This is a genomic window from Pseudoalteromonas sp. J2K-J979, from assembly GCF_058169715.2.
Window position 1 is genome coordinate 519,043 of record NZ_CM200282.1, and the last position, 57,671, is coordinate 576,713.

General features: G+C 42.0%; 49 protein-coding genes and 1 pseudogene (2 of these 50 only partly in view). 17 read left to right on the forward strand and 33 right to left on the reverse strand.

Annotated features, from left to right (window positions below; all coding sequences use genetic code 11):
• The 5 genes from AC3KVK_RS18805 to AC3KVK_RS18825 all read right to left on the reverse strand — a co-directional run.
• Window positions 1-725: the 5' portion of a 1-acyl-sn-glycerol-3-phosphate acyltransferase gene (locus tag AC3KVK_RS18805; protein WP_518526942.1), read on the reverse strand. The gene continues 49 nt to the left of window position 1, outside the view; 725 of the gene's 774 nt are visible here — the first part of the coding sequence; the start codon lies at window positions 723-725; the stop codon falls past the left edge of the window.
• Window positions 718-1,434, reverse strand: coding sequence for a beta-ketoacyl synthase chain length factor (locus tag AC3KVK_RS18810; protein WP_490310117.1), 717 nt, complete (start codon window positions 1,432-1,434; stop codon window positions 718-720). The genes AC3KVK_RS18805 and AC3KVK_RS18810 overlap by 8 nt, the downstream gene beginning before the upstream one ends.
• A 275-nt stretch (window positions 1,435-1,709) precedes the next feature.
• Window positions 1,710-1,931 carry a hypothetical protein gene (locus AC3KVK_RS18815; protein ID WP_490310116.1) on the reverse strand — a complete coding sequence of 74 codons (222 nt, stop codon included), beginning with the start codon at window positions 1,929-1,931 and terminating at the stop codon, window positions 1,710-1,712.
• Window positions 1,932-2,022: 91 nt separating this feature from the next.
• A complete protein-coding gene (locus AC3KVK_RS18820) occupies window positions 2,023-2,673 on the reverse strand; it encodes a GDSL-type esterase/lipase family protein (protein WP_490310115.1) in 651 nt (216 codons plus the stop codon).
• 18 nt (window positions 2,674-2,691) lie between these two features.
• A complete protein-coding gene (locus AC3KVK_RS18825) occupies window positions 2,692-3,177 on the reverse strand; it encodes a MarR family winged helix-turn-helix transcriptional regulator (RefSeq protein WP_490310114.1) in 486 nt (161 codons plus the stop codon).
• A 551-nt stretch (window positions 3,178-3,728) separates the two neighbouring features.
• Between AC3KVK_RS18825 and proB the strand changes: the two genes are divergently transcribed.
• Together proB and AC3KVK_RS18835 are read left to right on the forward strand one after the other, a co-directional pair.
• A complete protein-coding gene (gene proB, locus AC3KVK_RS18830) occupies window positions 3,729-4,832 on the forward strand; it encodes a glutamate 5-kinase (RefSeq protein WP_490310113.1) in 1,104 nt (367 codons plus the stop codon).
• A complete protein-coding gene (locus AC3KVK_RS18835; RefSeq protein ID WP_490310112.1) occupies window positions 4,829-6,076 on the forward strand; it encodes a glutamate-5-semialdehyde dehydrogenase in 1,248 nt (415 codons plus the stop codon). Before proB ends, AC3KVK_RS18835 begins: the two co-directional genes overlap by 4 nt.
• A gap of 60 nt (window positions 6,077-6,136) precedes the next feature.
• On the opposite strand, the gene AC3KVK_RS18840 is transcribed toward AC3KVK_RS18835, so the two are convergent.
• Complete coding sequence (locus AC3KVK_RS18840; protein WP_490310111.1) at window positions 6,137-7,261, reverse strand: helix-turn-helix domain-containing protein; 1,125 nt, start codon at window positions 7,259-7,261, stop codon at window positions 6,137-6,139.
• A 92-nt stretch (window positions 7,262-7,353) separates the two neighbouring features.
• Entirely contained in the window at window positions 7,354-8,196 is an 843-nt protein-coding gene (locus tag AC3KVK_RS18845; RefSeq protein ID WP_490310110.1) for a hypothetical protein, read from the reverse strand.
• A 191-nt stretch (window positions 8,197-8,387) separates the two neighbouring features.
• On the opposite strand from AC3KVK_RS18845, the gene AC3KVK_RS18850 reads away from it, so the two are divergent.
• Both AC3KVK_RS18850 and AC3KVK_RS18855 read left to right on the forward strand, forming a co-directional pair.
• Window positions 8,388-9,104 carry a substrate-binding periplasmic protein gene (locus AC3KVK_RS18850; RefSeq protein ID WP_490310109.1) on the forward strand — a complete coding sequence of 239 codons (717 nt, stop codon included), beginning with the start codon at window positions 8,388-8,390 and terminating at the stop codon, window positions 9,102-9,104.
• A 121-nt stretch (window positions 9,105-9,225) separates the two neighbouring features.
• Window positions 9,226-9,696, forward strand: coding sequence for a low molecular weight protein-tyrosine-phosphatase (locus tag AC3KVK_RS18855; RefSeq protein ID WP_490310108.1), 471 nt, complete (start codon window positions 9,226-9,228; stop codon window positions 9,694-9,696).
• A gap of 61 nt (window positions 9,697-9,757) precedes the next feature.
• Here AC3KVK_RS18855 and AC3KVK_RS18860 read toward each other — a convergent pair whose 3' ends face one another.
• The 8 genes from AC3KVK_RS18860 to AC3KVK_RS18895 all read right to left on the reverse strand — a co-directional run bounded on the left by AC3KVK_RS18860 (window position 9,758) and on the right by AC3KVK_RS18895 (window position 16,433).
• The gene (locus AC3KVK_RS18860) at window positions 9,758-10,822 is read right to left on the reverse strand and encodes a WD40/YVTN/BNR-like repeat-containing protein (RefSeq protein WP_490310107.1); all 1,065 of its coding nucleotides are present in this window, start codon (window positions 10,820-10,822) and stop codon (window positions 9,758-9,760) included.
• 182 nt (window positions 10,823-11,004) lie between these two features.
• Window positions 11,005-11,577: a nucleotidyltransferase family protein gene (locus AC3KVK_RS18865; RefSeq protein WP_490310106.1), complete on the reverse strand. Its 573-nt coding sequence runs from the start codon at window positions 11,575-11,577 to the stop codon at window positions 11,005-11,007.
• On the reverse strand, window positions 11,574-12,098 hold the full coding sequence (locus tag AC3KVK_RS18870; protein WP_490310105.1) for a DUF4124 domain-containing protein: 525 nt from the start codon (window positions 12,096-12,098) through the stop codon (window positions 11,574-11,576). Before AC3KVK_RS18870 ends, AC3KVK_RS18865 begins: the two co-directional genes overlap by 4 nt.
• 9 nt (window positions 12,099-12,107) lie before the next feature.
• A complete protein-coding gene (locus tag AC3KVK_RS18875; protein WP_490310104.1) occupies window positions 12,108-12,569 on the reverse strand; it encodes a hypothetical protein in 462 nt (153 codons plus the stop codon).
• Between the two features lie 143 nt (window positions 12,570-12,712).
• Window positions 12,713-14,542, reverse strand: a complete 1,830-nt coding sequence (locus AC3KVK_RS18880) for a collagenase (protein ID WP_490310103.1) — start codon at window positions 14,540-14,542, stop codon at window positions 12,713-12,715.
• A gap of 165 nt (window positions 14,543-14,707) precedes the next feature.
• Window positions 14,708-14,887: a hypothetical protein gene (locus AC3KVK_RS18885; RefSeq protein ID WP_490310102.1), complete on the reverse strand. Its 180-nt coding sequence runs from the start codon at window positions 14,885-14,887 to the stop codon at window positions 14,708-14,710.
• A 333-nt stretch (window positions 14,888-15,220) separates the two neighbouring features.
• The gene (locus AC3KVK_RS18890) at window positions 15,221-15,949 is read right to left on the reverse strand and encodes an SIR2 family NAD-dependent protein deacylase (RefSeq protein ID WP_490310101.1); all 729 of its coding nucleotides are present in this window, start codon (window positions 15,947-15,949) and stop codon (window positions 15,221-15,223) included.
• 184 nt (window positions 15,950-16,133) lie between these two features.
• On the reverse strand, window positions 16,134-16,433 hold the full coding sequence (locus AC3KVK_RS18895; protein ID WP_490310100.1) for a hypothetical protein: 300 nt from the start codon (window positions 16,431-16,433) through the stop codon (window positions 16,134-16,136).
• A gap of 291 nt (window positions 16,434-16,724) precedes the next feature.
• On the opposite strand from AC3KVK_RS18895, the gene AC3KVK_RS18900 reads away from it, so the two are divergent.
• Both AC3KVK_RS18900 and AC3KVK_RS18905 read left to right on the forward strand, forming a co-directional pair.
• A complete protein-coding gene (locus AC3KVK_RS18900) occupies window positions 16,725-18,803 on the forward strand; it encodes a TonB-dependent receptor (protein ID WP_490310099.1) in 2,079 nt (692 codons plus the stop codon).
• A 161-nt stretch (window positions 18,804-18,964) separates the two neighbouring features.
• The gene (locus AC3KVK_RS18905) at window positions 18,965-19,135 is read left to right on the forward strand and encodes a hypothetical protein (protein WP_490310098.1); all 171 of its coding nucleotides are present in this window, start codon (window positions 18,965-18,967) and stop codon (window positions 19,133-19,135) included.
• A gap of 85 nt (window positions 19,136-19,220) precedes the next feature.
• Here the strand turns inward: AC3KVK_RS18905 and AC3KVK_RS18910 are convergent, their stop codons facing one another.
• Window positions 19,221-19,853 (reverse strand): thiol:disulfide interchange protein DsbA/DsbL, encoded by a 633-nt coding sequence (locus AC3KVK_RS18910; protein WP_490310097.1) that lies wholly within the window; start codon window positions 19,851-19,853, stop codon window positions 19,221-19,223.
• A 206-nt stretch (window positions 19,854-20,059) separates the two neighbouring features.
• Here AC3KVK_RS18910 and AC3KVK_RS18915 point away from each other — a divergent pair, with 206 nt between their 5' ends.
• Together AC3KVK_RS18915 and AC3KVK_RS18920 are read left to right on the forward strand one after the other, a co-directional pair.
• A complete protein-coding gene (locus AC3KVK_RS18915; RefSeq protein ID WP_490310666.1) occupies window positions 20,060-20,422 on the forward strand; it encodes an MbcA/ParS/Xre antitoxin family protein in 363 nt (120 codons plus the stop codon).
• Window positions 20,423-20,424: 2 nt separating this feature from the next.
• Window positions 20,425-21,165 carry an RES family NAD+ phosphorylase gene (locus AC3KVK_RS18920; protein ID WP_490310096.1) on the forward strand — a complete coding sequence of 247 codons (741 nt, stop codon included), beginning with the start codon at window positions 20,425-20,427 and terminating at the stop codon, window positions 21,163-21,165.
• A gap of 108 nt (window positions 21,166-21,273) precedes the next feature.
• Here the strand turns inward: AC3KVK_RS18920 and lepB are convergent, their stop codons facing one another.
• Window positions 21,274-21,927: a signal peptidase I gene (gene lepB, locus AC3KVK_RS18925; RefSeq protein ID WP_490310095.1), complete on the reverse strand. Its 654-nt coding sequence runs from the start codon at window positions 21,925-21,927 to the stop codon at window positions 21,274-21,276.
• 220 nt (window positions 21,928-22,147) lie between these two features.
• Here lepB and AC3KVK_RS18930 point away from each other — a divergent pair, with 220 nt between their 5' ends.
• Window positions 22,148-22,834 carry a VC0807 family protein gene (locus AC3KVK_RS18930; protein ID WP_490310094.1) on the forward strand — a complete coding sequence of 229 codons (687 nt, stop codon included), beginning with the start codon at window positions 22,148-22,150 and terminating at the stop codon, window positions 22,832-22,834.
• Window positions 22,835-23,147: 313 nt separating this feature from the next.
• Window positions 23,148-24,119 (forward strand): hypothetical protein, encoded by a 972-nt coding sequence (locus AC3KVK_RS18935; RefSeq protein ID WP_490310093.1) that lies wholly within the window; start codon window positions 23,148-23,150, stop codon window positions 24,117-24,119.
• 64 nt (window positions 24,120-24,183) lie between these two features.
• Here AC3KVK_RS18935 and AC3KVK_RS18940 read toward each other — a convergent pair whose 3' ends face one another.
• The 5 genes and pseudogenes from AC3KVK_RS18940 to AC3KVK_RS18960 form a co-directional block, all read right to left on the reverse strand.
• On the reverse strand, window positions 24,184-25,674 hold the full coding sequence (locus AC3KVK_RS18940) for a DUF3360 family protein (RefSeq protein ID WP_490310092.1): 1,491 nt from the start codon (window positions 25,672-25,674) through the stop codon (window positions 24,184-24,186).
• Window positions 25,675-26,056: 382 nt separating this feature from the next.
• A complete protein-coding gene (locus AC3KVK_RS18945) occupies window positions 26,057-26,476 on the reverse strand; it encodes a hypothetical protein (RefSeq protein WP_490310091.1) in 420 nt (139 codons plus the stop codon).
• Window positions 26,477-26,766: 290 nt separating this feature from the next.
• Window positions 26,767-27,926: pseudogene (locus tag AC3KVK_RS18950) on the reverse strand (alpha-amylase family glycosyl hydrolase).
• A 582-nt stretch (window positions 27,927-28,508) separates the two neighbouring features.
• A complete protein-coding gene (locus AC3KVK_RS18955; RefSeq protein WP_490310090.1) occupies window positions 28,509-32,345 on the reverse strand; it encodes a LysM peptidoglycan-binding domain-containing protein in 3,837 nt (1,278 codons plus the stop codon).
• 166 nt (window positions 32,346-32,511) lie between these two features.
• Window positions 32,512-34,926: a PAS domain-containing hybrid sensor histidine kinase/response regulator gene (locus AC3KVK_RS18960; protein WP_490310089.1), complete on the reverse strand. Its 2,415-nt coding sequence runs from the start codon at window positions 34,924-34,926 to the stop codon at window positions 32,512-32,514.
• Window positions 34,927-35,154: 228 nt separating this feature from the next.
• Between AC3KVK_RS18960 and AC3KVK_RS18965 the strand changes: the two genes are divergently transcribed.
• Genes AC3KVK_RS18965 through AC3KVK_RS18980 form a run of 4 tightly spaced genes read left to right on the forward strand, consistent with a single transcriptional unit; the run spans window position 35,155 to window position 38,711 of the window.
• The gene (locus AC3KVK_RS18965; protein WP_490310665.1) at window positions 35,155-35,703 is read left to right on the forward strand and encodes a GbsR/MarR family transcriptional regulator; all 549 of its coding nucleotides are present in this window, start codon (window positions 35,155-35,157) and stop codon (window positions 35,701-35,703) included.
• 49 nt (window positions 35,704-35,752) lie between these two features.
• Window positions 35,753-37,126 carry a cytochrome ubiquinol oxidase subunit I gene (locus AC3KVK_RS18970; protein WP_490310088.1) on the forward strand — a complete coding sequence of 458 codons (1,374 nt, stop codon included), beginning with the start codon at window positions 35,753-35,755 and terminating at the stop codon, window positions 37,124-37,126.
• Entirely contained in the window at window positions 37,119-38,117 is a 999-nt protein-coding gene (cydB, locus tag AC3KVK_RS18975) for a cytochrome d ubiquinol oxidase subunit II (protein WP_490310087.1), read from the forward strand. Before AC3KVK_RS18970 ends, cydB begins: the two co-directional genes overlap by 8 nt.
• A 51-nt stretch (window positions 38,118-38,168) precedes the next feature.
• Window positions 38,169-38,711 carry a DUF6942 family protein gene (locus AC3KVK_RS18980; RefSeq protein WP_490310664.1) on the forward strand — a complete coding sequence of 181 codons (543 nt, stop codon included), beginning with the start codon at window positions 38,169-38,171 and terminating at the stop codon, window positions 38,709-38,711.
• A 37-nt stretch (window positions 38,712-38,748) separates the two neighbouring features.
• On the opposite strand, the gene AC3KVK_RS18985 is transcribed toward AC3KVK_RS18980, so the two are convergent.
• From AC3KVK_RS18985 to AC3KVK_RS18995, 3 genes are read right to left on the reverse strand one after another with little or no spacing between them, the layout of a single operon-like run.
• Window positions 38,749-40,677 carry an ATP-binding protein gene (locus tag AC3KVK_RS18985; protein WP_490310086.1) on the reverse strand — a complete coding sequence of 643 codons (1,929 nt, stop codon included), beginning with the start codon at window positions 40,675-40,677 and terminating at the stop codon, window positions 38,749-38,751.
• A complete protein-coding gene (locus AC3KVK_RS18990; RefSeq protein ID WP_490310085.1) occupies window positions 40,674-41,285 on the reverse strand; it encodes a hypothetical protein in 612 nt (203 codons plus the stop codon). The genes AC3KVK_RS18985 and AC3KVK_RS18990 overlap by 4 nt, the downstream gene beginning before the upstream one ends.
• Window positions 41,278-41,646 (reverse strand): response regulator transcription factor, encoded by a 369-nt coding sequence (locus AC3KVK_RS18995; protein ID WP_490310084.1) that lies wholly within the window; start codon window positions 41,644-41,646, stop codon window positions 41,278-41,280. Before AC3KVK_RS18995 ends, AC3KVK_RS18990 begins: the two co-directional genes overlap by 8 nt.
• Window positions 41,647-41,820: 174 nt before the next feature.
• Here AC3KVK_RS18995 and AC3KVK_RS19000 point away from each other — a divergent pair, with 174 nt between their 5' ends.
• Window positions 41,821-43,914, forward strand: coding sequence for a sensor domain-containing protein (locus tag AC3KVK_RS19000; protein WP_490310083.1), 2,094 nt, complete (start codon window positions 41,821-41,823; stop codon window positions 43,912-43,914).
• 28 nt (window positions 43,915-43,942) lie between these two features.
• Here AC3KVK_RS19000 and AC3KVK_RS19005 read toward each other — a convergent pair whose 3' ends face one another.
• The 8 genes from AC3KVK_RS19005 to AC3KVK_RS19040 form a co-directional block, all read right to left on the reverse strand.
• Window positions 43,943-44,422 carry a serine protease external chaperone gene (locus AC3KVK_RS19005; protein WP_490310082.1) on the reverse strand — a complete coding sequence of 160 codons (480 nt, stop codon included), beginning with the start codon at window positions 44,420-44,422 and terminating at the stop codon, window positions 43,943-43,945.
• Window positions 44,423-44,437: 15 nt separating this feature from the next.
• A complete protein-coding gene (locus AC3KVK_RS19010; RefSeq protein WP_490310081.1) occupies window positions 44,438-46,246 on the reverse strand; it encodes a S8 family peptidase in 1,809 nt (602 codons plus the stop codon).
• 458 nt (window positions 46,247-46,704) lie between these two features.
• Complete coding sequence (locus AC3KVK_RS19015; protein ID WP_490310080.1) at window positions 46,705-47,277, reverse strand: MiaE family protein; 573 nt, start codon at window positions 47,275-47,277, stop codon at window positions 46,705-46,707.
• A gap of 113 nt (window positions 47,278-47,390) precedes the next feature.
• The gene (locus AC3KVK_RS19020; RefSeq protein ID WP_490310079.1) at window positions 47,391-48,077 is read right to left on the reverse strand and encodes a sulfotransferase; all 687 of its coding nucleotides are present in this window, start codon (window positions 48,075-48,077) and stop codon (window positions 47,391-47,393) included.
• A gap of 1 nt (window position 48,078) precedes the next feature.
• Window positions 48,079-51,774 carry an AAA family ATPase gene (locus AC3KVK_RS19025; RefSeq protein WP_490310078.1) on the reverse strand — a complete coding sequence of 1,232 codons (3,696 nt, stop codon included), beginning with the start codon at window positions 51,772-51,774 and terminating at the stop codon, window positions 48,079-48,081.
• Window positions 51,774-52,997 carry an exonuclease subunit SbcD gene (gene sbcD / locus AC3KVK_RS19030; protein ID WP_490310077.1) on the reverse strand — a complete coding sequence of 408 codons (1,224 nt, stop codon included), beginning with the start codon at window positions 52,995-52,997 and terminating at the stop codon, window positions 51,774-51,776. Before sbcD ends, AC3KVK_RS19025 begins: the two co-directional genes overlap by 1 nt.
• A 119-nt stretch (window positions 52,998-53,116) precedes the next feature.
• On the reverse strand, window positions 53,117-54,016 hold the full coding sequence (locus tag AC3KVK_RS19035) for a substrate-binding periplasmic protein (protein ID WP_490310076.1): 900 nt from the start codon (window positions 54,014-54,016) through the stop codon (window positions 53,117-53,119).
• A 73-nt stretch (window positions 54,017-54,089) separates the two neighbouring features.
• On the reverse strand, window positions 54,090-55,097 hold the full coding sequence (locus tag AC3KVK_RS19040; protein WP_490310075.1) for a GlxA family transcriptional regulator: 1,008 nt from the start codon (window positions 55,095-55,097) through the stop codon (window positions 54,090-54,092).
• A gap of 137 nt (window positions 55,098-55,234) precedes the next feature.
• Here AC3KVK_RS19040 and AC3KVK_RS19045 point away from each other — a divergent pair, with 137 nt between their 5' ends.
• Both AC3KVK_RS19045 and AC3KVK_RS19050 read left to right on the forward strand, forming a co-directional pair.
• Entirely contained in the window at window positions 55,235-57,130 is a 1,896-nt protein-coding gene (locus AC3KVK_RS19045) for a beta-ketoacyl synthase (protein WP_490310074.1), read from the forward strand.
• 78 nt (window positions 57,131-57,208) lie between these two features.
• Window positions 57,209-57,671, forward strand: the 5' portion of a protein-coding gene (locus tag AC3KVK_RS19050) for a transporter substrate-binding domain-containing protein (protein ID WP_490310073.1). It continues 197 nt past the right edge of the window; 463 of the gene's 660 nt are visible here — the first part of the coding sequence; it begins with the start codon at window positions 57,209-57,211; the stop codon falls past the right edge of the window.

Consider the following 57,671-nt stretch of genomic DNA (forward strand, 5'->3'; position numbering starts at 1 on the left):
GTTAACTGTCTGGCCTGTTGTGCCAACGTATTTGTTGGCAATACATCGCGGTCAAATGTTGAATTTGATAACCACATTTTAAAATGGGCGCGTTTTTTTGCCACCTGATACCAGGCTTCTGATTTCGTTAGCGTTGACGGTTGCATTGAAATACCGACAAGAGAAATAGGTGCCTGACATCGTAATGCAATATTGGCGGCTCCTCGCTTAAATTGCAGTGTTTGCCCTGGTGTGGTGCGCGTACCTTCTGGAAATACGATTAAATTATTCCCAGCGCGTAAACTTTGCTCGCAGTCTTGCAACAAGCCTTCAGGTGATTCATTACTGATGTAGCCTGTAGAATGAATCACTCCACGAATAAATGGGTTTCGAAATAAATGCGCTTTAACCACACAATCTGCATTCGGTATGGCAGATATCAATACGACGACATCTATCAGTGATGGGTGATTGGCCAGAACTAGCTGTCCCTTTAACTGCGCAAAACGATGCCTTTGGATGACACTAAAGGATATCACTCGGGTAATCGACATCAAAGCGACAAAAAATTTAAACCCATAATGAACTGTTTTACGAGCAACGCATTTACGGGTGATTTCATTGCGATAATACACTCGTTGTAATGGAAAAACGATCACTGTTAATATTACGCCGCCCATGCCAAACACACTAAAACAGCATCCTGTGGCCACGACCCGCCACGCTCGTTCTAAAAGACTAAACACGACGACACTCCCAGCGCATTGCATGCCCGATTGGTAATACGTGCTGTTCGCTGGCAAGCCACTCGATAAATTGGAGAGCTTGTACCGAATTTGTTTCTGGCGCAAGATGCTGACTCGGCGAAAGATCCAACGCAATGCTTGAATCATTTGATATCGCAGACAGACTAACTCGAAAACCTAAAGCCACATCAACTTGTTGCTCATCTTGAAAGACATCATAAAGGGCTGGCAAAACTTGGTCTGCATAAATCACTAACACAGAATCAACAGGGTGGGTATTCAAATAAGCACAAGTTTCGATCAACCCCGCTAAAAAGCTATCTTTTCCTGCACTGATTGCATTCATTTCATGACGATTTTCAGTCAAAATAGACCATAATCCCACCACTGCATTATGGACAGATAAACCAAACGAAGTTGGCGAAATCTCATGCTCTGTGACCATCTCTGTAATGATTTTCGAGGTGCGATGTAAATCACCATGGCGCGAAGCAAAGACCACAGGAGGTGAATGAGTGCCTTGCGAAGTTGCACAATAAGCAACTTGCAGCGCCATTTTTGCAAAGGAGCTTAACCGTCTGCGCTGCATGGCCGGTACCCAAGTCAAAGGAGGTAATTGACCTTCTTCTTGCAACAAAAAACGCCGAGCAGGCACAGATAATGTCTTCGCCGTCGTATAGAGCGAGATATTATCGATATAGATGAGCATACTGCAGCATTCCTTCGCGTATAAAAAGGCGCAAATATTAGTGAAAATGTAAGATTTTAGCAACAATAGAATGTGATATTGCTGTAAAAGATTGTAAGTGAGTTAATTAATAATCAACATGTTGATTCGACGTGCGTTAGGTAAACCTCTGCAGAACAAGCTTTCATTTATTGCTAAAATAGCAACTAATATTCGATCACCAACGAAGTATGCTATACAAACAAAAGTACTCATTGTTGCTCAGAAGCAATGGCAGACCTGAATTATTTAGCAAATTAGATTTGCTGAGAAAACTTGGCTTTAACAATCCGGATAAGCCGCGCTTTTACATCTAACTTTAAGCCAAACACCACTAAGCTAGTCGACAAAATACTAATAACCAGAATGCTTTTTGTAATTTTTAACCCTGTAAAGACTAATAACACCAAGAGCATCGCGACATAGGCAAGACCTATCATCCCTAAAAACAAACACAGGCCTTTAAAATCGTTATTCATCTGAATTCCTTTTTATTCTAAGCAAATTCAATTTAACAAAGCTTTAACAACCTGCCAAGCAACGGATCGTAAACAAATGTGTCTCGCGCTATCACTTTGATAGAGCAGTAATACTGCGGATAAACCACGGCGCAATGACTTCAGCTAATCGGTGATGATGAATTGCACTCAAATGCACCCCATCATCTGAGCTGGCTTGAACATACTGATTACAATCTACAAAATTAATTTGATATTGTTCACACACTCGCTTAAAGCCAGCGATCACTTCAGGTAATTTTTCGACTGCACCAGCGTAAATCCGCGTGTAATGACCAACAGGGAGGGGTGCTAATGGGGATAACACCACAAACTGAGGTGAAACAAGAGTGTGTTCATGATAAAAATTAAAAATATTGTTTAAAAGTGCCTCCAGTCCACCAACAAAGTCTCGCGGTTTATAGTGATACTTTGCTTTTAAATCATTGGTGCCCAGCATGATCACTAAATATTGAGGACGAAATTGATGCAGTAAATCGGCTAAGTAGTGCCCACCTGACTGTGACCCTGAAAACGAACAATGATGAATCAAGGTACGATTTGGTTGCCCAGCCTCAATCACCTTAATATCTTCTTTTTCAGCAGCTTGAGAGAGTAAGCCCTCCAGCAAACACGGCCAACGCTGTTCAGCAGGTAAGCGCTGACCCGTCGCCGGACAGAGCCCCCAAGTGTTTGAATCACCAAAACACAGAATCGTTGTCATTATTAATTAGTACCCTAACTATTTTTCAGGGCTTTGTTTTTGCAAAAGTCCAACTTCTAACACTGGGGACGCATCTAAGTCTTCAGCATCCATCATACTGACCATACGTTGCATCGTTGCTAACATTTGCGATTGCTCCCATTCTTCCATCGCTTCAAATCGTGCAATGAAGTGTTCTTGCAGTGGTGTGGGTGAGTCTTGAATAATTTCGATACCTTTTTCAGTGAGCGTGATACCGACTTTACGTTTGTCTGTGATTGATCGTTCTCGAATGACGAAATTTCTTGCTTCTAAGCGATCTAAAATACTGGTGATCGTGGCCGAACTTAAATTAATTCGTTCAGCTATTTGCTTAACCATCACACCTTCTTGCTCCGCAATAGCTTGCAGAACCAGTAACTGCGGGCTAGTTAGACCAGTTTCTTTACTTAATTTTTTAGAATATAAATCAATTGCGCGAATAACTTGTCGAATAGAAACCAGTAGTTCTTCATATTTTTTCATACTACAACTCAGTACAACTCTAATAGATTCAATTCTAACAAATTTGCATGCAATTTTGAAAGATAAAAATAAAAACACTTTAAAACAACACCTTATATAAAAACAAAATATTAAGGGTTGATCTTTAAGCAATATCACCTCAATATAATAGTTAGAATACAAATTATTAGTGGTAAACATGATTAACTTCGATAATTTGATTCTATTTATACTCTGCAAACATTCATTAATTGATTGTTTTAAAATAAATTAAATTATATTCAATCCATAAATTGCGTTTTAAACAAGCCGATTTATCGATTGAATACAAATGAAAACAGGTAAATAATGACACTCTTAAATAGGGCAATACCAGCACGAGATTACGCTGCCTGTGTATTGGACTATCCTTTTCTTCCCTGTGCGCGTTCTTTCGCTGCGTCGGCTATTCTTCGTTTTTTAAAGAAAAAACCAACCTACCTAATAGAGCACACAGCGCAGCTTTTACAGCTTCGCCTACGAGGCTTTTTAATCCAGTATTTCACTCTCACATTAATGAAAAAAGAGGACGTATGTCGATAACACATAAACAACGCTTAGTCATTAAAGTTGGCAGTGCATTAATCGCCCCAGCCAATTCTGGCTGCAGTGAAAAGTACTTAAAGAATATTGCTGAATTCATCCACCGCTGTCGACTCAATGGTCAACAAGTGGTGTTAGTCTCTTCCGGCTCTGTGGCTGCGGGTAGGCAGTGGTTCAATGACCCCGCTCCTTCTATTGCTATCAAAAAAGCCATGGCTGCTGCAGGACAAACCAGCATGATGGCCATGTGGGATAGGCTGATCAATCTTCCTGTTGCTCAAATACTGCTGACTCATGCTGATTTGTGTGACCGAGAACGATATATCAGTATTAAAGAAACCATAAACTCATTACTCGATAACGGCATCATCCCTATCGTAAATGAAAACGATACCGTGACCTCTGAAGAATTAAAAGTGGGTGATAACGATAACCTAGCCGCCATGACCGCAGCAGCTGTTGATGCCGATGCATTTATTATGTGTACTGATGTAGATGGTTTATATGATAAAAACCCGCATAAATTTAGCGATGCGACTTTGTTGCAAACAATTGACACCATTGATGAGCGTATTTATCAAATGGCAGGTGGTGCAATTAGTTCAACTGGCACAGGCGGAATGCTCACCAAAATTGAGGCCGCAGAAAAAGCCACCGCGCAAGGCATCGATACGTTCATTGTCAATGGGTTTGAAGCTCGCTCATTTCATTGTTTGCTCGAAGGCCAACATCCTGGTAGCCACTTTATTGGAAATGAAACCCCGATGGAACCGAGCCAACATTGGATGACTCATACTACGAAAGCATGTGGTGAAGTCGTCATCGATGAAGACAAAACCCATTTTACTGACACCAACGAAGTCTTAACCAGTGATGACATTATTGCTGTTAAAGGTGAATTTTCCGTTGGTGACACGATATTGCTCACCACAGATGATGGTACGCAAGTCGCCAAAGCCACAGCAAATTATAGTAGCTGCCTTTTAAATTATATAAAACAAGAAGATAGCAGTGATGATTCATCCTCATCGATTCAACCACAGCATCACTCGATTATCTCAAAAAAACATTTAGCCGTCCTGGAGAACGCATGAATTTAATTACCGACTTATCACAACAAGCGTCAATGGCTGCACGTACATTGTTAGCATTAAAAGAAGAAACCAAAAACACCATTTTACGGACGATGGCAACGAATCTTCGTGAGCAAATGCCCGCGATTCTCGCAGCAAACTTTAAAGACTTAGCACAAGCTGAAGCGGATAATTTACCCGCTGCAATGTTAGATCGCTTAATGCTCAATGAAGAGCGTATCGAAGCGATGGCTAAAGGCATTGAAACCATAGCGGTATTGCCCGATCCGGTCGGTCAATTACGAGACTTAGGCACTCAGCCTAATGGTCTCAAGATTAGTAAAATGCGGATGCCGTTGGGTGTCGTATGTATGATTTTTGAAGCTCGACCAAATGTCACCGCTGACGCCGCCGCCTTATGTTTTAAATCCGGCAATGCCGTTATTCTTCGTGGTGGCAAAGAAGCGCTGCACTCTAGTAAAGCTATCGCAAAGATACTGCAAGATGTGCTGGTGTCTTTTGAACTACCACCTGCACTAGTGACTGTCATACCCAGTGCTGAACGAGCCTTATTAATGGATTTAATGCAGCAACGGGATCATATTGATGTGATCATTCCCCGTGGCGGTGAAGGGTTAATTAACTTTGTGACTGATAACAGTAAAGTCCCGGTTATCCAGCACTTTAAAGGTGTCTGTCATTTATATATTGATAAAGAAGCCGATTTAGAAGTTGCGATAAACTTATTGCTCAATGGTAAAACGCAGCGCACCGGTGTCTGTAATGCTTTAGAAGGTTTAATTGTGCATCGCGATATTATGGCTAAATTTTTACCCTTAGCTTCATACGCATTGAAAATGCATAACGTAAAAATTAATGCCTGTGAAACAGCGGCTGCATTTTTTGAAGATGCTACTTTACTGACCGATGATCAATTTGGCCAAGAATATCTCGATCTTGAAATTGCCATTAAAGTAGTTGATAACATGTCACACGCGCTGGATCACATCCATCAATTTGGTAGTAATCATACCGAAGTGATTTGTACGCAAGATCCTATCCGGGCTGCACAATTCCAGCGCTTAGTCGATGCCTCCGTGGTGATGATCAATGCATCATCTCGTTTTTCTGACGGTAGCGAATTAGGTTTAGGCGCCGAAATTGGTATTGCCACAACAAAGTTACATGCCTATGGTCCAATGGGGCTAGAGTCTTTAACCACTGAAAAATACCTCGTATCAGGTGAAGGGCAAGTTCGCGCCTAAGCCACCGATTTGCGCCAGTGCTTTTGCATGGCGCATCTTCATAAACTTAACCTCACTCGATTAAATTAGCGCATTTTTTGCGATTAATGAGCGGCGATACTCACTGGGTGTTTGCGCAAACTTTGCTTTGAACACCTTATAAAACGTACTGCGATTATTAAATCCTGACTGATAGACAATCTCAGATATCGATAATCTTGTTTCGCCGCGCTCTAGCAGCTTTGTTGCGGCAACTAATCGATGTTGATTCAAAAAGTCATAGAAATTTGTATCGAGGTGTACGTTGAGTAACTCAGATAACTGATGACTACTAATCGCCAATAATTCTGCGAGTTTTGCCAAAGAGATATCACTATCGAGATGAGGTTGTTGTGTCTGAATAACTTGCTGTAGGGAGTCACTGAGCTCTATCACCATGGACGGACTTAACTCAAGCTCTCGCACAATACTCGAGACAGGTGGAGTGCTTGGATGGTCGCCATCGCTTTGATTCTCTGTATGGGCGAATAAGAGAGGTGTATCAATCACCGTCAAGATCGCTATAACGCAAACAAATAATCCGAGCCCACAGGCAAAAAGATTCATTAAATCTAAATCAACTTGCCACTGTTGGATCATCATCACCACAACCACTAAATCCACGGCCATTGCAACCGCAAGCCCACAAATTAAAAACAATAGCCAAAAATAACTGGTGTCGCTAAATTCCAGCATTAATCGATTCAATTTAACCCTGTGAGACAATAAGAGATGCAAACTGACCGCCAAATATGCAAAAACCTGTGAAAACAGCACGGTTACATACACACTGACAGGCAAGATAATCTGGTTCAATTGAATCGTGGCCACCATAACAAAAGGCACAAAGTGCCCTAATGCAAACCAATTCGGCGGCGCCCCACTTCCTTTTAACAATAATACTCGCTGTACAAGTAAAAGCATCACAGGCCCATAAACCCAAGTTAAATTGAAGCGAATGGATTGCAAAATGGCAATGGGATCGCCCATCACCAGTTGTATATATGTGTCTAATGCGGGAGTTAGCAGTAAACCAATTAAGCCGATGAGGAGTGTTTTAACTGATTTATCACCCTTTTTCTTGAGAGACAAAAACAAACATGTCCAACACCCTATCGCGATGTAAAAAATAAACCACGCTTTGTACCACTCCATATTTGTTTCCACTTAATTCCCCTTTTTGGCTAGTGTACGTTCGGTAACACAATCAGCAAAGATGAATATCATCTACCTCATAACGCCCGTATTTTTCACTCCTTTTATTTGAACGTTGAAAAGCGTCCCCTAAAAATAATGGTGCCATTAGCAAAGTTTTGATACCAGTACCCTGAATTTTCTGATGTGAAGGTGTACACCATTGTATAAGGTAAAGTAAAAAAATCAGAGGTTTGTATCGCAGTTTCGACAGCTGTATTGGCAGAAATTCGTTGATATTGATATTGGCCCACTGAATCGATATTACCTTGGCCTATTCCTTTGGCTGAGTATTGACCATCTTGATGGTAAGTTTGTATAACGACCCCTGATGTCGGATAACCCCCTGGTAACGATGACACCGTGCTCTCGATGGTCAACGCAACATTTAACCCGCTTAACGTGATTGGTGCCAAAGGCGCATCATCAGTTAACACGGTAGTGAAATCACCTTTTAAAATTGCTCCACTTGAATAAGTTTGTTCGAATGTGCCTGATTGTTCATTTTGGAAATGGTAATAGGTAATGTACGCCCCTTTTTCGAAATCGACGGCTTGTTCGACTGCGGTTGTACCATTTAAACGATAATAAGAGTATTGTCCTTCAATGGGGTGATGAGCCACATCACCCACAGCCACACCGTGCATTTTCTGCATGCTATCAAAACGCAAAGCGATGGCCCCTTGAGTCGCAAATCCTGCTTGAGGTTTCGACTTCGGTTCGTCAACAATCAAATTCATTGTATAGCCGGCTATAGACGCAGGTGCATAGATAACAGGGCAGCTTTTTAAGTCAGTGATACTATCGTTTGAAGGCATAGTCACCATAGGATTCGCTTGACATGCGCTAACTAAGCATAGTGAAGTCAGGGTAAGTGTTAAAGGCAGGTAATTGCGTTTCATCTTCATTTTCATTTCTCCGAGGTTTTAAACATCTGATTGTGCCTAATCTCCCCGAAGAAACGTCTATTTCGCTCGAAAACAACACCTAAAATCGACCAAACAACTCAAGTAAGGTTACTGATTCAGCCCACCTGTCAACATGGCGAAAAATAAATTAAAAACTAAGCTGAGTTAAGTCGTCACCATTGAGAAGTTGCATGCGCCGATTGATTATTTGCTTAATCAGCACCCTATTAATGTCATTGAGTTGCTCAAGCAGCGGCCGAGATGTCAGCATTTTAGCCACAAAATGGCAACATTATACTAATGAAGATGGCACTGGCATTTACTTTGATTTATTACGCCTCATTTATCATGAAAGTGATCTCAGTATTGAAATAACCAATTACCATCGTTGCCTAAACCTTTTTAAGCAAGAAAAAGCAGATATTCTAATTGGTGTCTATCAATCTGACCTCCCAAAAGCCCATTATGCGCAATGGCCATTGGATAAAGATGCACCTGTTTTTGCGTTTGTACACAAAGACAGCTCTTTTGACAGTTTAGCTTCGTTGAGCAATAAAACGATTGCATGGCAAAAAGGCTACGGTTTTGATCAGTTCTTTAATACTATTTCAGAACCTTATTTAGTATCCGACTTAGACACTGGCTTTCGACTGCTACAAGGCAAGAGGATTGATGCTTTTTTTGATTACCAGCTAAACTATCGGCCAACTGAACACTCCGATATCGCTTTTTTTAAAGTCCATGAAGCTGCGACACTTTACTTAGCATTTCAAAACACCAAGCGTGGCCGTTTACTGGCAAAATTATATGATCAACGCATGCCCCTTTTACGACAAAATGGGGCGTTAGCCGCGTTATTCGCCGACCATTATTCTCAGAGCGGTCTAGAACAGTTTACACCCCACTAAAGCTCTTTGTTTAGCTGAAGCTTGTTATTACTCGCGTATTGATCAATCTTTTTGTTCAAAAATCACAGCATTTAGCTTTACAATGAATCGTGTAACACCCACCAACTAAAAGGATGAATGAATGCTAAAAGTGCTCGTTGTGTGTATGGGAAATATTTGTCGCTCCCCAACAGGAGAAGCCGTGTTAAAGCATTTAGCGCACCAACAAGGTGTCGCGCTTGATGTTGATTCAGCTGGCACTATTGGATTTCATACCGGTAACCCACCAGACGCTCGTTCTGTAACAGTGGCAGAACAACGAGGATATAGCTTTGAAGGGATCCGCTCTCGACAAGTTAAACAACAAGACTTTGATGATTTTGACCTGATTTTAGCAGCTGATAAGCATAATTTAGCCGATTTAAAGGCCATCTGCCCACCACATTTACATTATAAACTTGCATTATTTTTACAATACGGTGAGCAAGAAACTGTCGAAATACCCGATCCGTATTATGGCGGGCCACAAGGTTTTAGTACTGTGCTTGATCTCATTGAAGCCGCCAGTCTGGTCATTTTAAATAAGTTGCGATCACACATTTACCCATCTTAATAGCCTCAGCCCCTTGTCCGCTAGTCTATTTTTGCTAGCCACTTAAGAATTTAGAATAGGTTTATTCTGTCACACTAACGACTGCGACTTGGCCATCAGCCCCTGCAAATAAAAAACGATGATTATCACTAGCTACAGTGTAATAACCCGCTAAGGTCGGATTAGGATTAACCAATGGCAGCCAAGTATCACCCTGATCATACGATATGTCATTCCCTGTTTTACCTGTAACGATACACACTGCCGGTATGCATTTCATAGCCGTGCGCAAGCCTCGTTGGCCACTTGCTACACTTAGCCAGCGATCATTACTAAAGCGTGCCATGTTAGGATAGGTCATATCCCGTTGTTGATAGTCTCCCCCTACAACAAACAATTGCTGTTGTTGATTGAGTGCTAATCCGTATCCACCCGCGGTCGCTGTACGATTAAATAAAGGAACCTTTTTGCGAGCCCAACGCTGACCAGCATCGGTTGAATGGTACACTGAGGCTGATTTTCCCCCCGTTGTTAACCAAGCTTGATCAGCTGGCCCAACAATGAGGGTATGCCCACTTGCTGCAAAAGCAGCTTCGTCATCTTGCATCGCGGGTAATTTATTTTTTGCAATCCGCTGCCATGTTTTTCCCCCATCTTGGGTGTATTTAACAACATAGTACCCATCAACAGGATCTCCCATCAATAAACCACGCTGGCGATCCCAAAATGCAATCGAGTCAAAAAAACCTGTTTCATCCGTATTTTGATACAGCAGCTGCCAAGTGTTCCCTGCATTTTCAGTCAAGTACAGCGCTGATTGTGCGCCATTGCCCACGCCCATCACAATGGCCGTGTTTTTATCAAATAAAGCAATATCCCGAAAATCGGTGTTTATATCTGAGCGTACGCTGCGATTGTGCCATGTTTTGCCACCATCTTGGCTATTCCACACATTGTTATTGCTACCTGAGACCCAAAGTGAATCGCCAAGCATTGCTGCACCTCTTAATGAAGGCTGTGTAGGAAGAGTCGTATGTTGCCACTGCAAAGTCGCTGCTGCGTTTGCAAAAGGGCTGTGAATTAGGCTCCAGCCTAAAGCAAAACCGACAGACCATGCCACGCATGGTATTAATTTATAGTTTTTCATTTTAAAGCCTAAAAAAGAAGTACTAAGGCAGCGTATGAATGACTAAAGCCTACCCGTAACCTACTGATTTTATTATACTGAAACTCTAGCACTGTCATTTTATCAACGCAAACTAATCTGCCGCTCACCACACTCTATAATCAGTAAAAAGAGGGCCTAATTAAGGTCGACCTTCACGATTATCACACACGGCCACAGGATCTAACCCTTAATTTAGGCCACTGACTTAACCAGTGTTTAGCTTGGATACGTTCTGCACAAATTTGCGGGTTTCGAGCTGGGTTAGGGGTAATAAATAAGCGAAATAAACTCGCCAACTCAAATGCTGCCACCACTTCATATTGTTCGCTGGGTAACAAACGCGCTGCAATGGCCGTTTCACATTCGGGCCAAAAAGCCATCGCATCCAGGGTATTTTTATAAGGTCGATCACCATTACGATGATGCATAACCGCCTGATTGCGTACTTGCCACAAGATGCCCGGGCGCAGTGCTGTCAGTCGCGCTTCATAGGTTAAATAGGCATTTTTATCATTCTCTGAGTCATCAAAATAGACCACATCGATATCATTAAGTGGCGTCAGCGCGGTATATCCATGACCTTTATCCCATACTAAATTTCGCACAAACCCTGCAGCTATATAGCAGTCCGGGAGCGACAGCGTCGCAACAGCCGCTAACAAATCAGTATGAAAAGTACTCTCTTTCAGCCAAGTTATTAACTGGTGGTGCCTGTGTAATTCAGCATTGTTCATTGAGACTGCTTTATTTGCTGATCAAGTTGCTCTTTTCGAGCATCAACGAGCTGTTGAATCCTCTTCGCCCCTTCGAGAGTTTCTTGACCCTGCGAAATTCGCTCCAAAGGCTGACTAAAATCAAGCTGAGACTGTGCATTTGGCGCTTTGTTTGTGACCGATGTAAGCGAATATGGCATTGGCGGAAGTACCGTTATATCACTGGCTTTAAGCACCACAGTTTCACTTTGCCCCTCAGAATTAGGCGTGTCTGAATAGTGCCACTGACCGTTGATATCTTGCCAGCGAAACACCTCTATGTCTTCATCAGAAGCCGTGCTAATTGCTTGAGTTGTAACTGTCGCTACACGACTGACTTGCCCAGAGAGTTGTTGCGCCTGATTTTTGAGGGTGTGGCTGAGGCTAGAAACGGTGGGTTCGCTCATATTCAGCCAAGGCTGGCCATCAGGGCGCTTTAAAACAAACAGTGCGCCGCCTGCAATTAAAGTCAGACAGACTAAAAAGTAAATAAAACGCGCCATCACTACCCCTTACTGATTGACTGAAAGAAATGCCTCAAGGGCGTGCTGTTTAATCCGATGGTAGTTAATAAACAGTACAATGATCACGGCCAGCGCACTTAATACAAAAACCCATAATGATGAAACAACCCGAGTCGCACTAAATAGCAACATTAACCCTGCATAACCAGATAAAAAGCATAAAGGCACACGATCTATTTTTTTATATTTTAAAAATACCGCAAAGAAAATAGTCACAATGAAGGTCACGCTGACCATATGCAAAGAAAAGCGACTTAACCCAGCAACATCAATGCCCCGAAATACGTCGCCAATAATATGCGCCATGGTTGAAGAAGCGGCAAAACTGATGATTAAACTAAATACGATAAACAAACATTGTAATGCGGCACAATTAACAAAAAACGCTTTATAACTGAGCGTCATGGTTATAAATGGCACATCATAACTATCTGTATCTTCTTGATACACAGCAATTCCTTTTGGCTGATAATAATATATTTTCAGCGAATCATAACCACTTTCAGGAATTGACACAATCTCAGAAATAAAAAACGCCTGTTTTCAAGGCGTTTTTTATTTCTGAGATTGAGCTTTAATTTTTCGTTGTCATTTTATAAGTTATGCCGATGATTCTCTGTTATCGGTAAATGATCGGGCTGTAAATACGAGCGATATAAATATCGATACTGTCGTCGATTGATTGTCTTGGTGATGTTCTCAGGAGCAATAAAGCGTGTATTTTGTTCAGTCAACCAGCGCTCAAAACCCAACTGTTGATCTGCAGCTAAACGGGTTAAGGTCTGCTCATAGCCGGTAAAAAAGTCTGTTTTTAAATCCTGAGCTAATGATTGCAACTCACTCACATGTTGCTCGGCTAAAAAACGAACAGCTAAATACGACCATTGATAAATTCGCTCACTGCCATCTCCATATTTGGTATCAAAAATAGTGCGTAAACTTAGCCAATTTTCGCGCTCTGTTTGATGTAAAAGTTTAAAAGCTCGTGGGTTTACTGCTCGTTTAGAAATGTATTCTCCCATGCCTTCTGACCACCAAACCAATTTATCAGGGAAATGACCAAAACCCCCATATTTTGAAAACCGCCCATCAAGATAGTGCACATACTCATGGTTTAAATTCCACACACTAAACTCTGGCCGTAACCAGAACGCTTCGAATGAATAAAAGGTCGCTTGATTATTTGGATCACTGGGATTGCCCTCAATGTACATCCCCCCATTATTCGTTTGAATATTAAAGGTCATTTGCCCAAAACGATTATAGCTACTGTAATCATCAAAAATAACGACTCTCAGTGACGTATTATTATCATTTGCAACAGGCTGATTATTAGTGGCCAGCTTTTGGTGAAAATCATCTTGCTGAGCTAACAACTGATGGCACGACGATTTTAGCTGCTCAGGTGTCATCTGTTCAGCTAAGATGAATAACGATTCATCACAGTGATGCTTAATAGGTAGTGCCTGTTCAACCGAAGGAATAAAACATTGGCCTTTGAATTCATTATCACAATTATCTTGTGCACGATACGAGTTAGCCAAATAATTAAGTGAAAAATGCGACTGCGCTTGTTGATGAGATAAAAATTCAACTCGGCTGAGCCATTGCCACACTTGCTCATCCAACTTATTAGCCGCCTCTTCATCCATTAATATATGCAAATAAGCCAGTGACCATAACGCATGATCAAAACGCCAATCCGCTTGATTGAGCTGCATCGCAAAATGCGTCAAAGCGTTCACTAATGTCGTGTTAGCGCTAAATTGGGCTGACACTTCATCATTTAAGCGCCCTTCATAAGCCAGAAAACTGATTGCTCGCAGCGTTTCCCACACGCTGTACTGCGCTTGTTGTGAGCCACTCGTTAGTATTGACTCATCATAAGTGGCCATCAGTAGGGCTAAAGTGTTCAAATGCGGGGCCAGCTTTGTATGAAAGGGCACTTGATAATAAAATCGATACAGGGTCACAACGTAATGCTCTTGCAAACGCCTGGCAGAATCTGTTTTTTCTAGAAAAAAGGGCTGTTGACTTAACAACGTTAAGCTTGCATCCAGCTTAGCCCAAACCGTTTCATGAACTTCTTCAAACTCACCAAAATAACTGTATGTACGCAAATAATAAAGCAAGGCATCAAGCTGCGATGGCGTAAATTTAGCCGCTGTAAAATGCGCTTCAAGTCCATCAAGCACGTGCTCTAATGTGTCGGCTTGTTGGTAGTGCTGGCATTGCCCCCACAAATCCACTTTTTGGTTTGCAATTATATCCAGCATGTCAACGGCGCCTGCCAAGGCACAAGCGTCTGTCGCAGTTTGACTTTGCACTGCAACCGTTTCAGTAACGATCACTGGCGAGATACGTGTATTACAGGCAACCAAAAATAGTCCTGCGCAGAGAGTAACAATGCGTTTTAGAAGCATAATAAATAGGCGTTAATTATTTTGGGATATTGTATGCAATTATAATGTTAATTTGCAATCAAAAGATGGGCTTTACTTAAAGAATGAATAGCAAAATTAAAAATTAGAGCAAATAGAGAAGGAGCAATCGCCGAGTGAAAGTGAATAAATATAAAGACGTTATAATCAGTTTAGAGGTTCTGGAGATTCAGTTTCGGAGTAATCATAGCCCAACTGCTGTGCCATAAAAGAGTAAAAATCTCGTTGAGTTAACGTTTGGTTAAAAATTAGTGCTAGGTGTTGATTCACCCCATACGCTTGAAAAACAGATTTTGCTAAATCAATGTCAATCACTCTACACATCATGATGAATACTCCAAGTATAACTGAGTAGCACTACCAGTTTGGTGCATAGACGCCGTTTTAGGAGTGTCCACCTTATCACTTATTAACATATCATTTATATCAACCAATTATTTACAGAATAAAGCGTGATGTCGGTGGCGCAGAGTGAGACCAGTGAGCGAGCAGCGTTCATCCCTCTTTGGCTCCCATGGCCAATACAACAGTAATGCCAATTTGAAAATCAGTGTTTGATTCTACTCGATGTTATTTTAACTAGCTGTTGGACTAACGCCTTTCCCATCATTTCAAGACAACGAGCCACCGAGTCACACCACATTACTGTTGCGTACTGCGTTATTCTCGCGTGGATGCTAAGTGTATGTACTCAATGGCTGTCATTTTATGATACTGCACAGTGGGGTGCATGATCTGACACGGCTCAGGATCAACCACTTCAATCGGAATATGATGATAACGGGCAATATCCAGTGCTATTTGGGTAATATTGACGCTAAACGACGTCCCCATAAACACCATTTTAGTGGCCTTTTTCATCATGGTTTCGGCTCGCTCTATTTGATACAGCTCAGTATAAAACTCATCAAAAAGAAGTACATAAGGCTTTAAAGAAACATTCAACTCAGGGCCTTTACTGCTGATGTTAAACGCATCTAATAAAGACTGTGTCAGATTGTTTTCATCTATTTCGTGCCAAGGTGCTGTAACACGTTCGGCGTTTTCACCTTGAGTATGATAACGCGTGACTTGATCTAATCGACCATGAATAGAGATATAATCGAGATTGCCGGCCTTACCATCTAAACCATCAATGTTTTGCGTGATTAATGCCTTGTCTTTGAGCCAGTGATGAACCTCGTTTGGCCCATAATCGCGGTAAGTTGCAAACCGCCGATAATACCAAGTTAAAAATTGCCCAGGATTATGCTGATACATAGCGCGAGTCGCCATTTCTTGCGGCGTATAATGTTGACTACCAATGGTCCAATAGCCATCTTGGCCTCGAAATGTCGGAATACCGCTTTGCGCACTGACACCGGCACCTGTGATATACAAAGTGGTCATGTGATTATCCTCTCATTCATTACGCACCTATGAATTCATTGTGCAGTTGCATAATCGCATAAATGAGCGCTAAAACAATGTAATAAGTAACAAAGAGGTCATTGCAGTAACGTGCCGTTTCTTTCGACACAGCAGCTTAAACATCCGAGCGATAGTTGAGTAATAAACACATGCGAAAAAAACCTTACTCGCATACTGTTTGTATTTGGCATAGCTGGCGTTCTAAATAATCGACGAACCAATGCTGATGATGTAGCCGAGCTTTTACTAAAGCCGTGGCGTAGTCAAGCTCAATCAACGTTTGCTGATCAGCCCATTTAAAGTCTTCAACGACAAATGTTTCCTGATCAATCATGACACTATACTCGTGTGGTTGACCACCTTGCAGGTACTTGCTGTACAAATGACTATCAGCACTTAATACAAAAAGTTTTGCTTCCAACCCTAAACAAGAGGCGGCATAAAAATAACGATTTTTATCCATTATAATTCCTTCAAAAACAGTGCTAAAACAACTTATTTCAGTACTGGTCAGTGTTTATCCTGACAAAGAGTAACATTTAGTTACATTAAGCATAACGTAAATTTTTAGTAAATTTAGTTATCAATAAGCTCACTATTGTGAACAAACGTTATCAATATACACTTAGGGCGTTACGAACCTCCGGCGTATTAGCTAATCAAAGGTAAAACTTCAAAAACAAATTGCAAATGACAATCGATATCATTAAGATTCGCGAAATTATTTTTATCCCGCATTATAATCGGAGTCTTCATGAAGTATTCAGCCCTATTTATCGCTATTGGCGCGGTGATCACCTCCCCCACTCTTACCGCTCAACAAAATCAACTCGAAGTTATCGAAGTCAAAGGCACCTATTTTAATGACTACAAAGTTGATAACGCTAAGGGAGCACTGCGCACTGATGCTTCACTACTTGAGACGGCTCAATCTGTCACTGTCATTCCAGATACGATTATTAACGAACAACTGGCAACCACTTTAGGTGACGTGCTGGTCAATGATGCAAGCTTAACGGCTGGTTCAAAACAACGAAATCGTGAAACCTTTAACCTGCGTGGTTTCGGATTAAGCTCATCGAATGGTTATTTGCGTGATGGCCACCAGCATTGGTCTCATTATCAGCAACCGATTGAAACTTTAGAACGAGTTGAAGTGATTAAAGGACCTTCAAGCATTTTATATGGTCAATCTGGTCCTGGTGGATTAGTCAACATGGTGACAAAAAAGCCCACGGTTAACACCACTTTCAATCTAGGACTGGATGTCGATCAACTTGGTTCTTCTCGTTTAATGCTTGATGCGGGTGGGTCAATCACTGAGGCACAAGATCTTCGCTATCGTGGTATTTTAGTTAAGCAAGATGTGACCTTTGAGCGCGAATACCCAAATGGTAAACAACGTGAGCGCGATCGATTTTTAGGTGCGCTCGTCATCGATTATGACCTATCTGAAGACGCTATGCTACGAGTCCATTATGACCGTACCAATGATAAAGCCGGTTTAGACACCGGCGCTTGGCTAGATAATTCAGGCAAGGTGATTGGAAACGATAAAACGATTCGAGATTTTTCTTGGGCATTTACTGACATTACTGTTGAAAACATCGGCGCTGACTTGAACCTTATTTTAAGTGACAATTGGACAGCGACATTAGGTTATAACGAGCAAACATTCGAACGCCAACGTTTCGAGTCTGCACCCCGTCAACCTAAAAACTACCAAGTAGGGGATGAATATGAATCTCGCCCATACGATCGTTTTGATGATTGGCAGTTTACAACCGCCTTTATCGATTTTGTTGGTGAATTTGAGTTAGCGGGCATTGAACATCAGCTTTTAATTGGTGCCAATTCCTTGGATTATTATTACGGCCAATACCGTGTTTCGGCTGATCGTGTTAAATACATTGAAGGTCAACCAGAGCCTCTTCGCCCTGATGTAAGCTATAAAACCGATGATTCACTCTACACCAGCGAATATGATTATTACGGAATTTATGTTCAAGATCTCATGACGATCAACGATTATTGGCAAGTTTCTGTCGGCGGTCGTTACGACAAACAAACCAAAGAAGGCGCAGACAACGAATCGTTTGTTCCAAAAGCGGGCGTTTTATACCATCCAAGTGAATTCGGTACATTTTACTTGAGCTACTCAGAAGGGTTTGAGCCTCAAGGTAGCGATACATTAATCAATGAACGCGATCAAAATCACGGTATGAAACTTGATGCCATGACATCTAAACAACTTGAGGTAGGCACCAAATGGCAGTTAGTTGATGATCGTTTACTACTAACAGCAGCTGCATTTGATATCAGTAAAACAGGCATGCTTATTTCGACTGAATTAACAGCTCATCCACAATTTGACTCTATCACTACCCAAGCAGGTGAGCAGCGCCATAAAGGCCTTGAGCTCGGTGCACAAGGTGCGGTGACAGATAAACTGTTTGTAATGAGTTCATTGATGAATCTCAATGCAAAATACGAAAAAGACCAACGTTTTGAAGGTAAAACGCCAATGGATGCACCTAAATGGTCAGCGTCTCTTTGGTCTCGTTACGAATTTAATGATGCATTTGCCATCAATGCCGGTGCATTTTACGAAGGCGAGCGTTTTGCTGATAACGCCAACACCATCACCAAATCGGGCTATACCCGTGTAGATGTCGGCGCGACGTACAAGCTCGCTTTAAGCAGTACTGATATTAATGTCCGTTTTAATATCCAAAACTTATTTGATAAGTCCTACTTAGCCGGTGGTGGTACCAACAATGTCACCATTGGTGAGGGCACAAGCTTACGTTTAGCTATTCAAGCCAGCTTCTAATCTTAATGGGCGGCAATTGACAGATTGTCGCCCATTAATTCAGATTGCCCCGCTACCCACGCATTTATCGTTATATCTGGATGATAAATGACAGTTCCCCCCTTTCTCTTCGTAATATTTATGGCATGATACAGCCATTAAACTTTTATAGCTGATACCTTATGACGAAGAAAACTGTCACCTTTGAATTCGAAAAAGAAACCAAAAATAGCGTACGCTACCAAGAAATCCCCGAACCCGGTCAAGCGCCGGTAGCTGGGACTATTTACTTACAAAAATGGTTTGCACAAACAAGTAAAATCATCGAAGTGACCATAGAAACCAAAGACTAATAGACCTTCAATACAGGCTTTAAAATCTCTCTTAGGCCACTCTTTCAAGCTGCGTTATTCAACCTTGGTGGCCGCAGGCATAACATTAATTGGTTGGCTTAGTGAGTAAGTACGCGACTAGTTCGTTATAGTGTGCGAGTGATGTAATATGTTGCGTTTCAGGTTTATATTTTCCATTTACGATCAATGTTGGTACCGTGTTAATGCCTTGTTCGCGTAATTGTTTTGTCGCGCGCTGCATCTTGGCATAACGGGTGCTAACAGCAAAACTTGTTAGGGTTTTATCAAACAAAGCTTCATCAATACCATGTAATAAAAACAAGTTTTTGATGTCTTTCTCAGAGGTAAATGATGCGCGCTGAACATGAATATAATCAAAAATAGCCGTACTCATCGTCTCTGCCACCCCTAAAATATCCGCAGTTATCGTCGCCTTAATTAAGGCTTGCTCAATTTGAATATCTCGCCCGGGCATATTGTCCACAGGGTTTTTCACAACAGCTTGCCCCTCAGGCAACAATTGATTTAATTGTTGAATAAAAGGTTCTTGCTTATAGCAATGTGGGCAGTAATAGGAGAAAAACTCACGTATCTGTGGTTGTGTCGTCGCCTCCCCCTGTATTTCTGTATAATCTTTTCCTTTTATAAATTCAGACGGCGCAGCCACCGCCAACACTGACCAGACACTTAAAGTCACCATTAAACAAAAACGATACATTTTAACCTCTTACTTTTATCAATAAATAATCTGACTTAACAACGCCTTATAAGTTCATAATTTTTTAATCGGTCTTCTTTTAACCATGTATCACCTCTGTTAATCAGGATTAATTAACTTATCAAACGCACAAAAAAACAATGATAAATTGCATTTGCACAACCCAAACGCTATTATCAACAGTATTAAACAAGGTGAGGTGTGTGATGAATTTAGCGACTCAAACAAAGCCAGCAGAAGTATTAATGAAAGCATTCAGCAATGCGTGTGAGCATCTTAAAGTCAGTAATACTGAAAAGTGTGCCATTATTGGTGTTAATCCTTCAACCTTGAGTAGAAATCAGCAAAAAGGGTTTGCTCCACAGTCAAAAACCGGTGAACTCCAACTGCAATTTATTCGCTTATATCGTTCCTTGTATGCCATTTCAGGTGGCGATTTTGCCTTTATGCAGCATTGGTTTCGCAGTAACAATAAAGCACTTAATGCCGTACCGAGCCAATATGTGTGCAGTATTGTCGGCTTAATCAATACCAACGAATACCTTGATGCCATGCGTGGTAAAATTTAGGCATGCTGAAAAAATTTATTAAGTTGTGTCCCCCTTTAACATTTTATCAAGGTCGGTTATTTCGTATAGTCGAAACCCAGCAATATGCCGCAACCACAGGTTTAGTCGACAACCTTGAAGAGCAAGCATTATTAGAGCAACTACTTGATGACGCTAAACCTCCTTATAAAGAAAATACAGTTCAGCTTCACTATTTAATTTCGACTCCCTTTCGGTATCCACCATTAAAATATGGCTCCCGATTCGGAAATAGGCAGATGCCCAGTTATTTTTATGGCTCAGAACAACTCGATACCGTTTTGGCTGAATGCGCATTTTACCGATTGAAATTTATGCATGATATGGCAACCCCATATACTGATGCGGTCAACTCTGAGCACATGACGTTTAGTGTTACCATTGCCACACAATACATGGCCGATTTATGCCACATCACCAATGTGGAGATCCAACAACAATTACGCCACCCAACTGACTACCAGTTTAGTCAAGCTGTCGGACGCCACCTCACAGAGCAATCACACGCTCATGGATTGCGGTATTTTTCAGCGCGAAGTGATACTGGCGTAAACTTAGCGATTGCAGAGCCCGAAGTAATAAAATCAGCAGAGCCTGAAACTTGCTGTAACTGGATATGCCAAACAACTCAACATGCTGTTAGCTTCAATTATCATAAAAACCAGCCCATTACGTTTTCCATCGACACTTTTTTAGTCGATGGAGAGCTCCCTGATCTCGCATAACCGCCTATCTAATCCGTATTTTGCTATTCAATATTGATCACATCAGCAAAACTTTAGCAAAGCTAAAGTCAAACGCGCCCTCCATGAAAAAGAAGGCGCGAACCAATGTTAAATTAAGTCTGATAGCACGCGGCTAGATCGCGGTAAATAAAAATTATTCGGGTCAAGAGAGGTGATCACTCGCAGGGCCTGACCTTGAATTTCTGCCGCTGGGACTAATCCATAAACACGCGAGTCTGCACTGTGGTTACGGTTGTCTCCAAGCACTAAATAATAACCTGCGGGCACAGTCACATTTGCAAAATTATCTATCATGTTTGCACTCGCTATAAATTGCACTGCATGCGCATGATCAGGAAGTGTTTCTATCATTTTTTGCGTACCTGCTATAGGCTGATAATCGAGCCGCTGTTCATTCACCACTAAATTGTTATTAATCATCCTAATTTGATCACCTGGTATCCCCACGACACGTTTGACTAAGCGCAAATCGGCAGCTTGTGAGTTAATAATCACAATATCGCCTCGCTGAGGCTCTGCCAAATCAACAATAGCAATATCAGTGAACGGCCATTCTAATCGATAGGCCATTTTATTTACAAAGATCCTATCGCCTTCCACTATGGTCGGCTGCATTGATCCAGTTGGTACCGTGTACCAATCAGCAAGACTGCTACGAGATGCAAACAGAGCCAACATAAAGACTAAAAAGCCGATGTTTTCTTTAAATAATTTAACTGCTTTGGTACGGTAAGTTTTCATTCATTTCTCCTTTTATTAGTCGCTTACAGCTGAGACAAACGAATTAATATGCAGTTCACTCAAAATAAACATCGCGCTAATTTTAAATGTAACTATCTATTACACCGCTCACAATTGCTGGGCGAATCCCGTACCGTTTTACTGACTATTTCCTAGCTAGCTATTTACTCCACATAAAAAGCACCGCACAATCGTCATCTCAATTACTTTAAGGTTAACTATGCCAGCTAAGAAAAATAATTTATTCCTCGATGTCATTTTCAGTGTTGTTGTGCCTTCTGTCATTTTAATGAAGTTCAGCTCACCACAACAACTGGGGCCGTTATATGGGTTACTCGTTGCGCTGGCCTTCCCATTAGGCTGGGGTGCCTACGACTTATTGAAAAGCAAAACAATCAATTTTATTGCCGCATTAGGCTTAGTCAGTGTGCTATTAACCGGTGGAATTGGATTATTTGAATTAGACAATAAGTGGTTAGCAATCAAAGAAGCTTTGGTGCCCGCAGTGTTTGGCATCATCGTATTCGCATCTGGGTATGGAAAAAGCCCATTGGTGCGCAAATTTTTACTCGACACAGGTCTAATGAGAACCGATTTAATAAATCAACGTTTAGCCGAAATAGGTAAAACACACGAGTTTGAACAACGGATCCGCCGGGCAAATTTATACCTCTCCCTCACTTTTGCTTTTTCATCCGTGATGAATTTTATTCTGGCTACCTGGTTAGTCACCGCCCCTACAGGCAGTGAAGAGTTTAATGAACAACTCGGACAACTAACGCTATTAAGTTACCCCATCATAGCCATCCCTGCGTGGATAATGATGGTCGCCATTATATTTTATATTTGGCGAACATTGACCCAACTAACCGGCTTAGATATGGAACAATTGATAGAAGGCGACTGAGCCTTCACCTCCTTCTTCATCATCAAACACGCTATGAGTAGCCAATTGCCCTTGCTTCTCATAGCACACTAGTTGTGCTTTTAGATTTTCTCCCCTACAAAAATTTTTGCCATACACAGCCATGCATCTACGATCAATACACCGAATACTCTCAAGCTGAGCCTCATTTCAACGCATTAGATTAAAATAATTTAATTTCAGCCCTTGTTTTTTGTTTCCCATATCGGTATAAACTTATCACCCAGCCAAAATGGGTACATTCATTGTTACACAATGATGTTCAATTAATCTCACAAAAACTAAGGTAACATCCATGAAAAAAACAATGCTCGTCAGCGCAATTTTATTAGCATTTTCAGGTAGTTCTTTCGCTACTGAGCACAATCAAACTCAATTAAAAGAAATAACAAAGAACGCAGATTCAGCCATGACGACACAAATGATTGATCCGATCACTATGTCAACCGTGGGCGGTTGGATACTTTCTGGTGCAAAGTCTGCAATAAAAAATGGTGTAAAATCTTTTTTAAAAGATGCGCTTTTTGGCAGCTCAGGTCCTGCTTATGTGATGCTGCATGAAGATTCATTGCGTCAAATTGAAGATATTGTCACTGAAGTTGTGATCAACAGCGATGTCGAAGATGCTAAAAGTATCCTTTATTCATTTGATGATTTGCTTGGTTATTATCACGCAAGTGCACAAAACGACAACCCTGATGTTAGCTTACTACCAGCACTCGTCACTTACGCAACCAGTTTAAAAAATCATCAAGCCTATAGAACAAGCTACAACAGTAATGCACATTTACTCACTGGTAGCTATTCACTTGTCTCTGCATTGACCATTGCAGTACTCGCAGAAAAAGAAATTCGTGGTGACATTAGTCATGCTTATGTAAAAAGTATTGCCAATAACCTAAAAACTACGCTTAACAGTTTAGGTTCACAAGCTGATAGTTATGTGCGTAGTAATATCCGAATTACGCCGCCAACAGGAAACTGTGATGGGATTATTATTCATAGTATCGGTATTGATGATGAATTAGCGCTGGTCAATGAGCCAGATTTCCAAAATAATGATGATACATTCATTTTCCGAAACTGCACCTATACAGTTCGCGATAGTATAGGAAGTAAAACATACACTTACAAAATTGCCGATTACGGTCGCAATTTAGCTAGCCGCCTGGCATATAACAAATACAACGCACTACAATCTGATTATGCAGACAAGTTTAAAGGTGCCGAATTTGCGACTATCGTCAACGAGCTTGCAACGTATTAATACTTAATTCCATTACAGCCAGTGAAGCTTATGAGGGCTCCACTGGCTTATTAACATCCAAGCACTATCGAAAGCTGGGCATAATCGCAGGGATCCCAGGTAATAAACCAACCAATGCCATTACGCCAGTTAACACACAAAACATAATAAGCGGAATGATCCAACGATTCAGTGAGCTCAACTCTTTACTCCGTTCTTTACATCCAATCAAACCTAAATTATCGAGTAACATCGTCAGAGCCCACCCAAATGCCGGATTCACCAGAGCAGAAGAAAACACGACGATAGCTGCAGACTGAGTCGTTTTCCCTTCCCGAGTCATTTCCATTCCCGCTTCTAAAAGAGGAATAAACACACCTACAATCAATGCCACACATAACACTGGTTGCCAAATTGCTAAATCCATCGGGTAGCCCCAAATACTGGCAATCACACAAAATAAAGCAGTCAGCACCGCACCAGCAGGGATCGGACGTTTCGCAATCGCCGCGGGGACAATATAGGTTCCCCAAGAAGAGGTAAAATTCGCCCCACCTAAAAGCGAGCCAAACGTTTGGCGAATTGAAGCGCTGGCCATCGTATCATCAATATTCATTTGGACTTTTTCAGTACGAGGTGGATAGCTAATTTTTTGAAAAACTTGATGACCTAAGAAATCAGGTGACCACATAGCCACCGCTAAAATAGCAAACGGCAATACCACGACAAAACTTTCCAGAGTCGGTAAACCGAGCATCCACCCGGTACTTTCACCCCACCAGTACATCGGGTCCAAATTAGGCAAGCCCGGCCCCGTTTTAAACTCAAATGGCGCCCCGAGCAAAAAGGCCACTCCGCCACCTAAAACGCAACTCAGCGGCACCGCTAACCAGCGCTTTTTAAAATGTTCAAGGAGCGCATATAACACGATAGTGCTCAGGATAATCACAAACGCAATATGCGACATCTGTATGCCTTCAGCCCAAGCAAACAGTTTTTTGACTTGTGATATTGTGCCAATAAAGCCGAGATACAGTAATAATCCCCCGCACACACCTCGACTAGTTAAGTTTGCTAAAATACTGCCGCCTTTACTGAGGGCTAACAGTAGCCCGAACAAACCAATTAACAATCCAAAGGCCATCGGGTGACCGCCAGCAGCAACCACAATAGGAATAAGCGGGATCAACGGCCCATGAGTCCCCGCTAAGTTAGCTGTGGGTAATAAAAAACCAGAAAATAACAAAATGAACACCGCCACAATGAGCAGCTCATAGCGTACATTTTCCAAAATAAACCCTTCACTTAACCCAAGCGGTGCTGCAAAGGTCGCTGCAATTGCCCCCACCATCACAATTTTTCCAATTGTGCCTGCCATTGCAGCAATGGTGTCTTCAAATTCAAAACGGTAGTCTTTAAATGGCAAATTAGGCCGCCAGCGTTTAGGCTGCATTATTTGTAATTCGTGCTCTAGGTATTCATCTCGGGAATTAAATTCAGAACTTGCACGGTGTAACTCTTGATAGCTTCCTTGTGAATGACTTCCAGTACTGTCTGGGTTGCTTTTTGCGCTCATAACATCTCCTACTGCGGATGCGAATGGATGTGAAGGAGCAATTATAAAGTAGGCTGGCGCGTAAAGCGCTTAGCAATAAGTCGAGTAAAGAGTGATAAAAAACACATCGTATAGCGGTGATGCCGATTAGAAAAAGCGTTGTTCATAAATCCATTTAGTCGTAGTGCCCCTGGAATGAAAAACGTCTGGCAGCGATAAGATCGCACTAAGAGAGCCTCTATATGTGTTTGCATACTTTTTATTAACGGCACGACGATTTGACAGCTAAATGACAGACGAAGTAGATGAATTTGTTGATTGATTTGAATTTGACCGCTTGCGCGATCAAAAAGATAAGTAATGCCTATTGACGAGAGATCGGCTCATATGTGTTATATGGCACTTACCTTAACTCTGAATTTAGAGGTGAGCCACTTTTAATTAAAGTTATTAATTCTGAACAATGTTGGACAGCCTCTGAATTATTTGAGCTCCAATATGTTCTTTTTTGCATTTGAGCTAAATGGTCATATTCTGGCTCGTTAGCTTTAACGTACTCAACTAGCCACTGATTTGATTTCAACCATTTGCTTATTTCATTATTTGCGCCACATGACTCTTGCGAAGTTTCAATAATCGACAGCATCCAAGCAGCTGCACTACCCACTTGAGCACATTTTTTTGAATTAGCATCACAAATTTCATTTGAGCTAACTTGCCATGAATAAAACGCAATAATTAGAAATAAAAACCGAACCATATTTGTTCCATCTAACGAGCCTGTAGATTTACTCGTTTTTAATTTGTTTTTATTAATCCGCAAACCATAACTGAGTTCCTATTTTGATTCAATCGTTTAAAAAAAATGTTTGACACTCATCAATATCTCATTGATTTTAAATAATTTGTATTAAAAAACAATACAAAATCTATTTCAAAGGGAGTAATGGATTGAATAACGACTGCTTGAAAGACATATATATTGCGGCTTTATACCAACAAAGCCGCTGGTGAGAATTGAGTGAATATAAATTGATATGAAATATCCGATTTTCAGGCCTAGTAAAACTAGGCCTATGCCTTGTTTACTTAAATACAGATTAATGATTGTGACTAACCGACTCCGCGATACCAACTTTGTTGATGTTGATGGGCGCACTGCCTAAGGGCACTGGGTTGACCTGCGAAGTTACTATATTGTCGTCGGAAGTTTTGTACGGCTTCAAGCCACACAGCAGTTTCTATACCCAGCTCGACTAATATTTTGGGTTGAGCTTTGCTAATTGCACCGCGCTTTTTAGGGTCAATATGTCGCCCACTCCAATCGGCAAGTTTTAGCCTGTTAGTATAAAAGAGGCCAATAACTTAAAAGGAATGGTTTGATTGTTTTGGTTACTGCCAAAGGCCATCAGTTGCTTTGGTTGCTGGGTAGTGTGTTTGGTTTTTTCTGACGTGGACTGTTTTTTGTAGTGTACGATGCGCTCTTGAATTGATGTAAAGTCGCTATCTTGCAGCTTTTTCGCCATTCTAGCTCTGATTGGGTTTAAATCGACGTACATCATGCAACTGAGTACGGCTTGCTCGTCGAGTAAAGCTTGCGATTGCTCTTAATTTAAAAGGAAGCGTCCCCTCCCAAAAATTCATCTGGAATGAATTTTAATGCCGCTAGGCAGCCCAAAGGGTGAGCGCCATGGAGGGCTGCGAATATAATCGGCCTGTGCAGTTATCTTCTTTATTGGCTTCTCTGGCAATGAACTCGTTTAGATTACGCATATACCAACTGATGTCATAAAGCCTCGCTCGCCAAACTTCGACCGTTTTATCAACGCTGTACATATAGGCTTCATCGAGCTTTTCACCTTTACGCCTGCTATCCCTAAGAAGGGGTCAACCAAAATTATGCCGTAATACAACTGATACCAGCGCTCTATCACTTTATCCTTTGACCAGTTTAATGCGCGACTTCTGTCCACTCTCAGCACCAAATGGTAATATTTCAGGCTCCTACCTTACACCTAACGACCAGCTTCGCTGTTGTATAATGCTCCCGGCATTTTGCTGATTCGACATCACCGTATATTCCGTAAAATATCAATGGCAAACACTTGCGATAATCGTTTAAAGCGCTCCACTAACCAAGCCCGTCGATGTTCAAAATTTTGACCTGAGTATTTATCAAGCCCCGCTAGAAATGCCCTGCGAACACAACGACTGATGCAGTGATAGTAAGGTGTGGAGTCTAAATCAATTAACGAACGTCTTGCTTGTGCCATGTGAGCCACCAAAACAGGAAGTGATTAATTAAAATTAGACCCACTATTGTGGTTTTTCAATGAGATATTTATGGGTATCTAGTTTTTTGTCTCTAGTTTTTTCCCAACGCATTGCCAAACACATCGGCTAGCTTTAACCGCTAGCCGATACTTCCCCACCTAATAAAACAAAACCCCACTCAATATAAACATCGTCATACTCAGTATTGGCAGTAGAATAATTTTCCATACTGAGCGTTTCGCGAACCATTTTGTTTTAGCTAATCTAGCCTCTATCTCTTCAAACTTGATCCCGAAGCAACAGACTAAATAAGTGAGCAAAATGGCAAACACAGCAGCCAAAATCATTATCAGGTTTACATCGCCTCGAAATGAGAACAATTTACCAGTAAGTACTTCATTTATAAACCTATAACCGACAGAGTTAAAGGTATATAAAAGTGTACCAGCATGAAAAACCATCACCAGAAGAACTACAGTAACAAACCCCATTGGCGGTACTAACTTACCAGTTTTTTGGTTTATCGATGTTTGATAATAAAAATACAAATAGTAGCTACGAATAAAGCTCAAAATACCCACTTAAAACCCTCCCGATTCACGTACTTTAAAGTTAGGGTTAACTCTTTGGTTGGCCTCAATCATGTCACCAAATTGATACATTAGACCTGTCCAACTCTTCTTTTCAACGCCCATTTCTGTTGGGTGGAATTTCGGGGTATAGCTATAACCAGATGCCTGTAGCGCAAAGTCTGTAATACCATAGATACCCGCAGGGATTGCTCCGACGCCAGTTAAAGAAGCTAATGCAAACGTACTATCAACGCCAAATTTACCCCAATTACTGGCGATATCCGCTTGATTAGCTGGATTGTCCCAATTATGGTTTTTTTGATTAAATTGGTAGTCGTATGCTTGAAAGCCCGAAACCATAGGGCCAGCCGCTGTTAGCAATCGTCCTGAAGTCTGTGCTAGAGAGCTATCCATTAATCCCGAAATATTCCCCGTCAAACTCTTAATCTCGTCCACAGGACCAAAGCCAAAGCTAAAATTGCTTACGCCATTAAGAGGTGTTGATGCACCGCGACCAAAACTACCATCAAAAATGGTTGAGAGTGGCGCTTTATCGGCCAGTGTCCACCCCGTATTTTGCACTAAGCCAAAGCCGTAACTACCACGCTTTGTCGCAGCTATGCCTGTCAAAGTTGAATGAACTGAACCTAATCCACCTATAATGAGTGATGTATAACCTAGGTAACGCGTTAAATCTGATTGCGTATTTGGAGACCCAAACACATACTCTTCACGCCACGGTCCCGGCGTTAGCGGCTGACTCATATCCGCCCAATCAATAGAACCCATCAACGAGCTTTCTAGGTCAAAGCCTTGTGGCACTCTGCCCATCGTGGTGGTATTTCTATCAACCCAAGCTTGATTGTTAGCAATGAGTGATTGAGTGCGTTGCACGCTTTGTGCTTTCGTTGCTAAATCACTGTTTAACTGCTGCCTAATCATGTTTGAATGATTAACCAAACGATTGAATCTATCAAACGATGTAATCGGGCGTGTCGCATTCTCAATTGAATTTGCGGCGGTTGCTAGGCTGTAATATGCATCATCAGATAAGCTATCAAGGCCACCCGATGCTTCGAGTCTATTCCATCTCTCAAGGGCATTTTCAGGGTTAATATCCACTGCGCCTTGTGACACAGGTGCTCCACTCGTCGTACCAACAGATTGCGTATTGCCCGTGTGTTTTGCACTTGTCGTAGCTGTATTCGCTGATTTTGGTGTACTGCTTAACCCACTCACAATCGAATTCCCCAATGCATTGCCAAAGGCATCGACCGCAACGTTACCAAAATTCCAACTCGCTTGATTGCCAAATAACTTATCCGCGCCATAACGCACGCCCGAGTTTACTATGCCACTGACTGGATTGCTATTATCAAGCCCTATTTGACCTGTATGACCACTCAAGCCCGATGCCACGGCCGAGGCCGCCACATCACCCCAGCGGAAACTCGCTCGATTACCCACCAGTTTATTGGCCACCACTGAACTGGCTGCACTGCTCGCTCCGATAACCGCACTGCCCCAGTTATTTAACACTTGTTTGCCTGCATGCATACCCGTTTGAGCTGTTTTGGTAAAGATTGTCTTGGTTCCTTCAGCGACTGTACTACCTACGCCTAATACGTTGCCCACGCCCGCTGTTGCACCGGCTGTTAACCCTGAAGCCAATGCATTTTTCAATGAAAAAGAATCAATCGCCCCTATTGCTTTACCCACCACTTGTGATGCCACAGAGCCAACAAAGCCCCCAATGGCAGAGGCCGCCATACCGGCTGCTGCAGTACTGCCAATCGCCGCTCCGGTAGCAGTCGCGCCTCCCCCTAGTACCGTTAATCCACCAGAGAAAGCACCCGTGGCCGAACCTAGGTACCCAGCCGCAGCCCCCGCTGTATAAATCGTCGCAACCACTGCCACTGCTATCATCACAATCGACGCCACCGCATTACACCCGGCCTCGGGTGGGGCCGGGGCATACGGTACGTTTGGCGTGGTGTCGCCAATTAACTCGGCGAGGTTTTGTGGCATAAAGCTCGCAAAATGATTGAGGTTGTTCGCTTTATGCGGGATCTCGAGGGTTTGCCCTGCTTTGAGTTCGTCCCCATCAGATAGGTTATTGGCACTGGCCAAAATATACCAATAGTCTTCGCTGCCATAATATGCCACCGACACCGAACGAAGTGTGTCCCCTTGGTTGACGAGATGAGTTGATGATGAAGTGCTACTTGTACTACTCTGAGCTGCAAAATGTTGCGAAGCAACTTGGGTACGATGGGCACTCATTTCCCCTATGTATTGGTCATTGCTGTAAACATACTGGTTGTTCACCGCTGATTGCGCATCAAACCCCACTGACTTTACTGAGCGGCGCTCCCAGTGACCCGTTGATGAACCTTGACTATTTACTTGCGGTTGGTCTTGCAAATGTCGGTCATCAAAATCTGGAATATCTACCCAATTGTAGCGTTCCCCTGTGAGGGCTGATGTTTGCTCTGCACTTTGTTTTCGGATCACTTGACCTGTTTGGTTGTAGTCAAAATACCGGGCTTCTGTCGTCCCTTGTGCTTCATCTGAGAACACGATAGCGGTCCGCTGCCCTTGTGCATTGTAAGTACTTTTTGTTGATCCTGATTTAAAGTCTGTGTTGTTTGAACGCCCTTTTATTTCGCTTTCTTGATACTGGGTATCACCTCGGTAACTATGGGTGAATGTGTGGGTAAAGTCGGCCTTATTACTGTTTTCGCTATTGTATTGCGTCTGCACTTTTCGACTGACTCGCCCTGCTTTATCAAAATAATAATTGATGCCATATTCACGCTGATTATTGTCACCGTAGTGGGTGACTCTTTGGACTTGACCATCATCACTAAACTGGGTGACATCTTTGCTTTGTAAGCTAAAGAGTGTGCGGCTATTGGTGGTTTGTCTGGCTGGCCCATCTGGTTCAATGTTGCGTAAATCATGATCGCCACCACCTATGATTACACTGCGCGTTTGTGCTGTGTACTGGCGTGATTCGGTGACTTGACCAACGGCATTATATTCACGTTCATTAACAGCCCCCCAGAAATTCCCGGTTGTAGTGACTGTCTCATGGCCGTTGTAGCTCGGCTTAAAGCGCCACGCACTGTTAGCGTGCTCTGTAGCAAAGTTCAACTCATTGCTTTTATCGTAATATTGACTGATTTGGGTCATAAAACCCAAACTGTTATAGGTAAATTTAGAGGCGCCTTGGTGAGTGACGGTCAGCGTCTGTTGACCAGTTGCATTGTACTCTATGTATTGCCCTTGCTCTGAGATATCAAATCGGCCGTTGGTTAATGCAACTGCGTCGTAGATAACCTGATTATTTGCATCATAGTCATACCAAAAGCTGCTTACTTTGACTTCCTCTTGTACGTCTAACGTCCCAGAGGTGGATACTGTTTGTTGATCATTTTTAACAGTGACTTCAAATTTAAAAAAGCCGATGTCTTTTTCTGCAAGGGTACCATTAGAGACTAACAATCCTGAACGAGTATTAAATGTTAACCAGTCGTTGATAGGGACTAAGTCTTGCTCATTACCTGTTGCGCTTTGAGCATTTGGCTGTGTGTCATTGTGAGACAATGCTCCAGGGCTTGCATCTTGGGATAATGACTGCACTGCAAAGGTAGGAACGGCGGCTGGTGCCGCCATAGCCATCGTTCTCGGTGCAGCAGTCGCGAGTTTATTGCCTTGTTCGTCTAATAAGCTCAGCTCAAACTGGGCATCATCCGATACATGGTTAAAGAAATCTCTAAAGTTAACATTGAGCTTTTTGCCAACACTTGTTTCAACAGGTGGCAGCAACGACGGTGCTGACATGAGTTGAACTGATGAACCAATGGGGTCAAATCTTGACTTCAGATATTAAAAATCTTCAATGCCTGCTTATAGCTCACACCTGCCAGTCAGATAAAGTCTCAACCTAGTTGCATATACTGTCAGATCAGATATGAGCTACTACATCTAATAGGAAATTAAAAGTGACCTAGTACGCCTTAAGTACCTGATATAAATTATTCATGTCGATGGGTTTTCCAATATGTGCCACAAAGCCTTGCTCTAGGTATGCTGCTACATGATTAGCCATCACATTGGCTGTCAATGCGATGATCGGCACAACTGGATTAATCAGCTGGATTTTTTTCTGGGCTTCAATGCCATCCATTTCAGGCATATGAATATCCATCAGCACCAAATCAAAATGGTGTGTTTCAAACGCCTCAACGGCTAACAATCCATTTTCAACTATCGTTAGCTCTGCTTGTGTAGCTTTTAACATGGTTTGAATAACGATTTGATTTATTTTGTTATCTTCTGCAATTAATATTTTTTTCCCTTTCAAGTTGGGAGCCGACAATGCTTGATCATGCTCCTTTGTCGCAGCCAGAGTTACTTGTTTTAGAGGGAGAACCACTCGAACAGATGTACCTTTATTGACGGTGCTGGTTAATTCGAGAGTTCCATCCATTAAAGATACTAAGCTACTGGTAATAGACATTCCCAGGCCTGTCCCCCCGTATTGACGAGTTGTTGAACTATCAGCTTGGGAAAAACGCTCAAAGATTTTTTGCTGTGCGGCTTCATCCATTCCTATTCCGGTATCAGTAACTGTGATAACTAACGCTTGTTGCTGATTAAATTGGGTGTAACCAACCTTCATCTGAACAAGCCCATCATAAGTAAACTTAACCGCATTCGAAGCCAGATTTAATAAAATTTGTTTCACACGAACAAAATCACCTAACCAACCATCAACAAAATGCTCCTCAATCGCAATAGAAAACTTGATACCGCGATTACTTATCTGAGAATCAAGATCATATTTTATCGAATCTAATACTTCTAACAGTGCAAACGGGGCCTGTTCTAGCTCTAGCTTATTAGATTCTATTTTGGAGTAATCTAAAATATCATTAATGATTATTAATAAACTTTTAGCTGAATACGTAGCGTTATCAAGAATCGTGCTTAACCCAGCTTCTAGACTTGCACTGCGAAGCAATTGTAAACCACCTAAAATCGCATTCATGGGCGTGCGAATTTCATGACTCATATTGGATAAGAATTCACTTTTCGCTTTGGCTGCATTTTCAGCGGCTAATTTAGCTTGCGCGAGAGTCGCCATAGCCGTTACTTTTTCGGTCACATCATAATTTACTCCAACAACCTTAATGGCCTGCCCGCACGGATCTTTTAACACTTCCGCACTCGCTTTGATTGTTTTAATCTCACCATCAGGATGAATAACCCTAAATTCAGGGTTATATGTCCCTCCAGCCTCGATTGCCGAAAATAACTCTTGTTTTGCATCTTCAATATCGTCAGGGTGAACACTGCTTGTCCAGGCATCAAAGGCTCCAGAAAACTGCTCAGGAGAGACCCCATACAGTTTATACATCCATTCATCCCAAATTAGCACGTTACTGGCCAGCTCCCACTCCCACACACCAATTCCAGCCGAATCGTTTGCAAGCTGCATTGTGAGAGCTGCAGAGTCAGCTTTTTCTTTAGCGTTAACCAATTGCTTTTCTGTCGCTTTTTGAACTGAAACATCTTGAACAACTGACCAAATAAAGCTCTCGTTATTTTCGTCTGTGATTTTAATACCCGATAATAAAACCGGATAGTGATGACCTTTTTTATGAATATATTCTTTTTGGTAAGGGCCGTAACTTCCTGTCTGACCTAACGAGTCTAACTGCGCTTGCTCTTGTTCTTGATAGCATGCAGGAGTCAGTGACCAGTAATCCATTTGGTTAAGTTCTTCCACGTTGTATCCGGTAAATCGGCTGAACTCATGATTTACGTAAACAAATGCCCCGCTTTCAAACGAATTAATTGCGATACCAATGGGTGCAAGATCGACAAACGTTTCAAATTTTTTCTTTTCATGTCGGTAGGCGCTTTCGTAAAGTTTCAAATCGGTCAGTGCCAAATTTAACTTCGCCTGAGTGTCAACTAACTGGCTAATATCTCGGCCTATCGCGAGTATAAAACTGCCTTCATTCAGATGAATAGCTGTTAAAGAGACTAAACATGGGAAAGTAGTGCCATCTAAACGAGTATGTGTCCACTGAAACAACTCCCTTCCATCATGCAAAGCTTTTTCAATATGAGCAATCGCAAGTGCTTCTGATTGCCCGCCACAAGGCTGGCATTGAGGAGAAAGATCGGAAGGCTTCAAAGTTAAAAATTGCGCTTTATTCATCACGCCATGCATATCAACGGCAGACTGATTACATTCGACAAATCGCCCTGACTTTAAATCGATAATAGACAAAGCATCGGCTGATGCATCAAAAAGCGTTTTGTATTTATCTCGTTCGAAAGTGACGCTCTCAAGCTGTGCTTTTAGTTTTTTGTTTTCTTCTTCCAAAAAATCGAGACGGCTTTGTTGCATTTATCACTCTCTCTTACTTTTCACAGACTAGACAATTGTAGATGAAGTTCACATAAATATTGATAACTCCCTGCAGAGTTTACAATAAAACGCTGTTGTCACCGTAAAATACCAAAGAATAGCCTGATGCGTTAAAGGAAATAAATGACAAAAACCTTGACCTAAATCAAGAACGGTTTAAACTTTCAGAAAATACTGAAACTTCAGAAATGGAAAATCATGCTGATAATGTCACCAAAAATCGAATCGTTTGTAATGCACTGTGGTGAAATGGGAAGCCGCTGGGGATTTAACCGCACTGTCGGACAAATGTACGGCCTTATTTTGATTAGTGAAGAAGCGCTTAGCGCTGTCGATATTGCTGAGTCTCTTAATATTTCTCGTGGCAATGTCAGTATGGGGATCAAAGAGCTGCAGTCTTGGCGTTTGGTCAACGTGCAACATAAAGCAGGGGATCGTAAAGATTATTATGTGCCTGCTGGCAGTATTTGGGAAATGGCCAACCGCGTATTTGAAGAGCGGCGCAAGCGAGAAATGGATCCTACGTTATCCTTATTACGCGATAATTTACTCGACGAACCCGCCAACCAACAAGAAGTCTTTGCGCAACAAAAAATGCATGAAATCCATGATTTACTTGAAACCATCACCCAATGGGCCAGTGAGTTACAACGGATGAACCCCGAAAAACTTACAACCCTAATGAAGCTCGGTTCAGGCGTTGGCAAAGTATTAGACCTAAAAGATAAATTCATAAAAAACGGCTCTGTTAAATAACAGCGCCGTTTTTTATACCGTCGTGTAATGTGCTGGCAGGAGGTTTGCCATGTTAGATACCTTGATGTTGTCGCGAATTCAATTTGCAGCAAATATCAGTTTTCATATTTTGTTTCCAACAATTACCATTGCGCTGTGTTGGTTTTTGTTTTATTTCAAAATACGGTTTGATTTTAGCCAAGATCCAATCTGGATGCGTGCCTATCGATTTTGGGTCAAGATCTTTGCACTCACCTTCGCTTTAGGCGTTGTCAGTGGCATTACCATGTCTTTCCAATTTGGTACTAATTGGCCGGGTTTTATGGAAAAAGTGGGCAATATTGCAGGGCCTTTATTGGGATATGAAGTACTGACAGCCTTTTTCTTAGAGGCAACCTTTTTAGGCATTATGCTGTTTGGTTTAACCCGAGTCCCTTCTAAAGTGCACACTTTTGCGGCTTTTATGGTCGCAGTTGGCACCAGTTTGTCGGCCTTTTGGATTTTATCTCTCAACTCTTGGATGCAAACCCCAACCGGATTTGAAATGCGTGATGGAGTCGCGTTTCCAACAGACTGGCTGGCGATTATATTCAACCCTTCATTTCCTTATCGATTAAGCCACATGTTGTTAGCCTCAGGGATCACAGCCTCGTTTTTTATCATCGGGATCAGTAGTTACCGATTACTGCGTGGCGACAACAAACGCGCGCCCAAACTCACCCTTAAAATTGGCTTATTGGTTGCGGCCGTACTCACTCCTCTACAAGTTTTTGTTGGCGATTTACATGGTCTCAATACACTCACACATCAACCGCAAAAAATAGCCGCTATGGAAGGGGTTTGGCATACCGAAAAAGGCGCGCCATTGTTATTGTTTGCCATTCCGGATGAAACACAAAAAACCAATCACTTTGAAATCGCCATCCCCAAAATGGCCAGCCTCATCTTAACTCATGATCTCGATGGCGAAATTAAAGGCTTGAATGAATTTGAAGGTCAGCACCCACCTGTGAAGCCCGTATTTTTTGCTTTTCGTATTATGGTCGGTATCGGCATGCTGATGATAGCAGTGTCTTGGCTCGGATGTTTTTACTTATTTAAGCGTGGTGAATTGCCCAATTGGCTACTTAAAGTGACTGTGGCTATGAGTTTTTCTGGCTGGGTCGCCACCTTAGCTGGATGGTATGTTACCGAAATTGGCCGTCAACCTTATTTAGTCTCTGGCGTACTCACAGTTAAAGAAGCGGCGACCGATATCGCCCCTGTAAATGTCGGGATTTCCTTAACTTTGTACTTAATCACTTACGCCGTGTTAATGGTCGCCTACTTACACACAATTTTTAATATGGCACGGCGCGCCGTCGAAATCGAAGAAATTAGCGATGCCGAAGACAACCGCCTCCAGTCAAAAAAACCAATGATTAAGGAGCCTAGCAATGCTTGATCAATCTCTATTAGCCATTATTTTTGTCGCATTGATGGGTTTATCAATTTTGTTATACGCCATTCTCGATGGGTATGATTTAGGTGTCGGCATGCTCATACCGCTGAAGGATGATAAACAATCCGACACTATGATTGCTTCGATTGGCCCATTTTGGGATGCCAATGAAACGTGGTTAGTACTTGCAGTGGGCTTAATGTTGATAGCATTTCCAGCTGCACATAGCATGGTACTTAAAGCACTTTACTTACCTGCTGTTATTTTACTAATTGGTTTAATTATGCGAGGAGTGGCATTTGATTTTCGAGCAAAAGCCGTATTTAGCCATAAGCCAACATGGAACAAAGTATTTAAGTTTGGGTCGTTGATTGCTTCACTCAGCCAAGGATATATGCTGGGATTGTACATTATGGCCTTTGAACAAACTTGGCAGGCTTACGCATTTGCCTGTTTAAGTGCATTAGGTGTCGCAGCCGCTTATTGTTTTATTGGTGCATGTTGGTTGGTGATGAAAACAGAGCATCAACTTCAACAACGTGCCATTACATGGGCTAAAAAAACAGGTGTCGTGAGCTTTTTTGGTATTTTGTTAGTGTCTGCTGTCAATTTAAGCTTGGATGCGAGTATTTTTGCCAAATGGTTTAGTTGGCCAAGCGGCCTGTGGCTCTTGCCCTTACCGATTATTTGCGGGCTCCTATTTGTTTTTGCGTTTATCAGCCTAAAACGCTTAACTCTTCATCCGACCCTTGCCTGCTGGCAGCCATTTATGTCTGTCGTGGTGATTTTTAGTTTAAGTTTTTTTGCATTAGGCTTTAGTTTCTTTCCGGATATCGTCCCTGGAAAACTCACAATTTGGCAAGCGGTTGCCGCGCAAGAATCGTTAAGCTTTTTATTTTGGGGCGCAATAGTTGTGATCCCCACCATTTTACTCTATACCGCGTTTTCGTATCGGGTGTTTTGGGGTAAAGTACAAGACCTTAAATATTATTAACTGAAATTTTTAATAATCACGAGCAGCTTGACTGCTCGTTTTATTTTTATGATGACAACACACACAATTGGCTTGGGTTGCCCTCGCTTTAAAATCGCAGTGTATATTGCCAATCGTCCGGTGATTGAGCCTTACATATTCTTAGATACATTACTGAGTGCCAGTCACTCCGAGATTACACATATAGGAAGCCAGTGCGGGAATGGTTGGCGAAAAGTGTTTAATGTCTACGCAAAACTACTCTATGCCCTCGATGGACAATATTTTGCTGAGTTTCAATCAGCACCATCATGGCAACAATACCGAGACAAGTATTTGTTACAAGCAGACAGTAAAACGGCGCTCATATTTAGTCCCCCCCAACTCGATTCAAACACAGAAATACTTCATATTATTTGCGGCCGCACCTATGCCAATGAGTTACAACGCTCAGGAAAGATACTCAGCCAGTGGGTCTGGCTGAATGATGAGTTTGCCATTGATAAAGACCTGCGAGTTATCGTGTGCCCCTATTTTGATTACCGACAGTTATCAAACATCAAAATCGAGTATTTAGCGCAGTTGATATTATCTTTGAGTCGTCAACAGCCTTAAAACCTAGCAAGAGCTGACCTAGTTGCGGACTCTCGTTTCAGCGTTGATCTAACCATTTGTGTAACATGACAGCCAGTAACTCTAAATTAATAGGTTTACTTAAAAAATCATTCATACCATGGTTTAAGCACCGCTCGCGCTCACTTTCGATCACATTGGCAGTCAGCGCTAAAATGGGAATTGATTGATAGCGCTCACCGCATTCTCCTGAGCGAATTTTACTTGTACATGTAAAACCATCCATAATGGGCATCTGGCAATCCATCAAAATAAGAGCAACATTTTGCTGCGTTTGTTTTAAATAATCCAGAGCCAGCTCGCCATTATCAACAATTGAAAACTGGTAGCCTAAACGCTTTAAACATTCTTTGGCAACAATTTGATTAATAGGATTATCTTCGACAATCAAGATGATATGTTCACTGGCGAAAATAGGATCTCGGATAGGGTTTTCATCATTATCACCACTGATTTCAATCGGAGGCTGCAACGTTTCTTGTGTTAATGCCTGAATATCAGATTTATAAATAGGCTTAGTGACTTGCCAGTATTTATCATCTTTTGGCAGTGTTTGCCAATCTTTTTGCATAATAACAAGTTGAGTTGTTTGGGTATTTTTCCAAGCTTTAAGTTCCGTTTCAGCCTGAATAAAAATCTCATCGGTTAAGAAAAGATAATCAAAATCGGTGGATTTTGAGATGGCATTCACTAAACTGTTTGCATCATTGACTTGGCTAACTTTCGCTCCCCATGCTTTAAGCTGCTTGGCCAAAATGGCATTTGTAGACTGGTTTACTTCGGCAATCAAACAGTTCTTTTTTTGGAGTAATAGGATCGGTGGCGCTTGTTCATCAATATGAAGAAGAATATCAAATTCAAAACAGCTCCCCTCACCCACTTTACTAGAGAGAGAAATATCGCCACCCATCAAATGGCAGAGCTGTTTCGCTATAGCAAGCCCGAGTCCTGTCCCACCAAAACGACGAGATATCGAGCAGTCCGATTGTTGAAATGGCTCAAAAAGTTTTGTGATTATGTGTGGTTCTATCCCAATTCCAGTATCGAGAATTTTACAAACAAGCTGAAAGTGTTGATGACTGATCTTTTGAATATACGCTTCAATCACCACCTCTCCTTTTTCTGTGAACTTAATTGCATTACTAATCAAATTAGAAACAATTTGCCTCAAACGCTGCTTATCCGCCACCACCAGTGTATTATCTAATTGAGACGCATCAAAAATTAACTCAATCCCTTTTTTATGAGCGTTGACAGCAAATCCACTCACCACCTCTTGAAAAAATGGCAGAATTTCAAATTCAGTGGGCGAAATATCAACTTTACCAGCTTCGATTTTGGAAAAGTCTAAAATATCATTGATAATGAACAATAACGCATCAGCGCTATTTGTGGCGATATTCAAATACTGAATTAACTTTGCTGGTAACTCTTCGCCCTGAAGAAGCTCCAGCATGCCTATAATCCCGTTCAATGGAGTGCGAATTTCATGGCTCATGTTAGCTAAAAAAGCGCTTTTCGCCTGCTCTGCACTGCGTCTTTCAATCACCTGCTTTTCTAATGATTTTTCTCTAGCAACAGAGGAAGTCACATCAATGATTTGAATAACACTGCAGTTTGGACAATTACTAAAAGGTTTGACCGTTATACTTTGTTTAATACGGTGATTTGATTTATCGTAAAGCGGTAAAGGGCTTGGATTGAAAACACGGGATAGCACCGAAGGTAACTTTTGCTTTGTGGATGCATCAAGTGCCTGGTGAAGCCTTGTCCCTTTTAACTTAGGGTACACTTCAAGCAACGATTGACCAACCACCATTTTATCCTCAAACCCACTATGACTCACTAGCCATTGATTCCAGAACACAATTTTATAGTCACTATCAACAACAGTAATGCCCAAGCTAAGCTGATTAAGTATTTCAGAACACTCCTTACTGACGCTCATGTTCCAGATAACCCGATAATAATTTTATTCAATGACTCTTTTAATTTTTCAAAAGAAAAATGTTCGAGTAAAAAGACGAGATAACCTTCAACATGACTAGTGCTAAGAACTAAATTTATTCGGATAAATAAAATTTCGTTAAAGTCGCCCGTATCAATCACTTGAGTGGATGAACCAATACGATAAACCGGTAAACCAACTTCAAATACCTCGTGAATCGACTCAGCAAATGATCCAATACATGCATTTAATACGACATTACCAATTTCAGAGAACCCTTCTTGATGAAGCTCTGCAAGCGTTTCGCTTGAAAACCCGTCCCCTAACATTTTGCTCACGACTTCCATCGAGCTATTTTGAGGGAATAGCAAAATGGTATTGGCTTCGAAATTGCCAGCCATCGTTTGTGACACACTGCAGATATCTTCACCTTGATCTAAGCGCTCAGATAACTCATTAACACTTACATGTTCAATATAAGGTACCGATAATTCAATTTCTTGACTCACGATTTGGCTAAGCGAATCTGCAGCACGACCCACACCAATATTAAATAACTCCACTAATAAATCATGTTCGAGCTCAGTTAATCGCAGTGCGTTACCCATTAAAATACTCCAAAATAATGTCAATGCATTGTTCCGTGATGGGCTTATTCACACACTTAACGCCCATACTTTGTGCCTTATCATGAGTCGCTTGCTGAATGTTCGCTGTCAATAACACATAAAGTGAGTTGCAATGCTGTCGCTTGAGTTGTTCGATTAAGGTCAAACCATCAATTCCAGGCATATTTAAATCAATGGTAAAATAATTAACATCTAGATCAGACAGCTTTGCTAGCGCATCTTGCCCATCGGTTGCTTCATAAATTTGCCATTGAGGGTGCTTTGCTAAAAATTGTGCTTTGATCATCATTCTTGAGACTCGACTATCATCAACAATCATCACTTTTTTACTATCAATCAATGTCTCATTCCTTTATGAATACAAACCTTGCGCACTGCTTTTTTCATCATTAAACATAGTTGCTTATTTAAAATTAAGAAACTTGTACTAAGATAATTCATGCAAGAACACACTAAGCGAAACAATAAGTTGGCTTGTAGATAGTGTGATTTCATAAACGAAAAAGGAAAACGAGTGCTTAAGTCTGCCTTACCTCAGCTACTCACTTCATTTCAACAGATGGTTGAATACGCACCTGCTGGCATATTCGAAATGAACTTAAATGGCCAATGCACGTATGGAAACCAGGCATTTAGAGCACTCTTTGGTTTAGATAGTCACTCATGTGTTAACAAACAACTCAATGCATTTTTTCACCCTGATGACAAAGCGGGCGTGATTAAACAATGGCTCCATTGCGTTAAACAAGGTCATCGCTTTAGCTATACGTTTCGTGTTCAAATACCAGATCAAGACATCCAACAAATCACCATCAATGCCGAACCTATTTTTGTCGATACGCAACTCATCGCCTATATTGGCTGTGCTGAAGATGTATCAGAGCTGAGCCATGCTCAACAGTTATTAAAAGAAAATCAGCATAGATATCAATTGGCTATTAAAGGGTCAAGTGCAGGAATTTGGGACTGGTATATTCTCGATGACTCAGTCTATTACTCTGAAAAATTTACTGATTTACTCGGGTTTGACAATCTCGCTTTTGGTACGAGCTGGTCATCACTCACAGATCAAATACACCCTGATGATATTGAATCATTTGAAAATCAGTTACAAAATCATTTAGATGACCCGTTTGAAATCTTTGATATTGAGTGCCGGCTCATTACACAAAAAAACAATCCTCTTTGGTTTAATATTGTTGGTGAAGCTGTCCGCGATCATGATGGTTACCCATTAAGAATGGTCGGTTCGATTAGCGATATCACTGACAAAAAACAATCTCAGCATGTTATTTGGCAACAAGCTAATTTTGATGCACTCACGACTTTACCTAATCGTAATATGTTTGCCGATCGCCTTAAACAAGAAATAATCCAAAGTAAACGCCACGGTTTTAAGTTCGCTTTGATGTTTATCGATCTTGATAATTTCAAAGAAGTTAATGACACCTTAGGTCATGATGCAGGGGATCACGTTCTAGTTGAAGTGGCTGAACGATTACAGCTTATATTAAGGGGCTCTGACACCATTGCTCGAATTGGCGGCGATGAATTTACAGCATTAATTAGTCAAATTAGTGAAATTGAAAATGTTGAGGGAATTGCTCAAAAACTGATTCAAACCATCGAACTACCTTTTTACTATCAAGGGGAGTCCATCTTCATTTCAGCCAGCATTGGTATCACGCTTTTTCCTGAACACAGTGATCGCATCGACGAATTGATGAAATTTGCCGATCAAGCCATGTACCGCTCTAAAGATGAAGGCAGAAAGCGCTTTAGTTACTTTACCCCAGCAATGCAAGAAACAGCCAACACCAATCGACAACTCACCCAAGAACTAAGGCTCGCGATTGTCGATCATGACTTTAAAGTGCTTTATCAACCTATCATGTCACTTAAGACAGGAAAAGTTCATAAAGCTGAAGCTCTCATTCGTTGGCATCACCCAGAACTGGGTACCATCAGTCCAGCAGAGTTCATTCCTTTAGCTGAACGTTGCGGGGCTATTATTGATATTGGTCATTGGATTTTTGCCACTGCGGCAAAACAAGTGCAGCTCTGGCAACACACTTTTAATCCCGACTTTCAAATTAGTATCAATAAATCCCCTGCGCAATTTCAAAACCCCGATCCCAATGCTGATAACCGTTGGATTGATACTTTAGCCCATTTAGGTCTCCAAAAAGGAATTTGTTTAGAAATAACGGAAGGCTTATTACTCGATGACGCCAGTGTTATCCGCCAACGACTCCAAACTTTTCAAAGAGCTGGATTTGAAGTATCACTGGATGACTTTGGTACTGGGTACTCATCTCTTTCATACTTAACTAAGTTTAATATTAATTTTTTGAAGATAGATCGGGCTTTTGTCAGTGATCTCGAAAACAGTCTACAAAATCAAGCACTGTGTGAAGCCATCATTGTCATGTCTCACAAACTTGGACTAAAAGTGATTGCTGAAGGGGTCGAAACTAGTAATCAACTGAATTTTTTAAAGCAGGCCGGATGTGATTTCGCTCAAGGCTATTTTATTTCAAAACCTATTACCGCTGAAGAATTTGAACAACAGTTAAAAAGCCCAACACCCTTTAACCTGAGTCTGTAGTGTTGGGCTTTGATCCTAATCGTTTTAATTAGTGAGTACTAACGCTCATATCTGCTAAATCAATAGTCGCAGAGTCAACATAAGGCAATGCAGTTAACGCATTGACCACTGCTAACAAATTGCTGTTGTCTGACGCTTTAAGTACATAATAATGTTGATAAGCTTGTTTGATAGATAAATTGTGAGTCTGATTAAACTCTGTAAAATCAACCTCACCACTAAGTTTGACAATGATCTCACCTGTTACTTTGTACGGGGTAAAGCCATCATTACTTGAAATCACTTCGCCTATCACTAAATTGGTCGGTATTTCAATATCTGCATTGAGTTGGCGTTGCTTAGGAGCAGCTTTACGCGTATACGTTTGACCGTTTACCTTTATATTTTCTTGTAACTGGGCCAATTGCTCAGCAGACACAATATTCAACTTCGCTAAAGTTTGCGTGGTTGGTTCAGAAGCCATCACCCCGACACTCATAATACTTGCGGCAAAAAATAATACTTTCATGGTTTCTACTCCTAATTAATGACCAAAGACGCGAATTGACCAATCTTTTAATAAGCCGGCAACTGCGTTGTTGCGGCTATTAAAACCAATTAAGCCAAGTGACGGGTTATACCCTAATGTATACGATGTGCCTTTATCAGTATCAATCACGTTTAACGTCCAGTTACCTTGTGCTTGCTCGCCATAGAAGTGATTACTCAACATCACCGAGTCAGTATAGCCACCATCATTGCCAGCAAGTAAGCCAGTACGAGCACTCATTAACACACTACGAGTACCTGATGGTGACACGAGTTCAATGGCTAAATCACGTAAACGCGAATGGTCAATATTTAATTTTACTTGCACCGATTCAACAGTTAATGCTTGTTCAACATTAATGTTACTTTGCACACCGACGAGTGATGCATCGGGGATCTCTGCATTCACTTGAGCACTCACCCAATCAGAAATTTGCAATGCTGGTAAAGAGGCGCCTGTGAACAATGCTTTATACACCGCAGCATCGACATCGATGGCACCTAAACCATAAAAATGATGAAAGTGGTAGCCTGCAGCATTCGTTTGCCACGCAGGTACGGCATTATAATTAACCATCTGCCCTTGAGCGTCTTCGAATGCTAGCTCAACACCGGGGTGATGCTCATCTGTTTTACGTGCGGTTTGCGCTAATAAGTGACGGACAGTTCGTGCATCGAGTGCATGGTTGGCTGACATTACGGTGGCAATGGCTCCTGAGGCATTCGGAGCAGCTGACGAAGTGCCATTCATCGTGCCATTATAATCACAATTCGGATCACGCTCTGTGCCACCATGGAGTGTATTAGGGTGCTCACCGACAACATTCATGCCTTTATCACACCCAGTTAAGTCGATGGTCACCATTGCTGGTGAGTTCGTACCATATTCACCACCTGGAGCAGATAAAAACACACTCGATCCGACTGATGAATAGGAAGAAAGTTGCCCTTGTGCATTTAATGCAGACACGACTAAATTCCAATAATTGTTATTATCGGTACTGATGTTTGCGCTGTGAAATGGTAAACCATTATTGTTATAAAACTGTCTATCTTCATAAGGCAAAACTTGAATTGGCAGCCCTTGATAATACGCTGAATAAGAGCGGAATGAGTTACCTGCTGATTTGACATAAACTGCACCACGACCCCAGTGACTATTAAGTGAAATATCAGCTTGAACTTGATCTGTCAGCTCTAAAAAAGGATTTGACACGTAATCGTATGCACGAGGGATCGGTGGTGTGCTGCCATAACTTTGATTGAATACCCGCGGATCGGTAAAACGATCTAATGCTCGGAAGTCTTCAGACAAACCATGTGAGACTAACCAGCCAGCCACTGACTGAAAATCTAAATAGTTAAATCCAATTAAACTCGCATGGGGTGCAACACCACGCCCCCCTATCCCATTACCTTCAACTGCAGCAATAAGACCTGCCACAGATGTACCATGACCATTTAAATCTGTTGGGAAGTCAGAACCATCGCCTAAGTTAAGCGAACCAGCCACGACGTTGGCTTGGAGGTCTGGATGAGAAATTTCGACACCGCTGTCAATTACAGACACGGTGATACCCCGTCCTTTAATTCCCATCAGATGAGCAAAATCTAAATCGAGATCATTGCCTGCAACACCATTTGACAGTGAAAAGCCCGATTGGCCGGTATTTTGTAAATGCCACTGCTGTGGTGTTAATGGATCGCCTGCCGCTAATGCGAAAGTCGAGTCGGTTATATTTGCCGAAGCCTGTGCACTTATCAATGCAATCGAGCACGCCAGTAACGATTTTCTTAAAATCATAATTTCCCCTGAGCTTATTATTTTGATGTGTCTTTAAAATAAGACCAGCCGATTTAATCGTGCTTTCATTGTAAAGTAAATGTGAACCCAAAAGTTAAACAGCGTAATGATTGTAAATATATAGTTACATTAATTACATTTAAACAACACTGGTAAAATCACTAACACGCTGATAAATCAAGCTAAAAATCAAACCCACAAAAGACACCGCTGTCATTTGTGGTGCTACTCTTTCATTTTATTTAGGATGACACTCATTAATTCAATCAATTGAATTTAAAGGAAAAGAGTACTTATTTCTGATTTTGTTATAACTTTTTAATATATGAATTAATAAACATGATTCATATATACACGTTCTGGAAGCACTCATACGAGCAAATATCAACTGATGGGGGAGGGAATGGCAATCACAAAAAATGCGATTGCCAGTCAGAGGTAAAGCATGATCGACAAACTTAGTGCAGCGCTGCTCTAAAAGGCAAGCTGGCACAAATTTCAGCTTCGGCTATCAGAATTTCTTCTAGGCGAGTATCCACAATCGTTTTATCAAAATACTCATAGGCCATCTCAACAAACATATCTTTATGTTTTGCTTCAGACTTTGCAATCGCATCATAAAAGGTTTTTTCTTTTCCTTCAGGGAGAGCTTGCGCCACTAACGAAAAACGTTCGTAGCCTCGTGCTTCAATGACACCAGCGACCAAGAGCCTATCTAAAAAGAACTCATCTCGACCATGGCGAAACAGCTTACGAATACGACTGATGTATTCATCTTTTTTATCATCCCCTAAAATTGCCCCGCGAGCATAAATGATTTTAATGACTTGCTTAAAATGGATCAGCTCTTCCAGTGCCAAATCTGTCATTGCGCGCACCAGCTTTTCGCGATCAGGATAATGAGACAGCATTGATACCGCCATGCCTGAGGCCTTTTTTTCCGCCGCAGCATGATCTTGTAAAAACGTGTCAAAATCCGCCAATACAGCTTCTGTCCATTCAAAAGGGGTGTGGTATTTTAGTTCAAACATAACGCCTCAAATCTCTATTACTCATCCCCGCTTCGACGTCCCCCTTTATCAAAGAACGTCATCTAACAAGGCTAACCATTCAATTGGCTTCAAAAACGCGTATTTTACCTAGCTTAAGCGCTTGGCAAAAGGATTAAATCTAACTTATCGACTTTACCACCACGGGTAGAAGCTATTTTGAGTGGGTGTTTTATCTCATTCCACGCCGTTACTTTTCCTGCGATATTGATTTTTTCAAAATCTGAAACTGGCATGTGTTGGTCAGATAACCCCAAAAATGCCACCAGCTTAGAAAAGCTCTCAGCCTCGGCAACATTGATCATTAAAAAATCTGTTGATCGGGTATTGAAATAATTTCTTGCTTGCTGAATATGTTGCTCATACCGCGCTATGAGAAATTCATCACTTTGAATATTTTCCAAAGTAAAAGGTGAAAAAACAGTTTTAAAACACCGCTTAATAATCGGATTAAATCCGCCTTTTTCACTGAGCAAGTTGGCACTCATCCGCATTAATAATTGCTTGATTGAAGGGAGCCAACTGCTTAAGTCCCGCTCTAAATAGATAAATTTAGAACCAGGGTAACGCAAGTCTAAAGTTTGGTAATCACAAAAAACGGGGGTATCAGCAATGACTTGCGCTTGCTCAAAAGCACTCAACACATAGGCCGTGTGTGCCGTTGTTAATCCTAATTGTAACGTCGCGACACACACGCTGGTAGTGGCTGTTCGCGGTAAACCAATTACGAAAACTTTACCTGTGTGGCACTTTGATTCTGTCACTTTCGAATTTTGGACCATATTATGCGTCACTCTGTGTAAATGAAAACTGTGGATCTAAACGACTATAGCCAAGCCCGGTTTGTTTTTTCACTTCAATCTGCACTGCGATCCGCTCCTTCATTGCGTCAATATGGCTAATCACCCCGATGGTTTTTCCACTGGCGTGTAAATTATCCAGTGCATCTAAAGCCATATCTAAGGTTTCTCGATCTAAGGTGCCAAATCCTTCATCCAAAAATAATGAATCGATGCTGGTTTTATGACTGACTAAATCTGATAATGCGAGCGCTAGCGCTAAGCTCACTAAAAAGCTTTCCCCGCCAGATAAGGTTTTTGTATCCCTGACAGTGTCACCCTGCCACGTATCGAGCACTTGCAGCTCGAGTGCTTCTGAGGCTTTTCGTTCTAATAAATATCGCCCATGTAAACGACTGAGCTGTTTATTGGCTAAATACACCAAATGATCTAAGGTCAAACCTTGAGCAAACTTTCTAAATTTATCGCCTTTCAGTGAGCCAATTAAGCTGTGTAAATACGCCAAATCATCATAATGTGTTTGACTGCTGGCGATTTTTTCAAATAACTGACTTTGATTATCCCGGCGCTTATCATCATCTTGGAGTGCTTGTTTCACTTGCCCTGTTTGCTCAACAAGCTGTTTCACATGTTGTTGTGCATCTGCCACGAGTCGCTCGACTTGTGGTAACTCATTGTCTTTCCAACTCGGGAGGGCTTTATTTTGGTGCTGCGATAATACAGACTCCGTTTGTGCGAACAAGGCCCTAGCCTGCGTATGCGCGGTTTCTAGCTGCTGCTTTAACCGCTGGATCTGTTGCTTGTGTTCAACAGGCAATAAAGCCGCAGCAAACCCTTCTTCATTGTCAAATTCACTGTCATTTAGCGCTTGTAACCACTGTATTTGTAGCAGGTTTTGCTGTTGTTCGTTGCGCTCTTGCTGCTGCTGGACGCCCTTTAACTCACCTAAAGTGGCTTGCTGTTGTTGCACCAGTTGCTGCAATTGTGAGGTTTGCTGTTCCAACATCTCATAACTAGCTTGCAGAGTCTGTTGCATCTGTAAGCGACTCGCTTCAGCATTTTCATCGCCAAACAATTGTTGCCTGCGCGCGCTCAGTTCGGTTAAAGCCCCCTGAAGCTGAGTGACTTTTTCTGCGCTTTGAGCCAGTAATTGCGTTAATTGAGTCGACTGAGTGGTTATTTGAGTCAAAGGCAATTGGACTTGATGATCTTGCTCAGTCAAGGATTTTCTTAAAACTTGTTGCTGTTCAAATTGCTGAACACGTTGCTCCATAGTTTGCAACCACAACCCAATTTCACCTGAGGCTGGCAGGGACAAATTTACCGCGCCTAACTCGGCCGATACCTGTTTTTTAAGCGCTGAACAAGCCTGTTGCTCTTGATCTAGCTCATCTTGTAACTGTTTGAATTGCCCGCGATGTTGTTCAATCTGTTGCAGAACTAGCGCATGTTGATGCATCCACTCCTTAACTGCATCATTACTGCTGTTTAATTGTATTTCTAATTGCTTTAATCCATCTTGTTGTAAATGAACCTCAGCCAATTGTGCTTTTAAAGCCTGTAATATGCGATCTTGTTTACTTAAGTATTCATTCAGTCCATCTGCATCAATCGCTTGTAATTGCAATGCACCTTGCTGGCACATTTGCTGCCATTTAAGGGTTAATTCTGCGCTTTCGTTTAACTGTGCCTGATACTGCAGCTTCGCTTTTTCTAATACACTATGAGATACGGCTTTTTTCTCTTTGACTTCATTTGCTTGTTTCTCGATCTGCGCTAATTGCAATTTGGCTTGTTCGCATTTTGCCTGATTGACGCTGATATCCAATTGCTGATATTCCGCAATCAGTGGATGTTCGCACGAGCCACATAAAGGGCAAGCTTCATCAGGCTGTAACTGCTGTCTTGCCTGCGTAAAATCTGCAATATGCTGCTCTTGTCGCAGCAACTTTTCTAGCAATTCCACTTGCTCACGTTGCAGTTTGTATTGGGTTCTAAATTGAGCTAATTGCTGCTCAAATTGATGCTCTTTTTGTGTTTCTTGATCGATGTCTTGTTGTAACTGCTGCTGGCGCATATTCCCGATCACTATGCGTTCGCTCAGTGCCGGTAACTGTAATGCATGCGCATGTTGGTCTTGATGTGTTTGCACCGCGAGTTGCAAAGAAGCGACCGTATCCCCCCCCAATAACTCTGTTATTCGTTGTTGTTGTTGATTAACGGCTTGTTGGTGTTCGCCTTGATTACACTGATGCTGTGCTAACTGTGCAGTGAAGCTGTCCACTTGCTCTGTCGCCTGTTCGATTTGTCGCTCTTTTTGCTTACAACGATCCGCTAAGTGCGTCACTCGCTTTTGAGTGTGCTCAACTGTCTGTAACTGCTCTTGCCAACGCGGTAACAACCGAGCAATCTGTTCATCATCTTTGTGACTGTTTAGATAGTTCTCACACTCTGTTAACTGGTTTTGTATGCTTTGTCTATTTTCCTGCAACGCTTTAAGCTCATGTTCAAGCTGTTTTTGCTGTTGTTGCTGGTGCTGCTGAGTGTGTTGTTCTTGGCTCAATAACTGCTGTTGTTGATTAATTTGATGATCAAGTGGGATCACTTGTTCATTTATTAGTTTCTCTTGTTCATTATGTTGTTGCTGCAACTGCCGATGGTTCGCACTGGATGCATTTAGTGTGTGCTCTTGGCCCTTTACGGCTTGTAGGTGCTGAACTGACAAAGCGTGTAGCTGCTGTTGCTGATCAGTGAGGTGTTGAGTTTGCTGTTTTTTTTCGTTTAATGTTTGAAACAAGGGCCTTAGCTGCTCTGCAGGTTCATTTTTGGCTAATTGGTGTAATTGCGGTTGATGGCTGATAAATGCTTGCTCAGCATGTTCAAGCTGGTGCTGTTGTTCACTCAATTGCGCTTGCAATTGCTGCACTTGCTGTAACCACGTTTGCTGTTGTTGCAAGTCGCGTAACTGCGCTTCACTTTGCTGTAATTCCTGCGTTAAAACCAACTGCTGTTGTTGATAATGCTCAAGAGTGTCAGCATCCAATAGCTCGACGCCTTGAGCCTGGGCTTTTAGCTCAGCCAAAGCTTGTTTAGACTGAGTAAACTCAAAGTGAACTTGCTCTGAAATCAATCCATAAATTTCGGTACCCGTGAGCTCTTCAAGTAATTCGGCTCGCTCATTTGGATCGGCATTCAAAAAGGCGGCAAACTGACCTTGTGACAACATCATGGATTTTGTAAAGCGTGCAAAGTCTAACCCTGTAATCGCTTCTATTTGCTGATTTTTTTGCTTGATTTGTGACGCTAAAATATCGCCGTCATGTATTTTAACCAACTCAACTTTTGCTTCTTGCAAATTGCCATCACTATTGCCTCTTGAGCGGCGTTGACTCCAAAATGCTCGATACCCTTCCCCTTTCACTTCAAACTCAACCTCAGCCAATGCATCAGCCGTGCCGCGAGTCATCAGTTCATTACTGGTTTTTGAAATCGAACTAAGGCGAGGCGTGCGATGATACAACGCTAAACAAATCGCATCCAATAGCGTGGTTTTACCTGCCCCCGTCGGGCCTGTGATAGCAAAAAGGCCATTATCGACAAAAGGAGGTTGAGTAAAATCAATTTTCCATTCCCCTTTAAGGGAATTGATGTTTTTAAACCGTAGACTTAATATCCGCATTATTCGCGCTCTCCTTGCTCAACGCTTGCGACTATTCGCGCAAAATGCTGACGCAGTCGAGTCAATCGAGGTTCGCACTCTTCTGTGAACGTTTCTTGGGCTAAGCGACGCTCAAATACATCGCTCGGGCTCAACTCAGTCAAGACCTCTTGCTGCTCTTGGGTGAGCGCGGTTTGACGAGCGCTTCGCGAACGCCGTAATTGCAACACTTCAACCGGTTTATGTTCACACAGCTCTGCGATGCGTTGCTGTAAGTCGGATAAATAATCATCAGTTTGCACTTCGATACACAGCCAAGTCACACAGTTGGCTGATTGATATGCTTCAAGTGCAGTGGCAATGTGCGCCACATCTCCTTTAATGACTGCCATTGCTTGGAATGCTGGCACGGGTATTGGCATTATCTTGCTTAAACGCTCATCGACAAACTCAGCAATCAACACTTGTTTTTGGGTGCCCAATTCATCAAAACTCAATGCTATCGGTGAGCCGCAGTAACGAATGTGCTCTGATTTGGCGACAACTTGCGGTCGATGAATATGGCCCAAAGCAATATAATCCGCAGGAGGAAACTCACTGGCTGCAAAACCTTCTAACGTGCCGATATAAATATCGCGCACAGAGTCAGAGCTTGTTACGCCCATTGCAGTTAAATGGCCAGTAGCAATGATAGGTAAGGGTAATCCAAGCTGTTCTTTTTTCGCGACTGCAGCCTGATAAACAGCTTGGTAATGCTCTGCGATAGCACGTCCGAGTGCTTGTTGCTTGTAGTCAGCGGATTCACCCGCCTGACTCTTTAACACATCTTTAGGGCGAATAAAGGGAATGGCACACACTAGTGCGCCTGGCTGGTTGTGTTGATTGTTGATCACGACCACTTGCTGTTCAACATCATCCAATGCAGAGGTAATCACATGCGCATTCAGATAAGCCAACAACCCTTTTGATTCATTAAGTGTTGCCACAGAATCATGGTTACCAGCTAGCACCAAGAGCGGGCAGCCAAGTTGATTCATTTTCACAACAAATCGATTATACAACTCACGCGCATAACTGGGTGGCGCACCGGTATCAAACACATCACCAGCAATAATCACAGCATCGACCTCATACTCCTGCACAGTTTGCAGCAGCCAATCAATAAAGGCATCATGCTCATTTTGCCGACTTTTGCCCATAAAATGTTGGCCTAAATGCCAATCGGAGGTATGCAGGATTTTCATAATGATCTCAACAACAAACAAGCTGCTATTATTACAAGCTGAACGCAGAAGATAAACGCTTTGGAGAAATGATTCACCTAAATGAGGATATAAACGCTGATCAAATCAGCACTGTTAACTTATGAACATGCTTTTGAGGCATCTTGAATGATACGATCTGTTTCTCCTGAATTTTGAAACTCATAAAGGGCGGTGTTTATTTCACGCAGTAATGTTGGCCAATTGGGTGATTTCTTGCTGAGCGCAAAATACAAGGCGTTGTATTTTAGAGGCGGTTTTACCTCTTCAACGCTGTTTAGCAGTGCTGTTTTGTCTGCTAGGCTTAAATCTGAATAACTAACTGAATATCTCAATACTGTTGGATCGCCAATTATTAAGTTGACTCGCCTTGCATGCAACACTCGCATCAGCTGGAGATCATCAACCACTTTGAGTTCGTTAAATTCATTATTATCCATCATAGCGTCGAACTCAGGGGTATTTTGATACCCCCTCACTACGCCAATATACTCTTTACGCAAGTTTGCTAAATTGCCATTAAATTTATCGGGCTCCCCCTTTCGCTTTAAAAAGCCGATTTCACCGCCAGGGAATTCATTGGATAATGCAAGTAACTGATGGCGTTTTTTACCTAGTATAGTATCTGATGGCGATGCATCTTCGATAAAATATTCAGGAAACAAAATATCCACATGGCCGAGCTCGACTTCGCGCACCGCCCTAGCCCAAGGTAAAAAGCTAATTTGTACCTCATACCCTTTGCTTACCAACAGTGCCACCGTAAATTGAAACACCCAACCTTTATTACACAGGTGCTCTCCAATGTAGGGAGGCCAATCAAGGGTGGCCAATTTTATAACGCGATCGGACTGCTGATTAAAAACATAAACACCGCTGACTTTTCGGCCTGTAACGAGATATTGTGAACCCTGATACACATAGCCTACTGAAACTTCTTCAGCCTTCACCGCTGATAAAAAAGAAAAAAAACAGCACAGCCATAGGCAGATAAAACGCATCGATTATCCAACTTACTAATAATTATTAAATTGTAGAAGCTAAGAGATAAACGACCAGCAAAAGACAACTATTTTAACTAAATAGTTTTTTGCGCACCATAGCGCGATACTCAGTTGGGGTTGCGCCCAATGCTTGCTTGAAGATGCGGGTTAGATGGCCTTGATCTAAGTAACCAACCAAGTCGGCGATTTCTTGAATCGACAAATTAGACGATCCTAACAGCTCCTTGGCCGCATTAATTTTTAGTTGCTGCCAAAACTCAGTCGCGCGGCTTCCTGTGGCTGCTTTAAAGCGACGCGTAAAAGTGCGTTGGCTGATACCAAATTGCTCTGCAACTTGTGCTAATGTCGCCTGCGAGGATAAATTAGTACGCATCCAAAACTGAATTTGTGCAATCAGTTCATCTGGATGACGATCCACCGCGCCTTCCAAATAACGCTGCTCTTCATAAGGTTTGCGAATTTCATGAGAAAAATTTCGCTCAACATGGTTAGCCGCGCTGCGACCATACAATTGATCAATCAAATGCACCACAATATCTGCTAATGCATTTAAGCTCGCCGCACAGTAAATTCGCTCTGATTGAGTAATAAAAAAATCAGGTTTAAGCACCACTTTTGGGTAATCACGCTTAAATTGCTCGACATAATGCCAATGAGTTGTGGCTGAATGATGGTCAAGCAAACCTGACTCTGCTAAAAAACAAACTCCCGTCCCTACGCCAATTAGAGTTGAGCCTTGCTGCCAGAGCGTTTTCAACCAATCAACCAATGCTAAGTTCGTACGTAACACTGGCCGGGGATTACGCCATAAACTCGGCGCAATCACTATATCAGCCATCGCCGCCTGCTCTAATGCTACATCGGGCTTAATCGTTACCCCTGCACGTGAATCTATACAGGCTAACGTTTGCCCGACTAGCTCTATCGATAACGTCACCGCTTGAGAGTTATAACGCAGTGCATATGCTTCTCCCGCACGCAGCATTTCTAAAGGTAAAGTTAAGCTGGTTGCCAACATATGGGGGTAAACGAGCAAAGCAATTTTAGTAACCTGCTGCTCTTGGTTATTCACTGGCATAGTAATGAAAATGAGATTAAATCAACAATTCGGCCATTATGACATAAATTTTGGCCAGATAAACCAATCGTTAATCTTAAAATAAGCATACACTGTCGCCATATTCGGTTTTCAACACTTTTTAATAGAGGATCATCATGTCAGTATTACCTCTTGTAGTCGGAATGGGCGGTATCAATGCCGCAGGCCGTACCTCATTTCATCAAGGCTTTCGTCGCATCGTTATCGATAAACTAACGGCGCAAGCGCGCCAAGAAACATTTTTAGGCCTCGCCACATTAATGAACTTGGTCAGTTACCAAGAAGGTCAATTGCGTGATCAAGCGGGTCACTGTGTAGATGCAGATCAAATAGAAGCAACCTTTGGTGAGCAAATTTTAGCAGGCACCTTGATCCGAAAAATCGAAAAAAATCATTTTGACCCAGACGCCACCCATTGCCATCAAAAGATGACTTTGATCCCAAGTGATGGCGCGGTCGTGTTTGAAACCCGTACCCGTGATTTACCGACCCCAGTGCCAAATAGTTGGGTCGTGACTGAACTTGAAAAAGGCCGCGTCAAAGTAGAAATCAGTGAAAATTTAGTGGTCACCCACGATAGCTATCGTGATAACCCGATTAAAGCTGCAGGGCAATTCCCGACCGGTTTTGAGCCCGCTAATTTATACAATAGTCGTTATCAGCCACGAGGTTTACAAGCAACTATTTTTGCTGCGAGTGATGCGATTCATTCGGTCGGTATTGATTGGCAAGATATCATGCAGCACATTAACCCAGATCAAGTCGGCACTTACTCTGCATCAGTCGCAGGACAAATGCACGATGAAGGATTTGGTGGACTCATGAAAAGCCGCTTATTAGGGGATCGTGTTAGTACCAAAAACCTTGCACTTGGTTTGAACACGATGTCGACCGACTTTATTAATGCCTATGTGACCGGCAACGTCGGTACAACCTTTACCGCCTCGGGTGCTTGTGCAACGTTTTTGTATAACTTAAGCGCCGCGGTCAATGATATTCAAGCTGGCCGAATTCGCGTGGCGATTGTCGGCAGTGCCGAAACAGCCATTACCCCTGAAATAGTCGAAGGTTTTGGTAATATGAGCGCCTTGGCCAATGAAGAAGGCCTTAAACGCTTAGACGGCACTGAAACTGCCGATCACCGTCGTACTAGCCGTCCATTTGGTGAAAACTGTGGATTTACCATCGGTGAAGGCGCGCAATTTGTCGTGTTAATGGATGATAAACTCGTAATAGAAACAGGCGCTCAAGTAATGGCTGGAGTCCCTGATGTCTTTATCAATGCTGATGGCATTAAAAAGTCTATCACAGCTCCGGGTCCCGGCAATTATATCACTATGGCCAAGTCAGTCGCGTTAGCACAGAGTATTTTAGGTCCCGAAGCAGTGAAAGAGCGCAGCTTCATTTTGGCTCATGGCTCAAGTACCCCGCAAAACCGTGTAACTGAATCACTCATTTACGACAAAGTTGCAAACGCATTTGAGATCACTAATTGGCCTGTTGCGGCACCCAAAGCCTTTGTTGGTCATACAATCGGGCCTGCAAGTGGCGATCAAATGGCGATGGCGCTTGGCATCTTTAGTCACAATATCATGCCTGGGATCACCACAATCGATAAAGTAGCAGATGATGTCTATGCTGATCGCTTAGATATTCGTACAGAACACTATGACTGCGCCGAAATGGATATTGCGTTTATTAACTCCAAAGGGTTTGGTGGCAATAATGCAACAGCCCCGGTTTTTTCACCTAATGTATGCATCAATATGCTCACAAAACGCTACGGTGATGAGGCAATGACTCAATATCAAACCAAACTTACGCAAGTGAAACTAAAACAAACCGCTTATCAACAGCAAGCTGATTTAGGACAGTTTGACCTGATTTATAAATTTGGCGACGGCCAAATTGATGAAAACGAACTGACGATTAATGAGCAAGCAATTAGTTTGCCTGGATTTGACAATCCTATCGCCTTGAGTCAACACAATCCATTTAGCGATATGGTTTAAATCTTTTTAAAAAGCCACTAAGTGGCTTTTTTTATAACTTTTTGTACACTTAATGGATAAAGTTAAAAGGAATTTAATGTGTTGAGAACCTTATGTTTTGTTTTGCTATTCGGGATGACGTTCCCAACTTTGGGTAAATGTTTACTTAACTTAGCCGCCCCTACTGACATTTCAGTTTTACAAAATGAAATCAAACGCCTAAAGCGAGCATACCAACGCATTGAATGTGAAGTTAAGATTCACCCTATGCCAGCAAAGCGTGCTATTCGACAGGATAACCTAGACAATAACATCGACGGTGAAGTGGTCCGGTTTGAAGATTTTAGCCAAATAGTCCCAAGCTATATTAAAGTAGAACCTGCAATAACAGTGATGAGTGTTTTTGCGTATTCAAAACATGCTGAATTTTCACCAATCTCTTGGCAGGCAATACATGACTATCGCATTGCAACTGTCAGAGGATTCGTCGTTATCGATCAACAGCTCGACAATCACCTGAACAACACAGCACTCACTAACAGTGCACAAGTGATTCAATTAC

Coding starts and splice junctions, on each gene's coding strand:
- AC3KVK_RS18810 (WP_490310117.1), bottom strand. CDS start 1,434: ATGCTCATCTATATCGATAATATCTCGCTCTATACGACGGCGAAGACA.
- AC3KVK_RS18815 (WP_490310116.1), bottom strand. CDS start 1,931: ATGAATAACGATTTTAAAGGCCTGTGTTTGTTTTTAGGGATGATAGGT.
- AC3KVK_RS18820 (WP_490310115.1), bottom strand. CDS start 2,673: ATGACAACGATTCTGTGTTTTGGTGATTCAAACACTTGGGGGCTCTGT.
- AC3KVK_RS18825 (WP_490310114.1), bottom strand. CDS start 3,177: ATGAAAAAATATGAAGAACTACTGGTTTCTATTCGACAAGTTATTCGC.
- proB (WP_490310113.1), top strand. CDS start 3,729: ATGTCGATAACACATAAACAACGCTTAGTCATTAAAGTTGGCAGTGCA.
- AC3KVK_RS18835 (WP_490310112.1), top strand. CDS start 4,829: ATGAATTTAATTACCGACTTATCACAACAAGCGTCAATGGCTGCACGT.
- AC3KVK_RS18845 (WP_490310110.1), bottom strand. CDS start 8,196: ATGAAGATGAAACGCAATTACCTGCCTTTAACACTTACCCTGACTTCA.
- AC3KVK_RS18850 (WP_490310109.1), top strand. CDS start 8,388: ATGCGCCGATTGATTATTTGCTTAATCAGCACCCTATTAATGTCATTG.
- AC3KVK_RS18855 (WP_490310108.1), top strand. CDS start 9,226: ATGCTAAAAGTGCTCGTTGTGTGTATGGGAAATATTTGTCGCTCCCCA.
- AC3KVK_RS18860 (WP_490310107.1), bottom strand. CDS start 10,822: ATGAAAAACTATAAATTAATACCATGCGTGGCATGGTCTGTCGGTTTT.
- AC3KVK_RS18865 (WP_490310106.1), bottom strand. CDS start 11,577: ATGAACAATGCTGAATTACACAGGCACCACCAGTTAATAACTTGGCTG.
- AC3KVK_RS18870 (WP_490310105.1), bottom strand. CDS start 12,098: ATGGCGCGTTTTATTTACTTTTTAGTCTGTCTGACTTTAATTGCAGGC.
- AC3KVK_RS18880 (WP_490310103.1), bottom strand. CDS start 14,542: ATGCTTCTAAAACGCATTGTTACTCTCTGCGCAGGACTATTTTTGGTT.
- AC3KVK_RS18885 (WP_490310102.1), bottom strand. CDS start 14,887: ATGATGTGTAGAGTGATTGACATTGATTTAGCAAAATCTGTTTTTCAA.
- AC3KVK_RS18890 (WP_490310101.1), bottom strand. CDS start 15,949: ATGACCACTTTGTATATCACAGGTGCCGGTGTCAGTGCGCAAAGCGGT.
- AC3KVK_RS18895 (WP_490310100.1), bottom strand. CDS start 16,433: ATGGATAAAAATCGTTATTTTTATGCCGCCTCTTGTTTAGGGTTGGAA.
- AC3KVK_RS18900 (WP_490310099.1), top strand. CDS start 16,725: ATGAAGTATTCAGCCCTATTTATCGCTATTGGCGCGGTGATCACCTCC.
- AC3KVK_RS18905 (WP_490310098.1), top strand. CDS start 18,965: ATGACGAAGAAAACTGTCACCTTTGAATTCGAAAAAGAAACCAAAAAT.
- AC3KVK_RS18910 (WP_490310097.1), bottom strand. CDS start 19,853: ATGTATCGTTTTTGTTTAATGGTGACTTTAAGTGTCTGGTCAGTGTTG.
- AC3KVK_RS18915 (WP_490310666.1), top strand. CDS start 20,060: ATGAATTTAGCGACTCAAACAAAGCCAGCAGAAGTATTAATGAAAGCA.
- AC3KVK_RS18920 (WP_490310096.1), top strand. CDS start 20,425: ATGCTGAAAAAATTTATTAAGTTGTGTCCCCCTTTAACATTTTATCAA.
- lepB (WP_490310095.1), bottom strand. CDS start 21,927: ATGAAAACTTACCGTACCAAAGCAGTTAAATTATTTAAAGAAAACATC.
- AC3KVK_RS18930 (WP_490310094.1), top strand. CDS start 22,148: ATGCCAGCTAAGAAAAATAATTTATTCCTCGATGTCATTTTCAGTGTT.
- AC3KVK_RS18935 (WP_490310093.1), top strand. CDS start 23,148: ATGAAAAAAACAATGCTCGTCAGCGCAATTTTATTAGCATTTTCAGGT.
- AC3KVK_RS18940 (WP_490310092.1), bottom strand. CDS start 25,674: ATGAGCGCAAAAAGCAACCCAGACAGTACTGGAAGTCATTCACAAGGA.
- AC3KVK_RS18955 (WP_490310090.1), bottom strand. CDS start 32,345: ATGTCAGCACCGTCGTTGCTGCCACCTGTTGAAACAAGTGTTGGCAAA.
- AC3KVK_RS18960 (WP_490310089.1), bottom strand. CDS start 34,926: ATGCAACAAAGCCGTCTCGATTTTTTGGAAGAAGAAAACAAAAAACTA.
- AC3KVK_RS18965 (WP_490310665.1), top strand. CDS start 35,155: ATGTCACCAAAAATCGAATCGTTTGTAATGCACTGTGGTGAAATGGGA.
- AC3KVK_RS18970 (WP_490310088.1), top strand. CDS start 35,753: ATGTTAGATACCTTGATGTTGTCGCGAATTCAATTTGCAGCAAATATC.
- cydB (WP_490310087.1), top strand. CDS start 37,119: ATGCTTGATCAATCTCTATTAGCCATTATTTTTGTCGCATTGATGGGT.
- AC3KVK_RS18980 (WP_490310664.1), top strand. CDS start 38,169: ATGACAACACACACAATTGGCTTGGGTTGCCCTCGCTTTAAAATCGCA.
- AC3KVK_RS18985 (WP_490310086.1), bottom strand. CDS start 40,677: ATGAGCGTCAGTAAGGAGTGTTCTGAAATACTTAATCAGCTTAGCTTG.
- AC3KVK_RS18990 (WP_490310085.1), bottom strand. CDS start 41,285: ATGGGTAACGCACTGCGATTAACTGAGCTCGAACATGATTTATTAGTG.
- AC3KVK_RS19005 (WP_490310082.1), bottom strand. CDS start 44,422: ATGAAAGTATTATTTTTTGCCGCAAGTATTATGAGTGTCGGGGTGATG.
- AC3KVK_RS19010 (WP_490310081.1), bottom strand. CDS start 46,246: ATGATTTTAAGAAAATCGTTACTGGCGTGCTCGATTGCATTGATAAGT.
- AC3KVK_RS19015 (WP_490310080.1), bottom strand. CDS start 47,277: ATGTTTGAACTAAAATACCACACCCCTTTTGAATGGACAGAAGCTGTA.
- AC3KVK_RS19020 (WP_490310079.1), bottom strand. CDS start 48,077: ATGGTCCAAAATTCGAAAGTGACAGAATCAAAGTGCCACACAGGTAAA.
- AC3KVK_RS19025 (WP_490310078.1), bottom strand. CDS start 51,774: ATGCGGATATTAAGTCTACGGTTTAAAAACATCAATTCCCTTAAAGGG.
- sbcD (WP_490310077.1), bottom strand. CDS start 52,997: ATGAAAATCCTGCATACCTCCGATTGGCATTTAGGCCAACATTTTATG.
- AC3KVK_RS19035 (WP_490310076.1), bottom strand. CDS start 54,016: ATGCGTTTTATCTGCCTATGGCTGTGCTGTTTTTTTTCTTTTTTATCA.
- AC3KVK_RS19040 (WP_490310075.1), bottom strand. CDS start 55,097: ATGCCAGTGAATAACCAAGAGCAGCAGGTTACTAAAATTGCTTTGCTC.
- AC3KVK_RS19045 (WP_490310074.1), top strand. CDS start 55,235: ATGTCAGTATTACCTCTTGTAGTCGGAATGGGCGGTATCAATGCCGCA.